This is a genomic window from Frigoribacterium sp. VKM Ac-2859 (genome assembly GCF_013204925.1).
Taxonomy (GTDB): Bacteria; Actinomycetota; Actinomycetes; order Actinomycetales; family Microbacteriaceae; genus Frigoribacterium.
In genome coordinates this window covers 324171-380688 of record NZ_JABMLC010000002.1, presented here as the reverse complement: position 1 = coordinate 380688, position 56518 = coordinate 324171, and the positions used below count along the sequence as shown (strand labels likewise).

The following is a 56518-nucleotide window of genomic DNA, read 5'->3' as shown; positions in this document are numbered from 1 at the left end:
CTCGACCAGGTGCAGCCCGACGAGGGCACGGTCACGCTCGAGCAGGGCGTCCGGGTGGGGTACTTCTCGCAGTTCTCCGAGCTCGACGGCACGCAGACCATCGTCGAGGTGTTGACCGGGCTCTTCGCCCACGAGCGGGCGATCGAGGCCGACCTGGCGCAGATCGACGCCGACATCGCCGTGGTCGCGATGGACCCCGACGGCGGGGACGCCCTCGACCAGCTGATCCACCGACAGTCCGAACTGTTCGCCGAGATGGACCGGGTCGACGGCTGGGAGTACCCGCGCCGCATCGACACGGCCCTGAGCGTGCTCGGATTCAGCGACGCGCACCGCACCAGCCCGATCGACGACCTCAGCGGTGGTTGGCGCAACCGGGCGGCCCTCGCGAAGATCGTCCTCGAGGACCCCGACGTGCTGCTGCTCGACGAGCCCACGAACTTCCTCGACGTGGCCGGCGTCGAGTGGCTCGAGTCGTGGTTCCGCGACTTCCACGGCGCGGCCGTGGTCGTCTCGCACGACCGCAGCTTCCTCGACGCGGTCGTCACCCGCATCGTCGAGGTCGAGAACTTCCACCTGCACGACTACCCGGGGGACTTCGCCGAGTACGTCGTGCAGAAACAGTTCCGGCTGAAGAGCCTCGAGCAGCAGTTCGTGCACGAGTCCGAGCTGCTCGCGTTCGAGGCCGAGGGCATCTCGGACCGCCGCGACGCCGCCAAGGCCGCCAAGCGCCAGGACGGCGGCGACCTGCTCAAGCAGCTCGCCAAGGTCAAGAAGTCGCGGGCACCCCGCCCCGTCGACCAGATCATCACCGAGATCTACTCGGGCCTGCACGTCAAGGACGTCCTGTGCCGGGTCGACGGTCTCGGCAAGGCCCGCGACGACCGGACGCTCTTCGACGACCTCACGTTCGAGCTGCGGCGCGGCGACCGCCTGGTGATCACGGGGGCGAACGGCAGCGGCAAGAGCACGCTGCTGCGGGTGCTGACGGGGGAAGAACGCGCCGACGCCGGTCGGGCCGCGTGGGCGGGCGGGGTCAAGGTGGTCTCGTACGACCAGGTGCTGGCCGAGCTCGACGACGACGACACCGTCACGCACTCGGTCAACGCGATGCCCGACAGCCTCGCCCTGACCGCGACGCGGAAGTCGGTCGGGCGGTTCCTCGCGATGTTCCAGTTCAGCGAGGCCGATCTCAAGAAGCGCATCGGCGCGCTCTCCGGTGGTCAGCGGGCCCGCGTCGCGATGGCGCAGTGCCTGCTCTCGGGGGCCTCGGTGCTGCTGCTCGACGAGCCCACCAACCATCTCGACGTGCCGAGCGCCCAGGTCATGGAGCGGGCGCTGCAGCACTTCCCCGGGGCGGTCGTCGTCGTCAGCCACGACCGGTTCTTCGCCGACAAGGTCGCCACGCGGCGTCTGGTCTTCTGCGCGGACGCCGACCGTCCCGAGCGCGTGGTCGTCACCGCCGCCTGAGCCGCGGCGCGCCGGGCGCGGTGCGCCGGGCGCGGGTCGGGTCCGCGTGCGGCCGGGCTCAGCCCTCGGTCGTCAGCTGCCGGACGACCTCGGCGACGCCCGAGACGACGAGCCCGGACGCACCCCCGTCGAGTGCGGCGCGAGCGGCGTCCAGGTCGGACACGATGTGGCCGAGGACCGGCTTGCCGGTGGCCGTCATCGTCGCCCAGGTCGCGGCCGGGGCGGACCAGTCGAGGCCCAGCATGCTCCAGCTGGCGGAGGTCCGGGTGAGCAGCTCGGGGTCGGCCGCCAGCTCGTCGGCGTAGTAGTACCCCCAGGTCGCGCACCCCTCGGAGGCGGCGAGGTCGCCCCACTCGGTCTGCGTGCAGTACCCCTTGCCGACGAGCGTCTGCGCCACCTCCGACGTCCCGAGGTGCATCCATGCGATCTCGAACAACTCGGGGTAGAAGCGGGCGTCGACGTACTTCGGGTCGACGAACAGGGCGTGTTCCCGGCCGAACTCGCGCACGATCTCGTCGAAGCGGGCGTACGGCTGGTCGGACTGCTCGGGGTCGTTCGTCTCGGCCGCCGAGATGCGGTACTGCTGCACCTCGCTCCACGTGTGGTCGGCGGGGACGAACCCGGTCGTGCCCGAGGTGCGGTCGAGGGTCTCGTCGTGCAGTCCGAACCAGACGCCGTCCGAGGTGCGGGAGAGCGACACCTCGAGCCCGTCCACCCCGGCGGCCACCGACTGCCGGTAGGCGAACATCGACATCTCGGGCCAGTCGCCGGACCCGCCGCGGTGGGCGACGGTGAAGGGCCGAGCCGCCAGGAGGGCGTCGACGGGCCGAGGAGGCGCGGCTCGGGTGACCGGCGCCTCCTCGCTCAGTCGCGCGGAACGCAACCCGAGGGCGACGGCGGCCGTCCCGAGGACGGCGACGCCGCCGACGCCGAACAGGACCGTTCGACGGGAGAGGCGTGCCAGGGGCTCGGGCGTGCGGGGCATGTGCCCACTATGGGGGGAGACCGGGTGCCGCGACGACCACCGCCCGCCGGATCACCCGGCGTTCGCCCGGTTCAGTCGGCCGCGTACTCGTCGAGTGCGGGCAGCGGGCGACCGTCGTGGTCCCACATCGCCTGGTTCTCCCACGCGTTGCCCGAGGTCGGGTCGTCCGGGTCCCACCCGGCACCGTCGACCGCGGTCCACGCGGGCTCCCACGCGACGACGCCGATTCCGCGGCCGCCCGGGGCCGAGGCCACGACGTCCTGGATCGCACGGAAGTTCGCGGCCTGCCCCTCGGGCGTCGCGGGGTAGCCCGCGACGAGCTGCGACGGGTCGACGACGACGTTCTCCCAGAGGTGGTCGGGGTCGTCCTCGAGCGTCCAGGGGTACGACGTCTCGACGATCAGGACGTCGCGGTCGTAGCGCTCGGACAGCGTCGTGACCGCCTGCTGCATGCCCGACAGCCCGCCGTGCCAGTAGCCGTAGTACGACAGGCCGATCAGGTCGAACGGCACGCCGCGTGAGGTCGCCTCGTCGAACCACCAGGTGAGGCCGTCGACGCCGGCGTTGATGTTGGTCAGGTGCAGCACGACCTGCGTCGTGGGCGAGACCTCCTTCACCGCCGTCGCTCCGGCCGTGAGGAACATGGCCAGGTTGCTCCACTGCGCACCGCTGACGCCGTCGCTCGGGTCGACGTCCCAGGTCTGGCCCAGCGGCCAGACCATGCCGGGGTTGATCTCGTTGCCGACCTGCACGGCGTCCGCCGTGATCCCCTCGGCGGCGAGGGCGTCGAGCACGCCGCGGGTGTGGTCGTGAATCCTCGTGGCGACCTCGGGGGCGCTCAGCCCGAGCCAGGCCCTCGGCATGGTCTGGGCGCCCGGGTCGGTCCACCGGTCGCTGTAGTGGAAGTCCACGAGCAGCTGCATGCCCGCCGCCTTCACCCGCGCCGCCATCGCGACGACGTCGTCCTGGTCGTTGTAGCCGTCGGTCGGGTCGACCCAGACCTTCAGCCGCACCATGTTCGCCCCGTGGTCCGCCAGCTGCGTCACCGGGTCGGTGGGGCGGCCGGCGGCGTCGAGGTAGACGGCTCCGCGATCCTCGTTGCGGGGCAGACCCGACAGGTCGGCACCCCGCACGTCGCGCGTCACCCGCCCGGGCGTGACGGTGACGTCGTCGATGCTCGCCCAGGCACCGGCCGCACCACTCGTGGTGAACGTCGGAGTGCACTGGCTGTGCGTCACCTCGGCCGAGACCGAGAGGCGCAGCCACCCGTCGTCGGACTCGGTCGAGGGGATCACCGTCGTCGCCGCGGCGTCCTTGCTCGAGCCGGTGCCGCACCCGGTCAGCGAGAGCGTGCTCGAGGCCAGGCCGCCACCGCTCTTCACCCAGGCCGAGAAGGTCCACCACCCAGGCGTCACCTTCTTGAGCTTCTGGCTGGTCGTGGCCGTGCCGGCCGTCGACAGCAGGTGTGTCAGGCGCGTGGCCGAGTCGTGCCCACCCGCCTCGAGCGTCGTGGTGCCCGACCCCTTCGAGACCCAGCCCGTCGCGCCGTGCTCGAAGCCGGGGTCCTGCACGACGACGGGGCGAGGAGCCGGGCCGCCGGGCACCGCGGTCGCGGGGGCGCCCGACAGCAGGCCGGCTCCCAGGGCCGCCGTGGCGAGGGCGGCGCCGACGGCGAGACCGCGCCGGCCCCTCCGGTCGACGTGGGGCCGGGGTGTGGTGGTGGGTCGTGTCATCGCGTCGTCCTCCTTGACGATCGGTGGGGCGGGTGCTGCGGGGGCGGTACGGGGTTCGGGACGGTGGGGCGCAGGAGGCGCGGTGCCGGTCTCGACGCCGGCACCGCGCCTCCTGCGGTCGCCTCGCGGCTCAGCCGCGCGGGCGGCTCACGACGCGGACCGCACCGGCGGGGACGCCCACGCGGCCGTCGACGGCGTCGCCGGTGATCAGCTCGGTGCCCTGACCGACCACGACGTCGGTCGCGGTCTCGGCGTGGTTGACCAGGAAGGTGAAGTCGACGTCGTCCCCGTGTCGCACGACGACCTCGAGCCCCTCGGGGTGGTCCACCGGCAGCGGCACCCCGGCGTCGTCGAGCACCGACCGGACGAGACCCTCGAGGTCGGCCCCGGTCGTGCGCGTCGAGACGTACCAGGCCGAGCCGTCGCCGTGGGCGTGGCGGGTGACCGCCGGACCTCCCGCCGCCGGGCCGTCGACGTAGCTCGCGACCGCCACGGCGCCCTCGAGCACGATGTCGTCGGACCAGCCCGTGCCCGTCGTGCCGTCGTCGAGGGTGACGACCTGGTCGGCGTACAGGGGCAGGAACTCGGGCACCGAGAGGCCGAGCACCTCGCGCAGGGCGCCGGGTGCACCACCGGCGTGGACGGTGTCGTTCTCGTCGACGACGCCCGAGAAGTACGACGCGACGAAGGTGCCGCCCTCGCGGACGAACGCGCCGAGGCCGTCGGTCGTCCGCCGGTCGGCCAGGTACAGCGAGGGGGCGAGCACGAGGTCGTAGCCCGAGAGGTCGTCGTGCGGGTGGCGGAAGTCCACCGTCACGCCGAGGTGCCACAAGGCGGAGTACCAGGCGACGACGCGCTCGCGGTGCTGGAGTTCGACCGACGGCCGCCATTCGAGGTCGTGGGCCCAGAAGGACTCGACGTCCCAGAGGATCGCGACCCGCGCCTCCACCCGGCTGCCGCGGACGGCCGAGAGCCGACCCAGGTCGGCGCCGAAGTCGACGACCTCGCGCCAGGTGCGGGTCGAGGTGCCGGCGTGCGGCAGCATCGCGGAGTGGAACTTCTCGGCGCCGTACCGCGACGCCCGGAACTGGAAGAACAGGATCGCGTCGGCGCCCCGGGCCAGGTGGCTCGCGGCGTTCCGGGCGAGCTCGCCGGGGCGCTTGGCGATGTTGCGTGGTTGCCAGTTGACGGCCGAGGTCGAGTGCTCCATCAGCATCCACGGGGCACCGCCGGCGAGCGAACGGGTGAGGTCGGCGTCCATGGCGAGCAGCACGTGGTTGTCGCGGCGCTCGGCCACGAGGTAGTGGTCGTTCGCGACGACGTCGACCTCGCGGGCCCACCTCCAGTAGTCGATCGAGGGGCAGTTCGTGGCCATGAAGTTCGTGGTGACCGGGAGGTGCGGCGCGTGTCGTTTGATCGCGTCGCGTTCGGCGGTGAAGCAGGCCAGCAGGGCGTCGGAGGTGAAGCGGGCGAAGTCGAGGCGCGAGGTCTGGTTCACGACCGTGGCCGAGGTGCGCGGGGCGTCGATCTCGTCCCACTCGCCGTAGGTCTGGCCCCAGAAGCGGGTGCCCCAGGCCTCGTTGAGCGCGTCGAGGGTGACGTACTTCTCCTCGAGCCAGGTGCGGAAGGCGAGCACCGAGTGGGGGCCGTAGTCCTCGCTGATCGGGGCGCCGTACTCGTTGTGGACGTGCCAGAGCACGACCGCGGGGTGGTTCGCGTAGCGCTCGGCCAGCCGCTCGGTGATCGCGAGGGCCGCCCGGCGGTAGTCGGGGCTGCTCGGGCTGACCATGCCGCGGGAGCCGCGACCCAGGGTGACGCCGTCCCGCGTGACCGGGTGGGAGTCGGGGTAGGCCTTCCAGAACCAGGCCGGCGGGACGGTCGTCGGGGTGGCCAGGTCGACGTCGATGTCGGCGTCGTGCAGCAGGCCCAGGATGTCGTCGAGGAAACCGAAGTCGTACTCGCCCTCGCGGGGTTCGAGCAGGGCCCACGAGAAGATGCCGACGCTGACCAGGTTGACGCCCGCCTGCTTCATCAGGGCGATGTCCTCGAGCCAGACCTCGCGCGGCCACTGTTCGGGGTTGTAGTCGCCGCCGTAGCGCAGGTCGGCTCGGCCGGCCAGCCAGGTCGTGGTGGCCTGGGGCGTGGGTCGGGCGTCGAGCTCGAGTGACATGCGGTGATCTCCTTTGACTGTGTGCGCTCCCAGTTGTAACACACCGGTATCGAGCGGCGAAAGGGCCCGTAACGGTGTTGACAAGCGAAAACCGCTGTGCGTAACTGTAACCGCTCACAGGCACAGCGACGTGGTTCTCCGAAGCACGCGCTGTCCCGCCCCCACCACAGCTCTTGCTTTCCTCAAGGAGGACGAATGCGCAGCTCATTCCGCCGTCTCGGTGTCGCCACGGTCGCGACCGCCGCCCTACTGCTCACCGCCGGGTGCTCCGGCGCCGGGGGAGGCGCGGCCGACGACGGTCCCGTCGAGCTCAGCTACTGGGCCTGGGCCCCGAACCTCGACAAGGTCGTCGACCTCTGGAACCAGGACAACCCCGACATCCAGGTCACCGTCAACAAACAGGACGGCGGAGACCCGGCCATCACCAAGCTGCTCACCGCCATCAAGGCCGGGAGCGGCGCACCGGACCTGATCCAGGCCGAGTACCAGAAGATCCCGACGCTCGTGTCCTCGGACGCGCTCGCCGACATCTCCGACCAGGGTGCCGCCGACCTCGAAGGGGACTTCTCGGAGGGCACCTGGTCGTCGGTCACCCTCGGCGGTGACGGCGTCTACGCCATCCCGCAGGACTCCGGCCCGATGATGGCGTACTACCGCACCGACGTCCTCGACCAGTACGGCCTGAGCGTCCCGACCACGTGGGACGAGTACGCCGACGTCGCCACGAAGCTCCACGCCGCCGACCCGACGAAGTACCTCGGCACCTTCTCGGCCAACGACGCCGGCTGGTTCGCCGGCCTCACGCAGCAGGCCGGGGCCTCGTGGTGGTCGATCGACGGCGACAGCTGGGGCGTCGACATCGAGGGCGGCCCGACGGAGAAGGTCGCCTCGTACTGGGGCGGGCTCGTCGAGAGCGGAGCGATCGACAACAAGCCGATGTACACGCCCGAGTGGAACGCCGGTCTGAACGACGGCAGCCAGGTCGGCTGGATCAGCTCGGTCTGGGCGCCGGGCGTGCTGGGCGGCAACGCCCCCGACACCGCCGGCAAGTGGACCGCGGCCCCGATGCCGCAGTGGGACGCCTCGAAGCCGGCGGACGGCAACTGGGGCGGCTCGACCACGGCCGTGACGACCCAGTCCGAGCACAAGGAGGCGGCGGTCGAGTTCGCGACGTGGCTCAACACCGACCCCACGGCCGTGGCGGCGCTCGCCGACATCGCCGGCGTCTACCCGGCGGCCACCGACGCGGCCTCGGACGCGCTGACCACCAGCCCCGAGTTCTTCAGCCAGCAGGACGACTTCTACGACATCGCCGCCGAGGCGTCCGAGTCGGTGCAGCCGTTCACCTACGGCCCGAACGTCAACGTGGCCTTCAGCGCCTACAACGACGAGTTCGCCAAGGCGGCCGACGCCAAGACGCAGGCGGCCTTCGAGGACGCGGTCGCGGCCATGCAGAAGATCACCGTCGACGACCTGACCAAGAGCGGCTTCTCGGTCAAGTAGCGACATCGGGCGGGGCGGTCGGGGTCGCCCCGCCCGCCCCGTCACCCCTCCGTCACACCCGTCTCGACCCAAGGACACGGCATGGCCGACACCCTCACCCCCCTCAGCCCGCGAACCGACGGGTCCGGCCCTCCGCGGTCGTCGGCCGGTCGCGAGGCGCCCCGCCCGGCGACCCGCAAGGGCAACGGCAGCTTCCGCACGCGGGTGCTGACCCCCTACGCCATGTTGGCCCCCGGAATCGTGCTGTTCGTGCTGTTCATGGCGGCGCCCATCGTCTACACGCTGTTCCTCAGCTTCCAGAAGAAACAGGTCGTCGGCCTGGGGCTCGGCTCGGGCGGCGAGAGCCAGGTGTTCGCCGGGTTCGAGAACTACGTCGGTTCTCTCACCGACCCCGAGTTCGCCTCCAGCGTGGGTCGCGTCCTGCTCTACGGCGTCGTGCTGATCCCGTGCATGCTCGGCCTCGCGTTGCTCTTCGCCCTGCTGCTCGACTCGAAGCGCACGCGGGCCACCGCCTTCTCGCGGGTCTCCATCTTCCTGCCCTACGCGGTGCCCGCCGTGATCAGCTCGCTGCTCTGGGGCTTCCTCTACCTCCCGGCCGTGAGCCCCTTCTACTACGTGTTCGACCGGCTCGGCTGGGACGTCGACGGGGTGCTCGGCTCGGGAACCGTGCTGTTCGCGATCGCCAACATCGCCCTCTGGGGCGGTGTCGGCTTCAACATGATCGTCATCTACACCTCGCTCAAGGCCGTGCCGACCGACGTCTACGAGGCCGCCCGCCTCGACGGTGCCAGCGAGGTGCAGATCGCCCTGCGCATCAAGATCCCCATGGTCGCGCCGGCGCTCGTCATGACCGCGCTGTTCTCGATGGTGGCCACCCTGCAGGTGTTCGCCGAGCCGACCACCCTCCGTCCGCTCACGAACAGCCTGTCGACCAGCTGGTCGCCGCTCATGCTCGTCTACCGCGACGCCTTCACCCGCGACGACATCTACTCGGCGGCGGCGACCTCGGTCGTCATCGCGCTCGCCACCTTCATCGTCAGCTTCTTCTTCCTCCGGGTCGTCCAGAAGCGCGCATTCGGCCAGGAGGACTGACCATGACCACCATCGACCTCGACGGCTCCCGAGACGCCACGGCCCCGGTGCCCGACCCGACCCGCGCCTCCTCGACGAACCGCCGTCCCTCGGGCAGGGTGCCGCGCGACCCGTCCGCACCGCGCCTGCACGCCGGACGGCCGAGCGTCGTCTCGACGGTGCTGCTGCTGATCGGCGCCGTCTACTGCCTGTTCCCGGTGCTCTGGGTCGTCATGGCCTCGACCAAGGACGGCGGCGAGCTCTTCTCGACCTTCACCCTGGCGCCGAGCGGTCACCTGCTCGACAACGTCGTCGCCCTGACGCAGTACCGCGACGGGCTGTTCTGGCGATGGATGCTCAACACGGCCCTCTACGCCGGCCTCGGCGCGATCGCCTCGACCTTCGTCTCGGCGCTCTCGGGCTACGTGCTCGCGAAGTTCGAGTTCCCGGGCAAGAAGGTCGTCTTCAACGTGCTGCTGATGGGCGTGCTCGTGCCCGGCGTCATCCTGGCGATCCCGCAGTACTTCCTGCTCGCGAACGTCGGCCTGACCAACACCTTCTGGGGCGTGCTGCTGCCGCAGATCATCAGCCCCTACGGCATCTACCTCGCCCGCATCTACGCCGCGGCCGCCGTGCCCACCGACGTGATCGAGGCCGCGCGCACCGAGGGGGCCCGCGAGATGGGCATCTTCTCGAGGATCGCCGTGCCGATGCTGCTGCCCGGGCTCGTGACGATCTTCCTGTTCCAGTACGTCGCCATCTGGAACAACTTCATGCTGCCGTACATCATGCTCGGCGACGACTCGCTGTTCCCGCTCACGGTGGGACTCAACGGACTGCTCAACCAGGGGGCCTCGGCGCCGGCGTTGTACACGCTCGTCATCACGGGTGCCCTGCTCTCCGTGATCCCGCTCATCGCGATCTTCCTCGTGCTGCAGCGGTTCTGGAAGGTCGACCTCGCGGCCGGCGCGGTCAAGTAGTGCGGCCTGGACGACCGGTCGTGCCGGCGGGGCGGAGCGCACCGCCGGCCCGGCGGTCGCCGCACCCTATGCTGGCCGCGTGAGCAGCACGACCGGCCGTGGCCGACCGACCATCGACGACGTCGCGACCGCCGCCGGCGTCTCGCGGGGCACGGTGTCGCGGGCCCTGAACGGCGGCCGGTGGGTCAGCCCCGAGGCCAAGACCGCGGTCGACGCCGCCATCAAGGCCACCGGGTACCGCGTCAACCCGCACGCGCGTAGCCTCGCGACGAACCGCACCGGCTCGGTCGCCTTCCTGCTCACCGAGGACCACGAACAGCTCTTCGAGGACCCGAACTTCTCCATCCTGCTGAGGGGGGCGGCCTCGGCGCTCGCCGAGCGCGACGTCTCGCTCGTGCTGATCATGGCCGGGTCGCCTGCCGAACAGCAGCGGGCGTTGGCCTACATCGGGGCCGGGCACGTCGACGGCGTCCTGCTCGTCTCCGCGCACAGCGGCGGAAGGCTGCTCGCCGACGTGGTCGAGTCGGGGGTCCCCGCGATCGCCTGCGGCATCCCGATCGGCCACGAGAAGAAGATGGGGTGGGTGGCCGCCGACGACCGCGAGGGCGCGCGCGAGATGGTCGCGTACCTCCGCGGCCTGGGGCGGAGGCAGATCGCCACGATCGCCGGCCCCGCCGACACCCCCGGCGGCATCACCCGCCTCGAGGGCTACCGGGCCGAGCTGGGCGACGACGCCGACGACTCGCTCGTGCGCCACGGCGACTACGGGCGTGAGAGCGGCCGCGTCGCGATGCAGTCCCTGCTCGCCGAACGGCCGGACCTCGACGCCGTCTTCGCCGCCAACGACCGCATGGCCGCCGGGGCGATCGACGCCCTGACGGCCGCGGGGCGGCTCGTGCCCGACGACGTCGCGGTCGCGGGCTTCGACGACTCGAGCGTCGCGACCGCGACGTCGCCGGCCCTCACGACCATGCGTCAACCGTTCGACCGCATCAGCAGCGAGATGGTGCGCCTGCTCCTGCAGGTCATCGACGGCGAGAAGCCGGCCGCCATGACGTTGCCGACCGAGCTGGTGGTGCGCGCGTCCGCCTGACGCGACCCGCGCCTCCTGCGGTCCCTCGCCCCGGCGTCCCCCCGGGACGCGCGCGTAGGGTCGGCGGCATGACCGATCTCGACGGAGCCGTGGTGCTCGTGGCCGGTGCGTCCGGCGGACTGGGGCAGCCTCTCGCGGCGATGCTCGAAGACGAGGGGGCCGTCGTCGTCCGCGCGGCCCGACGACCCGAGTCGCTCTCGGGCCCCGGCGCCTACCTCGCCGACCTGCGTGACCGGTCGGGAGGCGCGGCGCTGGTCCGGTCGGCGCTCGACCAGCACGGACGCCTCGACGGCGTCGTGGTCGCCGCGGGCGTCGTCGCGTTCGGAGCGGCGAAGGACCTCGACGACGACACGCTCGACGAACTCGTCGAGACGAACGCTCTCGGACCCATCCGTCTGGTGCGTGCCGCGCACGCCGCCCTCGCGGAGTCCGCGGCGGCCGGTCGCGAACCCTTCGTCGTGACGATCAGCGGCGTCGTGTCCGAGGCCGCGACCGTGGGGATGGCCGCCTACTCGGCGTCCAAGGCGGCCCTGGCGTCCTTCGCGTCGGCCGCCGGACGCGAGTACCGGCGAGACGGCATCCGCGTGCTCGACGCGCGCCCGGGGCACACCGACACCGGCCTCGCCACGCGGGCGGTCGCCGGGAAGGCGCCGGCGTTCGGTGCGACCCTCGACCCCGACGCGGTGGCCGAGCGGATCGTGCGGGCGATCGTCGACGGCGAGAAGGACCTGCCGAGCTCGGCGTTCTCGAGCTGACTCCCGACCGGCCCGACGCTGCTAGCTGAACTCGTCGCCGACGAGCCGCAGCAGGTCGGCGAGCTGGGCCTGCTGGGCGGGTGACAGCGAGTGCAGCCGTGCGCTCTCGGCGTCGACCAGGCTCAGCATGGCGGCGTCGACCCGCGCGATGCCGTCCTCGGTCACGCGCACCAGCACACCGCGGCCGTCGCTCGGGTCGCCGTGGCGTTCGACGAGGCCGCGCTCGACCAGACGGTCGAGTCGGTTCGTCATGGTGCCGCTCGTGACCATGGTCGCCGTGACGAGGTGCTTCGGGCTCAGCTGGAAGGGGTCGCCGGCCCGACGGAGGGCCGAGAGCACGTCGAACTCCCAGATCTCGAGGCCCGCATGGGCGAACGCCTCGCTGCGGATGCGGTCGAGGCGCCGCGACAGGCGGCGGAGGCGCGAGAAGACGTCGAGGGGTGCGAAGTCGATGTCGGGGCGCTCGCGGGCCCAGGCGTCGATGATCAGGTCGACTTCGTCGTTCGTGGCCACGGTGCTGCGTTCCCATCGGTCGGTTTCGGACTCCTCATCTTCGTCCACCTGCCGGTGAATCGTCCGCACGGGTCGCCGGGGCGACCCGGGTGGCGCGCTACTGGTAGGTCACGAGGTCGGGCGTCGGCGACACGTCGGCCATCGTCTGCTCGGGGCTCAGCACGGGCACGTCCTCGTCGTAGAAGTTCTTCCAGCCCCAGGCGACCCCGGCCGGAGCGCCGTCGTGCAGCGCGCGCCAGGTGGCCTGCTTGTCGGGCTGCGAGCCCTGACCGTCGGCGTGGATCAGCGTGGCCAGCTCGGGCCGCGACGTGTCGATCGACGCCCGGTCGCGCAGCATGTCGAGTCGGAACTGGTGCAGCACGAACATCTTCGGCGGCAGACCCTTCGACGCGACGAGGTCGGCCAGCCAGGTCGACACGGCGTTCACCTCGCCCGCCTCGACCCCGCCGATCTGGCGCAACGGCACCTGGTCGGCCTCGAGGCGCCATTCGGGGTCGAGGGCCAAGCCGACGTTCGGCCGCGACAGCAGCGACTCGTAGCGCTTCGCCTGGCTGAGGAAGTCCGCCCGACCCGGCTGCAGGTCGATCACCACGTACTGCCCCGCGGCGACGGCCGCGTCCACGTAGGGCTCGATGCTCTCGACCGACAGCTCGTTCGAGTAGTCGCCGTCGTCCCCGGCGGCACCGGCGGCGACCGTCGCGATGACCTCGAGCATCGGCACCACGGGACGGTCGCTCGCCGCGTCGTAGCTCGCCGCGACGTCGGCGGCACGCTGCACGGTCGCGGCGACGTCCTGCTCGCCGAGGACGCCGAGCGCCCCGGTGCCGGGCGCGCCGTAGAGCGCCACGAACCGCCGGTCCGGGAAGAACCGTTGGCCGCCGCCGGGCAGCTGTGCCCCGGACCGGGCCGCCGCGACCGACCACGCGGCGTCGCGCACGGTCGAGAAGGACGAGCCGATCAGGACGGTGTCGGTCGTCGTCGAGGCGTGCAGCGCGTCGATCGCCTCACCGGAGGCCTGAAGGTCGACGACCCCCTCGGGCAGGGCCTGGACCTCGGCCCCCGCGGCCCGGGCGGTGGCCATGGCCGCGACGTCCTCGGCTCCGGCCACGACGGCGAGGACGTCGTCCAGGGGCGTCGCCGGGTCGGGCACGTCGACCGAGGAGGCGCGGCTCGCGATCTCGACGCCCGCCCCGTCGATCGCGCCCACGTCGCCGACCGCCAGCACGGTCTCGACGCCGAGCCGGTCGAGCTCGGCCGCCAGGACGGACGGCCCGGTCGTGGGGCTGTCGCTCGACGGGCCGGCGGACGGCGACGCCGTCGGCGCCCCCGCCGGGGCGAGCAGCAGGGGCACGCCCAGTCGCTCCGCCTCGTCGGCCGCCTCCGCCTGGCCCGCCGCGTCCCCGTCCGCTGCGACGACCGCGACCGGACTGGAGGCGAAGAGCGCCCGGCTGGCCTCGACGGCCCTGTCGGGGGCGGTGGCGCCGCCGACGACCGTGACCCGCGCCTCCTGCTGGTGGGTGACGAGGGCCGTGCGCCCGTCGGCGTCGTCGGTCGACGTGGACGTGCAGCCGGTCGCGGCGAGCAGGGCCACGGTGGCGAGCGACGCCGCCACGGTCAGGCGGACGGGGCGGGAGGGGACGCGGGATCGGCGGGTACGGGAAAGCACCGATCCACGGTAACCGCGACCGCCGACACGGGCGCGCCGACGGCTCAGCTCAGGACGTCCTTCGTGGTGAACCGGCCGAGTGCCAGGGCACCGAAGACCACGACGTAGCCGGCCTGCAGCAGGGCGTTGGCGCCGAACGAGTCCCACGAGACCGGGTCGCGCATGAGGTCGGCGAATCCCAGCCAGTGGTGCGTGAACAGCCAGGGGTCCAGGACGTCCAGTTGCGGCAGCGCATCGACGATCTGGGCGACGGTCGAGAGCACGATCGTGGCCGCCATGGCCCCGACGGGCACGCTCGTCAGCGTCGAGGCGAACAGGCCGATGGCGCTCAGGCCGAGCAACGACATCGTGACGTAGAGCGCCATCAGCAGCAGCCTCAGGGCGTACTCGCCCAGGCCGATCGTCTGCCCGGAGAGCAGGGTGACCGGCCCGACCGGGAACAGCGCGGCCCCGGCGATCGCCCCGAACACGACCACCACGAGCGTGGCGGCGAGGCAGAACGCCGCGGCCGCCGCGAACTTGACGAGCAGGAGGCGCACCCGGCCCACCGGCGTCACCAGCAGGTACCGCAGGGTGCCGAGGCTCGCCTCGCCCGCGATCGTGTCGCCGGCGACGACGCCGACGGTCAGCGGGAGGAAGAGCGGGATCGCCACCGTGAGGGCGGTGAGCGAGACGAAGAGGCCGTTCTGGGTGATGTCGCCGAGGAAGGCGGGCCCGCGACCGCCGCCGCCGTCGGACGACGTGACGCGCACGGCGACCGCGAGCAGCACCGGGATGAGGGCCAGCGCGGCGAGCAGCGCGATCGTGCGGACGCGGCGGAAGAGCACCGCCAGCTCGCTGCCCAGCAGGCCGAGGCCCAGCGCGCTCCGGGGGCGGTCGACGGTGGGGGCGGCGTCGGGACGCGCGCCCGCGGACTCAGCCGGCGACATCGAAGCCCTCCCCGGTCAGGTCGACGAACCGGTCCTCGAGGCTGGCGCCGGCCACCTCGAACCCGCGGACGCGCACGTCCGCGGCGACGAGGGCCGCGACGATCGACTCGGGTGAGAGCCCGTCGACCGCGAGCTCCGCCTCGACGCCGACCGCGCCACCCGCGGTCGCGGGCGTCGCGTCGGGCCGTGCCCGCGCCTCCGGGGAGAGCCCCAGGCGGACGAGCACGTCGCGGGCGGCGTCCGGATCGGGCGTGAGCAGGCGGACCCGGTGCGTGCCGAGCGCGCGCAGGTCGTCGAGCGTGCCCTGGGTCAGCAGCCGCCCGGCGCTCATCACGCCGATGTGCGTGCACATCTGCTCGACCTCGCTGAGCAGGTGGCTCGAGACGAAGACGGTCGTGCCCTCGTCGGCCAGGGAACGGATGAGGGTGCGGACCTCGCGCGTGCCCTGCGGGTCGAGGCCGTTGCTGGGCTCGTCGAGCACCAGCAGGTCCCGCGGCATCAGCAGGGCGTTCGCGATGCCGAGGCGCTGCTTCATGCCGAGCGAGTAGGCGTGGGCCTTCTTCGACGCCGCGTGACCGAGGCCGACGCGGTCGAGGGCGGCGTCGACCCGGGCGCGTCGCGTCGAGGCCGGGGCCGAGCGGTCGCCCGAGTCGAGGCGGTGCAGGTTCGCCCGGCCCGACAGGAACGGGTAGAACGCCGGGCCTTCGACCAGGGCGCCGACGCGGGGGAGGACGCGGCGCAGGTCGTCGGGCATCGACCCGCCGAGCACCCTGATGTCGCCGCTCGACGCCGAGGTGAGCCCCAGAAGCATGCGGATCGTGCTGGTCTTGCCCGAGCCGTTCGGACCGAGGAACCCGTAGACGCTGCCGTGCGGCACCGCGAGGTCGACTCCGTCGACGGCGCGCTGGCGTCCGAACTGCTTCGTCAGGCCCGTCGTCTCGACGGCGAACGCCCCTCGGGGTGCGTCGCCGACGGCGGGCGCCCGGGCGGCGGGGGTGTCGAGGCTCACCGGCCGGAGGTCACTGCCCGGCCACGGCGGCCTGCAGGGTCGAGGCGTCGACCGCCCCGGCGAACACCCGACCGTCGTCGGTCAGCAGGACGGACACCAGCGAGGTCTCGAGCACCCGGCCGCCGTCGACCTTCGTGGTCAGCTGGTCGAGCAGGCCCTGGGCGTCGGCATCGATCGACGAGGTGCCGTCGTTCGACCCGGCAGCCGGTGTGACCCCGACGATCGTGCTCCAGCCGGAGCCGATGACGGTCTTCTCGGCGTGCGCCGCGTCACCGTGCGACCGTCCGGAGGCGCCGGTCGGCACGGTCACGTCGGTCACGGTCGCGTCCGCCGGGGGAGTGAACGCGAAGACGGACGCCGCGGGGGCGCCGAAGTCGACCGAGGTGAAGCCGGCCGACAGCGCCGGATCGCTCTGCCCCTTCGCGGCGACGACCACCTTGAGCGGGACGCCGGTCTCGGCGTCGACGGTGAGGGTCGCGCTCGCGACGAGCGTCGAGGAGTCCTTCGGGGTCAGGACCACCTGGTACGCGTCGCGTCCGGCCACCCGCACGTCGGAGTCGGCCGTGACGGTCGTCGTGGGCTCGACCGACGACAGGACGAGGTCGGCCAGTTCGGCAGGCGTCTGCGGCACGGCGGTGCCGTCGGGGAGGGCGCTCGGCGTCGGGGTGCTCCCCTGGTCGGGCAGAGTCGCGTGCGTCGCTTCCTTCGTCTTCGAGTCGTAGGCCCACACGCTCGACCCGTCACGGATGACGTCGCGCTCGGCGAGCTGGTCGATCACCTGGACTCGCTGCTTCGTGGCGCCGTCGGCGTAGACCTTGGCCGTGTGGCTGCCGCTCAGAAGTTCGAGGGCACCGGCGGCGTCGGACGACGATCCGCCGCCCGTGGCCTGGGCCGACACGTCGGGCAGCCCGAGGTCGGAGGTCTGCTCGACCGTGCCCGAGTAGGACGCGCCCGAGCTCGAGGCGGCGAGGGCCAGCACCTGCTGCGGCGTCTTGTCGGGCAGGTCGACGTCGGCCGTGGCCGAGACGGCGGGGACCACGATGCTCGCAGCGATGACGGCCACGGGGACGGCGGCGGCGGTGGCGGTGGCCCAGCGGGTGGACTTCTTCATGACGATCGCGACCTCTCACGCCGGGCCCCGAGCGGGTCGGCGATTGGGCAGGAGACTACGCGCGAAGCCTGGAGATCGCTGTCATCCTCGCCCCCGGTCGCTCGACGTCGAACGAGCCGTGCCGACGCCGGCCGGACGCCCCGGCGCGACCGTCCCGGTCAGAGCTCGACGACCTCGAACTCGAGCAGGTCGGCACCCGTCGCGACCGGCCCGCGCGGGGCGTCGCCGGATGCGGCGGGGCGGGCGTGGGCGGCCTTGGCGCCGTCGGCCGACCAGGCCGCGAAGTCCTCTTCGCTGCGCCAGGTCGTCACGACGAAGTAGCGGTCCTCGCCCTTGACGGGACGCAGCAGCTGGAACCCCTCGAACCCCTCCGCCCCGTCGACCGAGTGCTTGCGGGCGGCGAAGCGCTTCTCGAGCTCGGAGCCGGAGCCCTCGGGGACGTGGATGGCGTTGATCTTGACGACGGACACGACGGTGCCTTTCGGTGGGGATGGGGTGGGGGAGCCGGGTGGGGAACGACGGGAGGCGCGGTGCGGTCGGCGGGACGGCCGCGCGTCAGGCGGTCTTCATGACGTTGGCCGTGAAGCCCTGCACCCGCTCGGCGAGGCCGGCCGAGCGGCGGGCGATCTGCTCGGGCGGGTTGAGGTGCGGGGGAGCGACCCGGATCAGCAGCGAGCAGGCGAGGTCTTCACAGATGTACGTGCCGAGCGTGTTGCCGTTGAGCCCGGCCTCGCCGGCCTTGGGGGCGGTGAAGAGGCGTACCTGCGTGGCCGGCTGGGGTGAGTGGCAGAGCGAGCACATGGCGGCGATGCCGGGGCGCAGCGAACTGCTCGACGACCGGACGACGAGTCCGACGGGTCGGCCGTCCATCCAGTGGACGATGTAGCCGCGGTGGTGGGCCTGCGGGTCGCGCCAGCCGAGGAACTCGCGTTCCTCCCAGAGCATCTCGTGCAGTCCGGGGATCGGCAGGCGGTCGAGGTCGCCCGGCAGGGCGTTGACGAACGACTCGCGGATGTCGGTCTCGGTCAGCGGCTTCATGTTCTCCCTCGTGCCGTCGGGTCTCGTCAGCCTACGCGTCGGTCTAGCGTGGGCGCGTGACGATCCCGGAGGCCGACCGCGAGCTGATCGTCGCGCGTCGCCTCCGAGCCGCGGGCTGCGTCTTCGCCGAGGACGAGGCGCGCCTGCTGGTGGCCGCCGCCGACGCCGGAACCCGGCCCGACGCCGACGCCGGAACCGAGGCCGACGCTGACGCTGACGCTGACGCTGACGCTGACGCTGACGCTGACGCTGACGCTGACGCTGACGCTGACGCGCTCGAGTCGATGGTCGCCGACCGCGTCGCCGGACGACCGCTCGAGCAGATCCTCGGCTGGGCGGAGTTCGCGGGGCGGCGGATCGTCGTCGAGCCGGGCGTCTTCGTGCCCCGCCGCCGGACCGAGCTGGTCCTGGGGCAGGCCTCCGCGGCGCTCGTGGACGATGCGGCACCCGTGGACGAGGGCTGCGGTCCGGCGACCCGTTCCCCCACCGTGCTCGAGCTCTGCTGCGGCGCCGCCGCAGTCGCGACCGTGCTCGCCGCCGAGCACCCCGGTCTCGACCTCTGGGCCACCGACCTCGACCCGGCCGCCGTGCACTGCGCCCGTCGCAACCTCGACGGGAGGGGGACCGTCGTCCGGGGAGACCTGTTCGACGGGCTGCCCCCGTCGCTGCGCGGCCGGTTCCGGGTGATCGCGGCGAATGCGCCCTACGTGCCGACCGGGGCGATCTCGTCCCTGCCGCCCGAGGCGCGCCTCCACGAGTCGTCGCTCGCCCTCGACGGCGGGGCCGACGGGCTCGACCTCCACCGACGGATCGCCGCCGAGGTCGGCGAGTGGCTGGCACCGGGCGGCACCCTCGTCCTCGAGACGAGCGAGCGTCAGGCTCCCGACACGCAGGAGGCGCTGGTCGCCGCGGGCCTGCGGGCCCGGGTCGTGCGCGACGACGAGATCGACGGCACGGTCGTCGTCGCCGTCGCCCGGTGAGGCGGTCGGCCCCCGGCGGGGTGGTCCGTGACCGGGCTCAGACGTCGGCCGGGGCGACGGAGTCGACGACCGGGGCGTCGGGGGTGCCCGAGATCTGGCAGGTCCACTCCGTCGCGGGGCGGCCGTCGGCGAGGTGGCCCATCGTGACGGTGGCCACGGCGCCCGTGGCGCTGTCGCGGACGTCGTCGGCCTCGTAGGCCCACACGTCGCCGAGGTACGGCAGGTCGGGGTACTGCTGACCGATCGCCGTGACGCACGCGTGCCAGGCGGGGGGCGCCTCCTGGGCCTGGGCCGTGGCGGGGGCGGGCGGCTCGGTCGTCGGGAGCGCGGTGGCGTCGGGCAGGGCCGTCGCGTCGTCCGAGGCCGTCGGCGTGGGTGTCAGTGACGCCGCGGCCGTCGGGCCCGGGGACGAGGCCGGCGCGCCCCCGGCGCTCCCGGCGCACCCGGACACGAGCAGCACGAGGGCCAGGCCCGTGACGGCGAGGGCCGGGGCGGTTCGGTGGGACGGGCGGAGGCTGCGGGGCACGAGGGCTCCTCGAGGTGGGTGCGACACGGCGGGGTGTTGCACAGGGTAGCGAGTGGCCGGGCCGCCCACCACGCGCGACGCTGAGCCGACACGGAGGTTCGCCCGGCAGGCTGGTCGGATGACCGACACGGACAACCGCGAAAAGACCGCACTCGAACAGGCCATCAGCAAGGGCCAGGCGGGTGAGGGCGACATGAACAGCGTGCTCGCCGAGTTCGTCAACGCCCAGGTCGTCGTCGCCACGGCCACCGACGCGCAGGAGTCGCTGAACGACCTGCAGCCCGTGCTCTTCGACCGCGAGGGCGTGCCCATGCTGGCCGCCTTCACCCACGTCGACATGATCGGCGAGCAGGTCAAGGGCGTCGCCGAGTTCTCGGCGACCCTCCCGGCGGCCGAACTCGTCCAGGCCATCCCGGCCGAGACCGGCCTCGTCGTCAACCCGGGCAACCGCGAGGGCTTCGAGATGCTGCCCGAGGGCGTCGCCCAACTGGCGGACGACGTGCGCAAGCTCGTCGCCGAGCACGAGGCGGCCGGTTCGCCCGAGCCCGGGCAGCCCTCCCGCGCCGTCTGACGCACCCGCACGACCCCACGACGCCCCGACCGAACCCGGTCGGGGCGTCCGTCGTCGTCCGGGTGGCCCGGATCGCGTGAGATCCCGAAACCTGCGTGTCACACGACGACGCTAGGCTGGCGCCACAATCGAACATCGGGCCACGAACACGTCGCGGGAGAGCCCCGGTGCGCAGAGACTGCGCCGACCGGGCACCGAAGGAGCAAGCTCCCCGCCAATCTCTCAGGTACGCGTACCGCGACGGACTGGCCACTCTGAAAAGCAGGAGGCGCGAGGCGGTCGACAGACCCCCTCGCCGGTCCTCGCCCACGGTGAAAACCGGCCTCGGCCGGTGAAGCTCTCAGGCCCATGACAGAGGGGGAGCCCCGACCGGCGGATCGCCGGACGGGGCTGCCCCGTCGTGCCCCATCCGCACGACACCGTTCCCGGCCGAGACACCTGGCGGCCGGTCCGTCCCTCTCAGGAGCACGATGTCCGACGCAGCCTCGAACCTTCCCGCCGCCCCCGGGCCCGACGACGACGACCTCGGCGGTGCCGAGGCGTCCGCCGTGCTCGACGGCGACGTCGTCCTCTCCGACGACGGCACCGAGGGCATCGCCACCGGGCCGGGCGACGCCCACGACCTGACCGGTACCGACGAGCCCGACGAGCGCTACAGCCCGTTGCACGAGGTCCACGTCGCCGCCGGCGCCGTCTTCACCGACTTCGCGGGCTGGCAGATGCCGGTCCGTTACGACTCCGACCTCGCCGAGCACCACGCCGTCCGCACCGCCGCGGGGCTCTTCGACCTCTCGCACATGGCCGAGATCGCCGTGGTGGGGCCCGACGCCGGCGCCTTCCTCGACCATGCCCTGGCCGGCACCCTCTCGACCATCGCCGTCGGGCGGGCGAAGTACTCGCTCCTGCTCGCCGCCGAGGGCGGGATCGTCGACGACCTGGTCGTCTACCGCCTCGACGAGCACGACTTCCTGGTCGTGGCCAACGCGGGCAACCGCGAGGCGGCGTTCGCGGCGTTGGCGACCCGCGCCTCCGGGTTCGACGTCACCGTGGACGACGAGAGCGACGACACCGCGCTGATCGCGGTCCAGGGGCCCGAGAGCGAGGGCGTGCTCGACGAACTCGTCACGGCCGACCGCCTCCAGCCCGACGCCCCGCTGTCCACGCTGCGGTACTACCGCGTGCTGCAGGCCACCTTCGACGACGCCCCCGTGCTGATCGCGCGCACCGGGTACACCGGCGAGGACGGCTTCGAGCTCTACGTCGACCCCGAGACCGCCCCGTCGCTGTGGGCCGCGATCGCCGAGGCCGGCGGACCCCGGGGGATCGTCCCCGCGGGGCTGGCCAGTCGCGACACGCTCCGTCTCGAGGCCGGCATGCCGCTCTACGGCCATGAACTCGGCCTCGACGTCCGCCCCGACCAGGCGGGGCTCGGCCGGGTCGTCGACACCTCGAAGGACTTCGTCGGGCGCTCGAACGTCGAGCCCGCCGCCGGTGCCCGCGTCCTCGTCGGACTGACGCTCACGGGGCGCCGGGCCGCCCGGGCGGGCTACCCGGTCGTCACCGACGACGGCACCGTCGTCGGCGAGGTCACGAGCGGCGCGCTGTCGCCCACCCTCGGCCACCCGGTGGCCATGGCCTACGTCGACCCCGACGTCGTCGACCGCGGTCCCGCCCTGGCCGTCGACGTCCGCGGCACCGCCGTCGCCGCCACCGTCGTCCCGCTGCCCTTCTACAAGCGCTCCTAGGCACCCCCTCCCTCGAAAGGACCGGCCATGACCGATCTCACCGCACTGAAGTACACCGCCGAGCACGAGTGGCTCCTGATCGACGGCGACACCGCCACCGTGGGCATCACCGACTACGCCGCCGACAAGCTGGGCGACGTCGTCTACGTCGACCTGCCCGCCGAGGGCACCGAGGTCGAGACCGGCACGGTCGTCGGCGAGATCGAGTCGACCAAGTCGGTCGGCGAGCTGTTCGCCCCCGCGCTCGGCACGGTCCTCGAGGCCAACCAGGCCGTCGTCGACAGCCCCGACCTCGTCAACAGCGACCCGTTCGGCGACGGCTGGCTCATCAAGATCACCCTGTCGTCGACCGACGGCCAGGGCCTGCTCTCGCGCGACGAGTACGTCGCGCTGACCGCCGAATGAGCGCCGAGCAGACGGGCGGGTCCGTCTTCGGCGGCTGGTCCGACCAGGTCGCCACCGGCTTCGTCGACCGCCACGTCGGCACCACCCCGGACGACCAGGCGACCATGCTCGCCGCTGTCGGGCACGACAGCGTCGAGTCGCTCGTCGCGGCCGCCGTGCCCGACGCGATCCACGCCGCACCCGTCGAGGGCAGCGTGCTGCCCGAGCCGATCGGCGAAGAAGAGGCGCTCGCCGAGCTGCGGGCGCTCGCGGGGCGCAACCGCGTCTCGCGCAGCCTCCTCGGTCTCGGGTACTACGACACCGTCACCCCGGCCGTCATCCAGCGCAACGTGCTCGAGAACCCCAGCTGGTACACCGCCTACACGCCGTACCAGCCCGAGATCTCGCAGGGTCGACTCGAGGCCCTCATCAACTTCCAGACGATGGTGGCCGAGCTGACCGGGCTCTCGACCGCCAACGCGTCGATGCTCGACGAGGGCACGGCCGTCGTCGAGGGCATGCTGCTGGCCCGCCGTGCGTCCAAGGCGAAGACCGACGTCTTCGTCGTCGACAGCGACACCTTCCCGCAGACCAAGGCCCTGCTCGCCGGCCGCGCCGAGGCCGTCGGGATCGAACTCGTCGAGCTCGACCTCTCGGTGCTCGACCCCGCCGAGCTGCCCGAGTCGTTCGGCCTCTTCGTCCAGTACCCCGCGGCGTCCGGGTCCGTCTGGAGCCCGCGCGCCGTCGTCGAGGCGGCCCACGCCCAGGGCGGTCTGGCCGTCGTCGCCGCCGACCTGCTCGCGCTCACGCTGATCGAGGCACCCGGCGAGTTCGGGGCCGACGTCGCCGTGGGCACCAGCCAGCGCTTCGGCGTGCCGATGGGCTTCGGCGGTCCGCACGCGGGCTACATGGCCGTCCGCACGGGGCTCGAGCGTCAGCTGCCCGGGCGCCTGGTCGGGGTCTCGCAGGACGCCGTCGGGCAGCCCGCCTACCGCCTCAGCCTGCAGACCCGCGAGCAGCACATCCGTCGCGAGAAGGCCACGTCGAACATCTGCACCGCACAGGTGCTGCTCGCCGTGATGGCGTCGATGTACGCGGTCTACCACGGCCCCTGGGGGCTGCGGCACATCGCGACGCGCGTGCACGGCCACGCCTCCGACCTGGCGGCCGCAATCGGGGCGAGCGAGCTCGAGCTCGAGCGGGACTCGTTCTTCGACACCCTCCAGGTCTTCGTCCCGGGTCGGGCGGCCGAGATCGTCGCCGCGGCACACGCTCGGGGCTACCTGCTGCACGCCGTCGACGACGACTGCGTCCGCCTCTCGTTCGACGAGACCACGACGCGGGACGACGTCCGGGTCGTCGCCGAGGTGCTCGGTGTCGACCTGCTCGACGATGCCGCACCCTCGGGCCTGCAGGAGGCGCTGCTGCGGACGAGCGACTACCTCACGCACCCGGTCTTCCGCACCCACCGCAGCGAGACCAGCATGATGCGCTACCTCAAGCACCTGGCCGACAAGGACTACGCGCTCGACCGCGGGATGATCCCGCTCGGCAGCTGCACGATGAAGCTCAACGCGGCGACCGAGATGGCCGCGGTCACCTGGCCCGAGTTCGCCGGCGTGCATCCGTTCGCCCCGGCCGACGACGTGGCGGGGTACCTCGACCTGATCGGTCAGCTCGAGGGATGGCTGGCCGAGGTCACGGGCTACGACACGGTCTCGCTGCAGCCCAACGCCGGCAGCCAGGGCGAACTCGCGGGTCTCCTCGCGATCCGCGGTTACCACCTGTCGAACGGCGACGGCGAGCGGACGGTGTGCCTGATCCCGCAGAGCGCGCACGGCACGAACGCGGCCAGCGCGGTGCTCGCGGGCATGCGCGTCGTCGTGGTGGCCTGTGACGAGGGCGGCAACGTCGACCTCGACGACCTGCGCGCCAAGGTCGAGCAGCACACGGCCCAGCTCGCGGCGCTCATGATCACCTACCCGTCGACGCACGGCGTGTACGAGCACGACATCGTCGCCCTCACCGACGCCGTGCACGCGGCCGGAGGCCAGGTCTACGTCGACGGGGCGAACCTCAACGCCCTGCTCGGGGTGGCGCGCTTCGGTGACTTCGGCGGCGACGTCTCGCACCTCAACCTGCACAAGACCTTCTGCATCCCGCACGGTGGGGGCGGTCCGGGCGTGGGTCCGGTCGCGGCCAAGGCCCACCTCGCGCCCTTCCTGCCCGGTCACCCGATGGCCCAGCAGGCCGACCGTCGCACGGGTTCGGCCCCCGCGGCCGAGGGGGACCGTCTCGCCCACGCCGGCGTGCCCGTCTCGAGTGCTCCGTACGGGTCGCCGAGCATCCTGCCGATCAGCTGGGCCTACGTGCGCATGATGGGCACCGAGGGCCTCACCCGGGCGACCGGGGCGGCCGTCCTGGCGGCCAACTACGTCGCCGCCCGCCTCCGCGAGCACTTCCCCGTGCTGTACGCGGGCGAGAACGGCCTCGTCGCGCACGAGTGCATCCTCGACCTGCGGCCGTTGCGCGACGCGACCGGGGTCACCGTCGACGACGTGGCCAAGCGCCTCATCGACTACGGCTTCCACGCCCCGACCATGTCGTTCCCCGTCGCGGGAACCCTCATGGTCGAGCCGACCGAGAGCGAGGACCTGGCCGAGATCGACCGCTTCGTCGACGCGATGATCGCGATCAAGGGCGAAGCCGACGCCGTGGCGGCTGGTCGGTACACCGCCGAGTCGAGCCCGTTGCGCGGTGCGCCCCACACGGCCGAGTCGGTCGTCGTGGGCGAGTGGACCGCCGAGTACGGCCGCGAAGAGGCCGTGTACCCGGTCCGCTCGCTCGTGCGCGGCAAGTACTGGCCGCCGGTGCGTCGCATCGACCAGGCCTACGGTGACCGCAACCTGTTCTGCAACTGCCCGCCGGCCGAGGCGTTCGCCTAGATCGCGTCGGGCGCCGACCGCGCCTCGGACGGGAAACCGCCAGCACCCGATCCCGTCGAGTGCTGGCGGTTCCCTCTGGGTCCCTCGGGCGTCGGCCGCCGAGTGTCGCGGAGGGCGTTCACGTAGCGGCGACCGTCCCGATCGACGCCCGGGGGACAGCTCACGCTGTGTGGCTAGCTCGGGGTGCTCCGACCCGTGGGTCCATCAGACTCGCCCCCCGAACGAGTGTCAAGACCCAGTTCCGCCCGCGAGCGTCCCCGGCGTTCCGTCCCGGTGCGTCAGGACGGCAGCCCGAAGAGGGTGGGGAAGGTCGTGGCGGCCCACGGGTAGCCCACGAAGACGGCCGCGTCCATCAGGACGTGCGCGACGACGAGCGGCAGCACCCGGCCGAACCGTACGTAGAGCCAGCCGAAGGCGACGCCCATGACCACGTTGCCGACGAAGGCGCCGAACCCCTGGTAGAGGTGGTAGCTGCCGCGGAGCAGGGCCGCCGTCACGATGATCGACCACGTGCGCCAACCGAGGTCGCGGAGGCGCGCGAAGAGGTACGCGACGACGATCACCTCCTCGGTCACCCCCGCCCGCAACGCCGACAGCAGCAGCACGGGGACGGTCCACCAGTGCTCGCCGAGGTTCGTCGGCACGACGGTGACCGTCAGGTCGAGCGCCTTGCCCACGAGGTAGAGGCCGATGCCGGGGATGCCGATGGCGAGGGCCAGCCCGACGCCGCCGAGGGTGTCCCGTCCGGCACGCGAGAAGTCGACGCCGAGACGTCCCAGGTGGGGTCGTTCCTCGCGCCACAACAGGAAAGCCACGAGCAACACCGGCACGAGGTCCACCGCGACGCCGAGCACCTGGTAGGCGAGGTCGAAGAACTCCCGACTGCTCAGTGGTGAGTTCAGCGTGGCGGTCTGCTGCGAGAGGGCGGTCTGCTGGGTGAGCCGGTTCACGATCGCGAGCACCGAGTACACGGCCGACGCGCCGAGTGAGAGGCCGAGGACGATCGCGATCTCGACCCGGAGGCGCGCTCGGGTCATCGGGGCCGGGCGCGGTGCGAGGGCATCGCGTGGTGTCACGGCGGAGGCGGGGTCCTGGGGGCGGCTCACGGGGGCGATCGTACGGGACCGGCGTGGGTGGGCCGACCCGCGCCTCCTGCCGTGGCGGAGAACAATACCTGCCAGGTGGCGGATTTCTCGCAGCCGATTCATGCGAACTTCAGGCCCCACGCGCAACGAACCGGGTGCCGACGCAACGATCCGGCGAGTTGGTTTCCGTCGTGTAACCGTTGACGTCGGGGTTTGGTGATGCCCGAACGGGGTGCCTAGGCTCACACCATCCAACGCGGCACGGCCCCTGGGCACAGTGCTGCGTCCTTTCCCGCATCAGGAGGAACATTGAAGAAGACGCGCATGGGCCTGTCGGCCGTCGCCGTCGTGGGGACGGCAGCACTCGTCCTCACCGGTTGCGCCAGCGGCAGCGGGGACGACGACACGTCGTCCGGTGACGCTACCGCGATCATCAAGACGAACGGCACCGAGCCCGAGAACCCGCTCGTCCCGTCGAACACGACCGAGACCGGTGGTGGCCGCATCGTCACCTCGATCTTCGCCGGTCTCGTCAGCTACAACGCCGACGGCACCACCAAGAACGAGGTGGCCGACAGCATCGAGAGCGACGACGCCACCGTGTGGACGGTCACGCTCAAGGACGGCTGGAAGTTCACCGACGGCACCGACGTCACGAGCGAGTCGTTCACGAAGGCCTGGAACTGGGCGGCGAGCTTCGACAACGTCGCGAACTCGTCCGGCAGCTCGTTCTTCGAGAACTTCAAGGGCTACAGCGACACCGAGCAGAGCGACCTCGACCTCACCGTCGAGAGCCCGACCGAGTTCACGGTGACGCTCAACACCCCCGAGGCCGACTTCCCGCTGCGCCTCGGCTACTCGGCCTACTCGCCGCTGCCCGAGTCGTTCTACGCCGACCCCGCCGCGTTCGGCGAGAACCCGGTCGGCAACGGCCCGTACATGCTCGACGGTGAAGGCGCCTGGACGCACAACCAGGGCATCAAGCTCAAGACGAACCCCGACTACGACGGCAACCGCAAGCCGAAGAACGGCGGGCTCGACATCAACTTCTACACCTCGCTCGACTCGGCCTACGCCGACGTGCAGGGTGGCAACCTCGACGTGCTCGACCAGATCGGCCCGGCGGCGTTCCAGACGTACCAGAGCGACTTCCCCGACACGAACGTCAACCAGCCCGCCGCGGTCTTCCAGGGCATGACGATCCCGCAGTACCTCGCTCACTTCGGTGACGACGAAGAGGGCGACCTGCGTCGTCAGGCCATCTCGATGTCCATCAACCGCGACGACGTCACGAAGGTCATCTTCCAGGGCACGCGGACGCCGGCCAAGGACTTCACCTCGCCCGTCATCCCCGGTTACACCGACGAGCTCGAGGGTGAGAGCGTCCTCTCGTTCGACGCCGACAAGGCCAAGGACCTCTGGGACCAGGCCGACGCGATCTCGCCCTACGGCGACACCACGTTCACCATCGGCTACAACTCCGACGGTGGACACCAGGAGTGGGTGGACGCGGTCACCGCGAACATCTCGAAGACGCTGGGCATCAAGGCCGAGGGCAAGCCCTACCCGACCTTCGCCGAGTTCCGCACCGACGCCTCGGGTGGTGCCATGACCGGCGCCTTCCGTTCGGGTTGGCAGGCCGACTACCCGTCGCTGTACAACTTCCTGTACCCGACGATGGCCACCAACGGCAGCTCGAACGACGGCAAGTACTCGAACCCCGAGTTCGACGACCTGCTCGCCGAGGGCAGCGCCGCGAGCGACGTGGACGACGCGAACGCCTCGTACCAGAAGGCCCAGGAGGTCCTGCTCAAGGACCTGCCGATCATCCCGCTGTGGTACGCGAACGTCAACGGCGTCTGGGCCGACACGGTGAGCAACGTCGAGTACGGCTGGGACTCCGTGCCGATCTACGAGAACATCACCAAGTAACCAAGTAAGGTCGTCGCTCACGCGCTCGACCGACGCTCGACGGGGTCCGGGCAGTGTTCGCACTGTTCGGACCCCTTCGGCGGGCCCACCCACCTCTCCCTCCACACGATTGCGATAACGATGCACGCGCAGACGTCCGAGGAAGCCTGATGCTCTGGTACACCGGACGCCGGCTCCTCCAACTGATCCCCGTCTTCTTCGGGGCGACGTTCCTCATCTACTTCATGGTCTTCGCGCTGCCCGGTGACCCCGTGGCGGCGCTGTTCGGCGACAAGACCCCGTCGCCGGCCGTCATCGAGGCCATCCGCGCCGAGTACAACCTCGACCAACCGTTCATCGTGCAGTACCTGCTGTACATCGGCGGCCTGTTCACCGGCGACCTCGGCACGACCTTCTCCGGGCGTCCCGTGGTCGACGAGCTGATCCGCGCGTTCCCGATCACGTTCCGGCTCGCGATGCTCGCCCTGCTCTTCGAGGCCGTCGCCGGCATCGTCGTGGGCCTGATCGCCGGGCTCCGCAAGGGCAAGCTCTTCGACACGAGCGCCCTCGTCGTCAGCCTGCTGCTCATCTCGGTGCCGACGTTCGTCATCGGCTTCCTGCTGCAGTACGTCTTCGGCATCCAGCTCGGCCTGTTCCGCACGACGGTCAGCTCGCAGGCGCCCTGGGACGAACTCGTCCTGCCGGCCATCGTGCTCGCCTCGGTGTCGTTCGCGTACATCGTCCGCCTGACCCGCGCCTCCGTGTCCGAGAACTCGAGCGCGGACTTCGTGCGCACCGCGTCGGCGAAGGGCCTCACCCGTGGCCGCGTCGTCACGGTGCACATCCTGCGCAACTCGCTCGTCCCCGTGGTCACCTACCTCGGCGTCGACATCGGTTCGCTGATGGTCGGTGCCATCGTCACCGAGGGAATCTTCAACATCCAGGGCGTCGGCGGAACCGTCTACCGGGCGATCACGCTCGGCGAGGGCCCCACCGTCGTCTCGTTCGTCGCCGTGATGGTGATCATCTTCATGATCGCCAACCTCCTCGTCGACCTGCTGTACGCCCTTCTCGACCCGAGGATCCGCTATGCCAAGTAACGACTCGTCGGCGTTGTCCGCCGACCACTTCGTCGCCGATCTCGACGAGACGCCCGTCAAGGCCGTCGACGCGATCGACGAGTCCGAGAAGCCCCGCAGCAGCTGGAACGACGCGTGGGACGCCATGAAGCGTCGCCCGACGTTCTGGATCGCGGCGTTCCTCATCGTCGTCGTCATCATGGTGGCGCTCTTCCCCGGGCTGTTCACCAGCGTCTCGCCGACGGCCGCCGACCTGCCCCGCAGCAACGAGGGCCCGTCGGCCGGTCACCTGCTCGGTTTCACCTTCCAGGGAACCGACGTGTTCGCCCGCATCGTCTGGGGCACCCGTGCCTCGTTGACCGTCGGACTGCTGGCGACGATCATCGTCACGATCGTCGGCATCGTCATCGGGTCGCTCGCCGGGTTCTACGGCGGATGGCTCGACGCGATCGTCTCGCGCCTGGGCGACATCTTCTTCGCGATCCCCACCGTCCTCGGTGCCATCGTGTTGATGTCCATCCTGCCGACCAGGACGCCCCTCACCGTGGCCCTCGTGCTGTCGGTGTTCGCCTGGCCCCAGATCGCGCGCGTCATGCGTGGTTCGGTCCTCAGCGCTCGGGCCGCCGACTACGTCACGGCCTCCGCGGCGCTCGGCGTGTCCCGCTTCCGCATCCTGGTCCGACACGTCGTGCCGAACGCCATCACCCCGGTCATCGTCGTGGCGACCGTCTCACTCGGCACGTTCATCGTGGCCGAGGCGACGCTGTCGTTCCTCGGCATCGGGCTGCCGCCGAGCACCATGTCCTGGGGCAACGACATCAACGCCGCACGCAACTCGCTCCGCGTCGCGCCGATGCCCCTCTTCTGGCCCGCAGCGGCGTTGTCCGTGACGGTGCTGTCGTTCCTCCTCATGGGCGACGTCGTGCGCGACGCCCTCGACCCGAAGGCGAGGGCACGTCGATGACCGACACCTCAACCCGACCCGAGACGGCGGGCACCGCGTCGTCCTCGACGCCCCTGCTCGAGATCAAGGGCCTGAAGATCGGCTTCAAGACGCAGGCCGGGTACGTCGACGCCGTGCGCGGGGTCGACCTGACGATCCGCCAGGGCGAGAGCCTCGCGATCGTGGGCGAGTCCGGCTCGGGCAAGTCGACGACCGCCACGTCGATCATCGACCTGCTGCCCGGCACGGGAGAGGTCACCGGCGGCCAGATCCTCTTCGAGGGCAAGGACCTCACGAAGGTCAGCGCGTCCGAGATGCAGGCCATCCGTGGTCGCGACATCGGCTACGTGCCGCAGGACCCCATGTCGAACCTCAACCCCGTCTGGAGCATCGGCTTCCAGGTCGAGGAGGCCATCCGGGCGAACGGCGTCGCGACCGGCAAGCAGGCCGTGCGCCAGCGAGCCATCGACGTCCTGAAGGAGGCTGGGCTCAACGACGCGGGCGACCGCCTCAAGCAGTTCCCCCACCAGTTCTCGGGCGGCATGCGCCAGCGTGTGCTGATCGGCATCGGCCTGTCGTCGCGGCCCAAGCTCCTGATCGCCGACGAGCCCACCTCGGCCCTCGACGTGACCGTCCAGCGCCGCATCCTCGACCACCTCGAGACCCTGACCCGCGACTACGGCACCTCGGTGCTCTTCATCACGCACGACCTCGGCCTCGCCGCCGAACGGGCCGAGAAGCTCGTCGTCATGTACAAGGGTCGCGTCGTCGAGTCGGGGCCGTCCAAAGAGATCCTCGCCAATCCTCAGCACCCCTACACGCAGCGACTCGTCGCCGCCGCTCCTTCGCTGGCCAGCCAGCGCATCCAGTCGAGCATCGCACCCACGCACTCCCACGGGCTCGCGATCTCCGACGAAGGCGCCGACGACGCCGAGCTCATCGCTCGCGCCCGTCAGCGCGAAGAGGCCGGCAAGAAGGACTCCGAGTACATCTCGGTGACGAACCTGTCCAAGGTCTACAAGATCCGCCAGGGCGGCTTCAAGACGACCGAACTCCGGGCCGTCGACGACGTGTCCTTCTCGATCCCGCGGGGCACGACGATGGCACTCGTGGGCGAGTCCGGTTCGGGCAAGTCGACCGTGGCCAAGCTCGTGCTCCAGCTCGAGTCGATCACCTCGGGCACCGTCGCGGTCGGCGGCCAGAGCGTCGGGGCGCTGAAGGGCCGCGAGCTCTTCGACTTCCGTCGTCGCGTCCAGCCGGTCTTCCAGGACCCCTACGGTTCGCTCGACCCGATGTACAGCGTGGGCAACACCATCGCCGAACCGCTCGTCACGCACGGCATCGGCGACCGGGCCAGCCGTCAAGCCCGCGTCCGCGAGTTGCTCGACCAGGTGTCCCTGCCCGCGTCGACGGTCAACCGGTACCCGAACGAGCTCTCCGGTGGTCAGCGCCAGCGCATCGCCGTCGCTCGGGCGCTCGCCCTCAAGCCCGACGTCATCGTCCTCGACGAGGCGGTCTCGGCACTGGACGTCCTCGTCCAGGGGCAGATCCTCGACCTGCTCACCGACCTGCAGACCGAACTCGGGCTGACCTACCTCTTCATCACGCACGACCTCGCCGTCGTCCGCCTCATCGCGGACAACGTCAGCGTCATGCAGAAGGGTCGCGTCGTCGAGGCCGGCACCACGGACGACATCTTCGCGAACCCGGCGCAGCAGTACACCCGCGAACTGCTCGAGGCGATCCCCGGCGCGAACTTCGAGTTCGGCCGGTAGTCGACCCGCGCCTCCTGGTGTCGAAGGGGCCCCTCCGCCGTGCCGAGAGCACGGCGGAGGGGCCCCTTTACCACGTGCCGTAGACTGTTCCCGCCGGGCTCCGACCCGACCACTTCCCCCTCTCTCTTCTCGTAAGGAATACATCCATGGCGACTGCCATCCGCAGCGACCTGCGCAACGTGGCGATCGTGGCCCACGTCGACCACGGCAAGACGACCCTCGTCGACGCCATGCTCAAGCAGACCAACTCGTTCGACGCGCACTTCGACACCGAAGACCGCATGATGGACGGCAACGAGCTCGAGCGCGAGAAGGGCATCACGATCCTCGCGAAGAACACCTCGGTGCTCTACAACGGTGCCCACGCGACCGACGGCCCCATCACCATCAACGTCATCGACACCCCCGGCCACGCCGACTTCGGCGGCGAGGTCGAGCGCGGCCTGTCGATGGTCGACGGCGTCGTGCTGCTCGTCGACGCGTCCGAGGGCCCTCTGCCCCAGACGCGCTTCGTGCTGCGCAAGGCCCTCGCGGCCAAGCTGCCCGTCATCCTGCTGGTCAACAAGACCGACCGCCCCGACGCGCGCATCGACGAGGTCGTCGCCGAGAGCCAGGACCTCCTCCTCGGTCTCGCCAGCGACCTGAGCGAAGAGGTCGACGACCTCGACCTCGACGCCATCCTCAACGTCCCCGTGGTCTACGCCTCGGGTCGCAACGGCGCCGCGTCGACGAACAAGCCCGACGACGGCTCGCTGCCCGACAACCCCGACCTCGAGCCCCTCTTCGAGGCGATCCTCACGCACGTGCCGGCACCGCGCTACGACGACGAGCACCCCCTTCAGGCGCACGTCACCAACCTCGACGCCTCGCCGTTCCTCGGTCGTCTCGCGCTCCTCCGCGTCTTCCACGGCACCCTGCAGAAGGGCCAGACGGTCGCCTGGGTCAAGTCCGACGGCTCCGTCCAGAACGCACGGATCACCGAGCTGCTGATCACGAAGGCCCTCAGCCGCTACCCCGCCGAGAGCGCGGGCCCCGGCGACATCGTCGCCGTCGCCGGCTTCGACACCATCACCATCGGCGAGACGCTGTCCGACCCGGACGACGTGCGCCCGCTGCCGACCATCACGGTCGACGACCCGGCCATCTCGATGACCATCGGCACGAACACCTCGCCGATCATCGGCAAGGTCAAGGGCCACAAGCTGACCGCCCGCATGGTCAAGGACCGCCTCGACCGCGAACTGGTCGGCAACGTCTCGCTCAAGGTCCTCGACGTCGGTCGTCCCGACGCGTGGGAGGTCCAGGGTCGTGGCGAGCTCGCGCTGGCCATCCTCGTCGAGCAGATGCGCCGTGAGGGCTTCGAGCTCACCGTCGGCAAGCCGCAGGTCGTCACGCGTCGTGACGAGAACGGCAAGCTCCAGGAGCCGTTCGAGCACATGACCATCGACGTGCCCGACGAGTACCTCGGCGCCGTCACGCAGCTCATGGCCGCCCGCAAGGGCCGCATGGAGAACATGGCGAACCACGGCTCGGGCTGGGTCCGCATGGAGTTCATCGTCCCCTCGCGCGGCCTGATCGGCTTCCGCACGCAGTTCCTCACCGACACGCGCGGCACCGGCATCGCCAACGGCATCAGCCACGGCTACGGCCCCTGGGCCGGCGAGATCTCGACCCGCACCAACGGTTCGATCATCGCCGACCGCTCCGGCGTCGTCACCCCCTTCGCGATCATCAACCTGCAGGAGCGCATGTCGTTCTTCGTGCAGCCGACCGAAGAGGTCTACGAGGGCATGGTCGTGGGCGAGAACTCGCGCGCCGACGACATGGACGTCAACATCACCAAAGAGAAGAAGCTGACCAACATGCGTCAGTCGACGGCCGACAACTTCGAGTCGATGACGCCCTCCAAGGTGCTCTCGCTCGAAGAGGCCCTCGAGTTCGCCGGTGACGACGAGTGCGTCGAGGTCACCCCCGACGCCATCCGCATCCGCAAGGTCGAGCTCGACGCCAGCGCCCGCCAGCGCAGCACCGCTCGCCTGAAGAAGCAGAACGCGTAAGCAGCACCGCTCCACCGCACCACCCGCCGAGGAGGCGGTCCGCAGTAATGCGGGCCGCCTCCTTCGTGCATCGTCGGCACGTTCCACGCCCGCCCTCAGCGACCCCGGTTAGCCTCGCGAGGTGCTGATCCAGAAGACGACCCTCGCCCGCTCCGCCGCCACGCTCGCGCTGGCGGCCGGCCTCGTGACCGGCCTCACCGCCTGCGGCGCGGGCTCGCCCGTCGACAACATCGTGGGTGGCGCGGTCGACAGCGGCATCGAGAGCCTCAAGGGCACGGCGCAGAAGGCCGTCGAGGACGCCGCCGGGGAGGCGCTGAACGGGGCCGGCATCACGACCGACGGCACCCTGCCCGCGAGCTTCCCGACCGAGGTCCCGCTCGTCCCCGGGACGACCCGCGGTGGGGGAGCCGGTCCCGACGGCACCGGCTGGATCGCCCAGATCGCCGTCTCGGGTGCCGACCAGTTCACCGTCGCCCAGCAGCAGCTCGAGGCCGCCGGGTTCACGGCCTCCGGGGTCGACACCGACGCCGAGAGCGGCTTCGGCACGTTCACGGGTACCGCCTACCGCGTCGTGCTCACCGTCTCGACCGACAGCGAGGGCCAGGCGATCGCCACCTACGTCGTCACGTCCGTCTGAGCGACCGCGGCGCCTCCCGACGGACTGCGCGGGTCCCGAGGCCCGACGGTCGCGTCAGGCGAAGAGGGTCTCGCCCACCCAGCCGTCCTGCGACGCCCCCGGTGGAACGGCGAAGACGCCCGATCCGACGTGCTTCACGTACTCGTTCATCCGGTCGTTCCGCGACAGCGCCTGCTGGATGGGCACGTACTGCCGCCGCGGGTCCCGGTTGAAGGCGATGAAGAACAGCCCGGCATTGAGGCGGCCGAGTTCGTCGTTGCCGTCGACGAAGTTGTAGCCACGGCGCAGCAGCGTGGCCCCGTCGTTGTTCTGGGGGTGCGCCAGGGCGACGTGCGAGTCGGGTGCGATGGCCGGCCCGCCACCGGTCGGGCCGGCGACGGCGAAATCGGGGGCCGTGAACTCGGTGCCGCCCGAGAGCGGAGCCCCCTCGCCCTTGTCCCGACCCACGACCGTCTGCTGCTCGGCCAGCGAGGCGTGGTCCCACGTCTCGATCGTCATGCGGATCTTGCGCGCGACGAGGTACGAGCCGCCGCTCATCCACCCGGCGCCGTCGGACGCGGTCGCCCAGACGCCGTCGTCCACCGCGGTGACGTCCTCGGCCTTGACGTTGGCCGTGCCGTCCTTGAAGCCGAAGAGGTTGCGGGGCGTCGTCTGGCCACGGGTCGTCGACGAGGTCCGACCGAATCCCAGCTGCGACCACCGCAAGGAGGCGCGGCCGAAGGCGATCCGCGAGAGGTTGCGGATCGCGTGCACCGCGACCTGCGGGTCGTCGCTGCAGGCCTGTACGCACAGGTCGCCGCCGCTCGCGGCCGCCACGAGCTGGTCGCCCGAGAAGTGGGGCAGGTCGACGAGGGCTGGAGGCCGCTTCGAGGCGAGCCCGAAACGGTCGGTGCCGTCGCTCGTGGTGAACAGCGACGGACCGAACCCGATCGTCACGGTCAGCCCGGCCGCGGGCAGACCCGTGGCCTCGCCCGTGTCGTCCGGCGGCGCCAGGGGGCTGCCGCCCGTGGCGCCCGTCGGGCTGACGTCGAGGCCGGCCGTCAGCCTCGACGCGGCGTAGCTCCAGTCCTTCAGCAGCTCGACGAGTTCGGCGCGGGAGACCCCGTCCGCGACGTCGAACGAGGCGAAGTGCAGGCGGTCCTGCGCGGCGGTGACGATGCCCGACTGGTGCCGACCGAAGAACGGGTACGACGCCGAGGCCCCGGAGGACCCGTCGGCGTGGGCCTGCACGGCTCGGTCCGTGCCGATTCCGACCCCGAGGCCGAGGACGCCGGCTCCGACGCCCGTCCCGACGAGTCCCAGCAGACCGCGGCGCGAGAGGCCGCCTCCCTCCGTCACCGTCAGGCGACCAGCGCGGAGGTGAGCTCGCTGAGCGGCTCGCTGAGGGCGTTGACGGCATCCGACAGCTTCTTCTTGTCGGCGTCGGTCAGGTCGGTGTACGACGGGTACCCCGTGTCGAGGCTGCCGTACCCCGCGAGCAGCGTCTCGACCTTCGTCAGCCGGTCGTCGATGGAGGTCGCCAGCTCGGGGTCCTTCTGGTCGACGATGTCGCGCACGCCGTCGAACGCCACCCGGGCGCCCTCGAGGTTGCCCTGGAAGTCGTAGAGGTCGGTGTGCGACCAGATCTCTTCCTCGCCGGTGATCTTGCCGGTGGCCACCTCGTCCATCAGGCCGACCGCGCCGTTGGCGATCGCGTCGATCCCGACCGTGAAGTCGTCCGCGGTGACCTCGTCGTAGAGGTCCTTCGTGTCGCTCGTCAGCAGGCCGGCGTAGTGGGCACGTTCGTCGGCCGTCAGGGGGACGTACGCCGCGCCTCCGTTCTCGGACGCCGCGGGCTGCCAGAGGTCCTTCTCGATGCGGTGCCATCCGGTCCACTCGGTGCCGGCTTCGACGTCGGCCTCGCGGAAGTCGATCTTCGGGTCGAGGTCGCCGAACGACTCGGCCACCGGCTCGATGCGCTCGTAGTGCGCCCGCGCCGACGGGTAGAGCGACCGGGCCTTCTCGTCGTCGCCGGCGGTGTACGCGGCGAGGAACTCGTCGGTCGCCGTGACGAGCTGCCCGGTCTGGTCCTTCACGTAGCCCACGTACGCCGTCGCCGCGGCGTCGATCTGCTGCTTCTCGCTGCCCGTCGCCTCGACGGCCGCGCCCGAGTCGGTCACCGTGAAGGAGGCGCGGACGCCTTCTCCGACGAGTCCCGGGACGCAGGCGGTGTAGTAGTCGCCGGCCGGCACCGAGACCGTCATCGAGCCCGTCGTGCCGGGGCCGATGTTCTCCTTCTCGCTGATGATGCGGAGACCGTCGTCGGCGAGCAGTTCGAACTCGCTGTTGTCGCTGCCGGTGTTCGTCATGGTGAACGTGACGGGGCCGCTCGGGACCGAGGTGGTCGAGAGCGAACACGTGTCGTCGGAGCCGTCGACGGTCACGGCGGTGGCCGCGGAGGAGCCGGCGGGAGCGTTCGCGACGCAGCCGGTCAGGGCCAGCGCGAGGGCGGCGACGCCCGAGGCGACGGCGAGGGGGCGGAGGGGGCTGGCGATCATCGTGATGCTCCTGCGGTGCGGGGTGACGGGGTGGTCGAGGGGGCGGACGTGCCGAGGGTCGCGGACGAGCCGGACGGGGTCGTGGTACCGGGTCGACGTCGGCGGATCGCCCGCACGAAGAGGGGGACGACGACGGCGAGGTAGGCGAGCCAGACGACGACCTGCAGCCAGCTCGGCGTCGGGGTGAAGTTGACGAGCCCCTGGAGCAGGGTGCCGTACCAGCTGGTCGGCGGAACGGCAGCGCTCACGTCGAAGGCCAGGGAGGAGCGGCCCGGCAGCACGGACGCCTCCTGGAGGTCGCCCACCCCGTAGGCGAGGACGCCCGCCGCGACGACGACGAGGAAGTAGCCGGTCACCCGGAAGAACCGGGCGACGTCGAGGCGGACCACGCCACGGTAGATCGCCACCTGGACGGCGACCGCCGTGACGATGCCGAGGAGCGCGCCCACCAGCGGCGTCGCGCCGCCACCGGTCGACTGCACGGTGGCCCAGACGAAGAGAGCGGTCTCGATGCCCTCGCGACCGACCGAGAGGAAGGCCAGTGCGACGACCGCCCAGGCGCCGCCGCCGAGGGCCCGCTCGAGGCCCGACTCGAGTTCGCCGCGCAGGCCGCGCGCGGTGCGGGCCATCCAGAAGACCATCCAGGTCACGAAGCCCACGGCCACGATCGAGAGACCGCCACCGATGATCTCCTGGGCCTGGAAGGTCAGCCCGTAGGTGCCGAAGGTGAGCACGGCGCCGAGGCCGAGCGAGAGGACGACCGCGGCGCCCACGCCCAGCCAGAGGCGGGGGAGGACGTCGCGTCGGCCGACCTTGACCACGTAGGCGATGAGGATTCCGACCACGAGAGCGGCCTCGAGGCCCTCTCGGAGTCCGATGAGGTAGTTGGCGAGCACGGGGACGGCTTTCTCGGGGGAGTGGAGCTCGTCGTCGAGCAGGATGAGGATCAGGGACGCGGTCGACCGGTCGGACCGCAAAGGGACCGAACGGGCTGGTATGGTTAGGCTAACCTCACTTAGGGCACCCTGAGCCAGACCGACAGTAGTGCGGCGCGGCATATCCTGTCCAGTGATGAACTCCTCCGCCTCGCCGACGCCCGCGTCGCCCTCGACCGCCGGCGACCCTCGGCTCGAGCGCGTGCTCTTCGTCCACGCCCACCCCGACGACGAGACCATCACCACGGGTGGCACCATCGCCGCGATGGTCGAGGCCGGTGCCGCGGTCACCGTCGTGACCTGCACCCGGGGCGAACTGGGCGAGGTGATACCCGACGACCTCGCCGCCCTCCGGGCCGACCAGGCCGCCCTCGCCGTCCACCGCGAGGGCGAGATCGCCGCCGCCATGCGAGACCTCGGCGTCGACGACCACCGGTTCCTCGGTTCGGCCGGTGCCCGCACGCCGGGGCTCCCCGAACGGGTCTATCGCGACAGCGGCATGGTCTGGCGGTCGGACGGCGTGGCCGGGCCGACGCCCGACCTGCACCCCGCCGCATTCTGCGCCGCCGAGTTCGGCGAGGTCGTGAGCGACCTGTCGGCCGTCGTCCAGTCCGTGCGCCCGACCGCGATCATCAGCTACGACGAGGACGGCGGGTACCACCACCCCGACCACGTCCGGGCCAACCGGGTCGCCGTACGTGCCGCCCGCCTCGTCGGCGTGCCGTTCTTCGCGATCGTGGCCGGTGCCGAGTCGGCCGTGGGGGCGGAGGCCGAGGCCCTCGCCACCGACGACACCGTGCTGACGACCGACACGCGTCACGTGGCTCCTCGCAAGCTCGCCGCACTCCGCGACCACCGCAGTCAGGTCGAGGTCGTCGACCTCCCGGGTGGCCGGGCCGGCATCCGGTTCCCCCACGGCGCCGTCGAGCCCGTGACGGTCCGCGAGTCGTTCCGCTTCGTGCCCGAGCCGACGGTGGACGAGGGCGATTCCGAGATGGCCCGGATGACGACGGGCGGACGCGTCGTCGCGCTCGTCCTGGCGCTCGCCGCCGGGGCCGTGTTCGGCACCATCGGCACCGTCATGCACCAGTCGACGATCACCGTCGCCGGCTCGCCGTTCTGGTCCGGGCTCGTGCTCTCGTTGCTCATGAGCCTCACGCTCCTCGCCGGTCTCCGCTCGGTCTTCGGCTCGCGGGCGATGGCCGGGGCCGCCGCCGTCGGTCTCGTCGGGGCGCTCGTCGTCCTGTGGCAGGCGAGTCCCGGGGGGTCGATCCTCGTGCCCGACAACACGCCCGCCCTGGTCTGGCTCGGCGGAGTGTTCCTGATCTGCCTCGTGGTGCTCGGGTGGCCGCGATTGCGGGGCCCGGCCGCCGGGGGAGCGACGCCGCCCCGCGACGCGGCCCGCGCCTCCTCGGTCGAGGCACAGCCGGCAGACGATAAGCTGGACGCCCTGCCCGACGCGAAGGGAACCCCCCAGACGTGACGTACGTGATCGCACTTCCTTGTGTCGATGTCAAAGACCGTGCCTGCATCGACGAGTGCCCCGTCGACTGCATCTACGAGGGCGAACGCTCGCTCTACATCCACCCCGACGAATGCGTCGACTGCGGTGCGTGCGAGCCCGTCTGCCCGGTCGAGGCCATCTACTACGAAGACGACCTGCCCGACAAGTGGGCCGAGTACTACAAGGCCAACGTCGAGTTCTTCGACGAGATCGGCTCGCCCGGTGGCGCGGCCAAGGTCGGCGTCATCGCCAAGGACCACCCCGTGATCTCGGCGCTGCCCCCTCAGGGCGCCGGCGCCTAGGACGGCCCCCGTGGCGCTCGACCTGCCCGAGTTCCCCTGGGACGCCCTGGTGCCGTACGCGGCCACCGCTCGGCGCCACCCCGGAGGCATCGTCGACCTCAGCGTCGGTTCGCCCGTCGATCCGACGCCCGAGGTCGTCCGTGAGGCCCTCGCGGTCGCGACCGACGCCCACTCGTACCCGCAGGTCGCCGGCACCCCGGCCCTGCGGTCGGCCATCTCGGAGTGGTACGCGCGCCGCCGAGGGGTGACCGGACTCGGCGACGCGAACGTCCTGCCGACCATCGGCTCGAAAGAACTCATCGCTGGCATGGCTCTCTGGCTGGGCATCGGTCCGGGCGACACGGTGGTCTACCCGACGAACGCCTACCCGACCTACGCGCTCGGCGCCGCCCTCGTCGGAGCGACGGCCCTCGCCTCCGACGACCCGGCCGAGTGGCCCGTCTCGACGAAGCTGATCTGGTTGAACAGCCCGGGCAACCCCGACGGGGCCGTGCTGGGCTTCGAGGCTCTCCGCGCCGCCGTCGCCCGTGCGCGTGAACTCGGTGCCGTGATCGCCGGCGACGAGTGCTATGCCGAACTCGGGTGGACGGGCGAGTGGGCCGACCGCCCCACGCCCTGCATCCTCGACCCACGCGTGGTCGGCGACGACCTCCGCGGCGTCGTCTCGGTCTACTCGCTCAGCAAGCAGTCGAATCTCGCCGGGTACCGCGCGGGCTTCGTCGCGGGCTGCGACCACGTGCTCGGGCAGCTCCTCGCCGTGCGCAAGCACGCGGGCCTCATGCCGCCGGCCCCGGTGCAGCAGGCCATGGTCGTCGCCCTGGCCGACGAGGCCCACGTGGTCGAGCAGAAGGCGCGGTACGCGGCCCGCCGAGCGCGCCTCCTGCCCGCTCTCGAGGCAGCGGGGTTCCGCATCGACCGCAGCGAGGCCGGCCTGTACCTCTGGGCCACGCGGGACGAGGACGCCTGGGCCTCGGTGTCCTGGCTCGCCGAGCGTGGCGTGCTCGTCGCCCCGGGGTCGTTCTACGGGCCCGCCGGTGATCGCCACGTCCGCGTGGCACTCACGACGACCGACGAGCGCATCGACGCCGCCGTGGGGCGACTCGGCGGCTGACCGCTAGGCTGACCGGGTGACTGACACTGCCAACGACGCCCAGAAGGCCACGCTGCAGTTCCCGGGGGGAACAGCCGAGTTCCCGATCGTCGCGAGCACCGAGGGTGCCTCGGCGATCGACATCTCGACGTTCACCAAGCAGACCGGTTACACGACCCTCGACACGGGTTTCGTGAACACCTCCAACGCCCGAAGCACGATCACCTACATCGACGGTGATCAGGGCATCCTGCGCTACCGGGGCTATCCGATCGAACAAGTCGCCGAGAACTCGACCTACCTCGAGACGGCCTGGCTGTTGATCTACGGCGAACTGCCCACCCCCGACCAGCTCGCCGACTTCGACGCGCGCATCCGGCGGCACACGCTGCTGCACGAAGACCTGCGCCGCTTCTTCGACGCCCTGCCGCACAACGCCCACCCGATGTCGGTGCTGTCGAGCGCGGTCGGCGCACTGTCGACGTTCTACGAAGACAGCATGAGCGTGCACGATCCCGAGCAGGTCGAGCTCCAGACCGTCCGACTGCTGGCGAAGCTGCCGGTCATCGCGGCGTACGCACACAAGAAGAGCCTCGGCCAGGCGTTCCTCTACCCCGACAACTCGCTCAGCTTCGTCGACAACTTCCTCAAGCTGAACTTCGGCACGATGGCCGAGCCGTACGAGGTGAACCCCGTCCTGTCGAAGGCGCTCGAACGCCTGCTCATCCTCCACGAGGACCACGAACAGAACGCGTCGACCTCGACCGTGCGTCTCGTCGGCTCGACGCAGGCCAACATGTTCTCGTCGATCTCGGCGGGCATCAGCGCCCTCTACGGGCCGCTGCACGGCGGGGCCAACGAGGCCGTCCTCAAGATGCTCGCCGAGATCCGCGACAGCGGGCAGGGTGTCGAGCGCTTCGTCGAGCGGGTCAAGAACAAAGAGGCCGGCGTCAAGCTGATGGGCTTCGGCCACCGGGTCTACAAGAACTACGACCCGCGCGCCAAGCTCGTCAAGGAGAGCGCCACCGAGGTGCTCGAGTCGCTCGGCGTGAAGGACGACCTGCTCGACATCGCGATGGAGCTCGAGGGCATCGCCCTGGCCGACGACTACTTCGTCGAGCGCAAGCTCTACCCGAACGTCGACTTCTACACGGGCGTCATCTACAAGGCGATGGGGTTCCCGCCCCGCATGTTCACGGTGCTCTTCGCCATCGGTCGCCTCCCCGGCTGGATCGCCCACTGGCGCGAGATGAACACCGACCCGACGACCAAGATCGGCCGCCCCCAGCAGTTGTACCTGGGCGCGACCGAACGCGATTGGCCGCAGCGCTAGTCCGCCGGAACGATCGGCACGACGCGAGGGGGTGGGCACGACGCCGGGTTCAGACCTGGATTCGTGCCCACCCCTTTCGGTCGTGGTGCTCGTCGAAGACCTACGCGTGCAGCTGCGAGTTCAGCGTGATGCCGTGGCCCTTGCGGGGCAGCACCTCGACGGCGCCGGTCAGCGAGTTGCGGCGGAAGAGCAAGCCCGGCTGGCCCGAGAGCTCGACGGCCTTGACCGTCTGCGGCGAACCGTCGTTGGTCGGGGTGCCGCCCACGACGACGACCTTGGTGCCCGCCGTCACGTAGAGGCCGGCCTCGACGACGGTGTCGTCGCCGATCGCGATGCCGATGCCGGCGTTGGCGCCGAGCAGGGCGCGGGCGCCGATCGTCACCCGCTGGGTGCCGCCGCCCGACAGCGTGCCCATGATCGAGGCTCCGCCGCCGATGTCGGACCCGTCACCCACGACGACGCCCTGGGAGATGCGGCCCTCGACCATCGACGACCCGAGCGTGCCCGCGTTGAAGTTCACGAACCCCTCGTGCATGACCGTGGTGCCGGGGGCCAGGTGGGCACCGAGCCTCACCCGCGACGCGTCGGCGATGCGGACGCGGTCGGGCGAGACGTAGTCGAGCATGCGGGGGAACTTGTCGATGCCGGTCGCGACGATGCCGGCACGCTGCAGCCTCGGACGGAGCCGTGCGAAGTCGTCGGGGTGGACCGGCCCCGCGTTCGTCCAGGTGACGATGGGCAGGTGCGCGAACACGCCGTCGAGGTTGACCGTGTTGGGCTCGACGAGGAGGTGGCTCAGCAGGTGCAGTCGCAGGTACGCGTCGGGCGTGGACGCAGGAGGCGCGCTCAGGTCGATCTCGACGGTCACCGGGACGAGGTCGACCGCGCGGCGCTCGTCGGGACCGGCCGCGTCGGCCAGCTCGGCCGGGACGATCTCGGGGTCGCGGTCGGCCGGGAGGGTGCCGAGCCGGGGGGAGGGGAACCAGGTGTCGAGCGTGGTGCCGCCGTGCGAGACGGTCGCGAGGCCGTACCCGTAGGCGTGGGTCGGGGCGGTGGCGGTGGCGTCGGAAGTCATGGACCCGAGCGTATCGGCAGCCGCCGACGGACCGCTTCGGAGGTGACCCGTGCCCTGGCCCCGTAAACTCGCCCGCATGGCACCGATCGACCTCTCCGTCTCGCCCGTCGACGTCACCAGGCAGCTCTGCGACATCCGGTCGGAGTCGGGCGACGAACGCCTCGTCGCCGACGAGATCTGGGCCACGCTCGACGGTTGCGACCACCTCGAGTTGTTCCGCGACGGCGACGCGATCGTCGCCCGGACCCGGCTCGGCCGGGCCTCGCGGGTCGTCATCGCCGGTCACATCGACACGGTGCCGATCAACGACAATGTGCCCACGCGCTACGAGACCGAGGACGGGGTCGACTACCTCTGGGGTCGCGGCACCGTCGACATGAAGGCCGGCTGTGCCGTCCACCTCAGGCTCGCGGTCGAGTTGACCGAGCCCGGCGTCGACGTCACCTGGGTCTGGTACGACCACGAAGAGGTCTCCGACGCCCTGAACGGCCTGGGCCGCCTCGCGCGCGTCCGACCCGACCTGTTGGCCGGCGACTTCGCCGTCCTGGGCGAACCGAGCAACAGCGGGGTCGAGGGGGGCTGCAACGGCAACCTGCGCGCCGAGATCCGCACCTTCGGCGCCCGTTCGCACAGCGCCCGCTCGTGGGTCGGCGACAACGCCATCCACAAGGCCGCGCCGATCCTCGACGTGCTGGCGGCCTACGAGGCGCGAGAGGTCGAGGTCGACGGGCTCGTCTATCGCGAGGGCCTCAACGCCGTGGGCATCACGGGCGGCGTGGCCGGCAACGTCATCCCCGACGAGTGCATGGTGCACGTCAACTACCGGTTCGCCCCGAGCCGCAGCGGCGACGAGGCCGTCGCCCACGTCCGCGAGCTCTTCGAGGGCTTCGACGTCACGATCGTCGACCTCGCCCCCGGGGCCCGGCCCGGTCTGGACGCCCCGCTGGCACAGCAGTTCCTGCGTGCCGTGGGCGGCGAGGCCAAGCCCAAGTACGGGTGGACGGACGTCGCGCGGTTCTCCGCGCTCGGCGTCCCCGCGGTCAACTACGGTCCCGGTGACCCGATGCTGGCCCACCACGACGACGAGCGGGTGCCCGTGCAGCAGATCCTCGACAACGAGCGCGGACTGCGGGCGTGGCTGACGGCCTGACCGTCGACGACGCGAGTCGCGCCTCCTCGTCCCCGTCGACGCGGCACGATCCCCGACGACCGACCTCGGCGTCGAGGCCCCTCTTGCTGCGCTACCGGCTCACGCCGTGGTGGGCCCGGGTGCTCGTGGTGTTCGTCCTGTCGCGCGCCGTCAGCACGATCGCGCTGCTCACCTTCGCCGGTGCCCAGCAGGCCAACGCGTGGACCCTCGCGAGCCCGGACTACGGCAGCTTCGCCACGATCTGGGACGGTCACTGGTACAACATCATCGCCGTGGTGGGATACCCGCGCGACCTCCCCATCACCGGCGACGGCCACGTCGGAGAGAACGCCTGGGCGTTCATGCCCGCCTACCCGTTCGTCGTCCGTGGGCTGATGGGCCTGACGGGCCTGCCGTTCGCGACGCTGGCCGTCGTCGTGTCGGTCGCCTGCGCCGCGGGGACGGCCCTGTTGTTCTACCGCCTCATGCGGCACGCGCTGCCCGAGTCGACCTCGTTGTTCGCGGTCGTCCTGTTCTGCGTGGCGCCCCTGTCGCCGCTGCTGCAGGTGGCCTACGCCGAGTCGATGTTCCTGCTGCTGCTCTGCGCGAGCCTGCTCATGCTGGTGCGGCGGCAGTACCTGGCGATGCTGCCGGTCGTGCTGATCATGTCCTTCACGCGACCTGGAGCCCTTCCGCTCGCCCTGGCGATCGGTCTGCACGGGTTGCTGCGCTGGTGGCGCCGGCACGACGATCCCTTCCCGGTGCGCGAGCGCGTCCGGGTGGCGGTGTCGGCGGCGGCCACGGGCGTGTTCGGCGTCGCCTGGCTCGTCGTCGCCGGCGCGGTCACGGGCGTGCCGGGTGCGTACACCGAGACCGAACTCGCCTGGCGGGCGCCCTACATCGGCTACGGACCGCTCGTGCCGTTCACCCCGTGGGTCGACGGGGCGAACTGGTGGTTTCCGGGTGGTTCCGGCATCGCCCTCCTCGTGGTCACGCTCGTGGCGTTCGGAGCCCTGCTGCTGTCGCCGTGGGCACGCCGGACGAGCACCGACCTGAGGCTGTGGGGCGTCGCCTACGGGCTCTACCTGCTGGCGGTGTTCTTCCCGCAGTCCAGCACCTTCCGGCTCCTGATGCCGCTCTTCCCCCTGCTGGGCGTCCTCGCGGTGCCGCGCTCGAAGGTCTACCGGGCGCTGCTCGTCGCCGTGTTCGTGGCGGCACAGTGGGTGTGGCTCTACTACTGCTGGTGGGTGAACGGGTACGACTGGACGCCGCCGTGATCGGCCGGGGAACGGCGTCGTTTAGGTCGGGGGCCCGAAATCACGGATAATGGGACCAGCAACTTGCGAAAGGGGACTATCTGATGGCAGCCATGAAGCCGAGGACCGGCGACGGGCCTATGGAAGCCGTTAAGGAGGGCCGTCTCATCATCGTGCGTGTTCCGCTCGAGGGTGGGGGACGCCTCGTGGTGTCGGTCAACGACGACGAAGCCAAAGAGTTGCACGACGCCCTCGCCGGCGTCGTCAGCGCCTAGTCGGCCGCCTCCTTAATAACCCCGGACGCCCCGCCCGCCGCACCTGCGGCGCGCGGGGCGTCCGTGCGCGTGCCCGCCTCCGTGCGCTGGCTACCGCGCCGGTTGCCTGCTGCACGGGCAGGGAGCCCGGCGGGGGAGCGTCACCGCTTGATCAGCGAGAGCAGCCCGTCGCCCGCCGTCGAGAGCGAGCTGATCACGGCCGGTGAGGTGGACACCTCGGTCAGCAAGGTGCGGAAGCCCGTGGTCGTGCTGTCGCGGACGGCGGGATTGGCCACCCGTCCGTGCCAGAGTGCGTGCGCGACGAGGACGAGTCCGCCCGGGCGGGCGAGGCGCAGGCCGTGCTCGACGTACTCGATGACCGAGCCGGGGTCGGCGTCGACGAAGACGATGTCGTACGAGTTCTCGTTCATCCGGGGCAACACGTCGGCGGCACGGCCGGCGATCATGCGGAAGCGGCTGGCAGGGATACCCGCCTGCAGGTAGGCGTCCCGGGCGGCCTGCTGGTGCTCGATCTCGCGGTCGATGGTCGTCAGGACGGCCGCGGGGGCGCCCGAGAGCAACCAGAGCCCGCTGACGCCCAGGCCCGTACCGACCTCGATGATCGACGAGGCGTTCGAGGCGGCGGCGACGACCGCGAGCTGGGCGCCGACCGCCGGCGAGACGGCCTCGACCCCGACCTCCAACGAATGCTGTCGAGCCTCGGCGATCGCGTCGCTCTCGGTGACGAGTTCTTCCGCGAACTTCCAACTTGACTCTATCTGCGACACACCCACTCCTCGAAAGGCCAACTCTAGGGGGTTCCCCGAGTCGTCACCGGTTAGTCTGCTTGCGTGTCCATGTTCGGTCTGACGTTCGACAAGCTGCTCATCATCGGTGTGCTCGCGGTCTTCCTGCTCGGTCCCGAACGACTGCCCGGCTACGCGGCGAAGCTCGCCCAGCTCGTCCGGACGGTGCGCGACATGGCCAACGGCGCGAAGACGCGCATGCGCGACGAGATGGGCCCCGAGTTCGACGATGTCGAGTGGCAGAAGCTCGACCCCCGTCAGTACGACCCGCGGCGCATCATCCGCGACGCCTTGCTCGACGGCACGGATGGCGCCCCCAAGCCCTCGGCGCCGAGCATGGCGACGGCCGGTGCCGCCGCCGCGGCTGTGTCCGCAGGATTGCCGGGGGGTCGTTCCCCCGCACAGGTGGTGCCGCTCGCGACGGGCGAGGTGCCGCCGTACGACTCCGAGGCGACCTGACCCGCCTGCGGCACCGCGCCTCCTGACCTCGTCGCCCGCCTCGTGGTCTGCCGTCCCGTGGCTCCTCGCCCCCAGCCCCTCACTCGGTCGCCACGCGGCCCGTGGGCGGCGTGATGGTCAGACGCCTCCGTGCAGTGCCGCCACGCGTGAGGCCTCGGCCCTGAGCGCGTCGACGACCCGTCGCACCGAGGGACGCTCGGCCCGGTCGCGCCGCATCACGGCGGACACCCAGCGCACGGCCCGGATGCTCTCGAGCGGCACGAGCACCATGTCGTCCCGGGCGTCCTTGGCGGTGAAGCGCGGCAGTACGGCGATGCCGAGGCCGGCCCCGACGAGCGACTCGGTCACCTTGGTGTCGCTGAAGCGCTGGGCGACGCGGACGGGGCTGCCGGTCACGCGCTCGATCTCGCGGTAGACCCACTCGAACGGGAAGTCGTGCGGGACGCCGATCCAGTTCTCGCCCTCGAGGTCGCCGGGTGCGAGCGAGGCGCGACCGGCGAGACGGTGGTCGGCGGGCAGGGCGATGTCGAGGGGCTCGGTCAACAGGGGGACGGTGACGAGTCCGCGTCCGGGCCACGGCTTGTCGTCGGACGAGTGCGCCACGACGACGTCGTGGTCGGCGGCCAGCTCGGGGAACTCGCGGATCGACGGGTCGTGGTCGCTCGCGACGACCACCAGGCCGGGGGTCTCGGCCACCGTGCGCAGCAGCCCCGGCAGCAGCATTTGTCCTCCCGTGGGGAAGGTGGCCAGCGTGACCTCGCCCTGGGGGGTGGCGACGAAGTCGTCCCAGACGGCCTGGGCGCGTTCCAGTGCCACGGCGACGTCGGTGGCCGTCTGGGCCAGCACGCGCCCGGAGCCGGTGAGCACGATGCCGCGTCCCACCCGCTCGGTCAACGCCACGCCCGCCTCGCGCTCGAGCACCTTGAGCTGCTGCGAGACGGCACTCGGGGTGCGGTGGGTGGCTCGGGCGACGGCGGCCACGCTGCCTCGTTCGGCGAGTTCGCGGAGCAGTTCGAGACGCTTGACATCCATGTAGCAAATCTACGCTGTTTCGGTAGAAACGTGAGATTGATCTACCGCTTCTCGGGGCGCATCATTGAGGAGTCCCCGGAGCGCGTCGTAGCGCTCCCGAGCTCCGGTCGACCTGGTCCCGGGCTCGGTGGCGAATCCATCCCACCACGCAGAATCGCGCGTCGAACCGCGCCAGAAAAGAGTCCCCCATGCTCACCGGAATCATCGTCCTCGCCATCGCCGCAGTCGTCGGAATCGCCGGCTCGCTCGTCTCGGTCGCCCGAGACGGTTTCCGCGCCATCCCGACCAAGACCTACAACCGCTGGTCCTAGTCCGCTTCGCGGTGGTCGGCGCGTCTCCCTCCTGAGCGTGCCGTCACCGCGTGTGCCGCCTCCGTGCTGGGGTGCGGCACGAGCACGTCGCCGCCCCTCGGGCGAGACGCTGTGACGAAAGGGCACCTCGCCACGCGAGGTGCCCTTTCTGCACGTCCGGGGTGCTCGACCCCGGTCAGGTGACGCTGAGTCCGAGCTTCCGGCCGGCCAACCCCCGGGCCCGCACCGCCAGTCGGCCCGCCAGCTCGTCGATGGCCGTGGCCGCAGGATCGTCGGGAGCGGCGAGCACGACCGGTACGCCGTCGTCGCCCCCCTGGCGCAGGCCCAGACTGAGCGGCACGCTGGCGAGCAACGGCACCTCGGCCTCTTGACCGGACGACAGTCGGCGGGCGGTCTCGACGCCACCACCGGAGCCGAAGAGCTCGAGGACGCTGCCGTCGGCCTGGGGCAGACCTGCCATGTTCTCGACGACCCCGAGCAACCGCTGACCCGTCTGGCGTGCCACGAGCCCGCTGCGCTCGGCGACGTCGGCGGCGGCCGGTTGAGGGGTCGTGACGACCAGCACCTCGGCGTGCGGCAGCAACTGCCCCACCGAGATGGCGACGTCGCCCGTCCCGGGCGGCAGGTCGAGCAACAACACGTCGAGGTCGCCGAAGTACACGTCGGTCAGGAACTGCTGGATCGTCCGGTGCAGCATCGGCCCGCGCCAGGCGACGGCGGTCGAGGCGTCGTCGACGAACATGCCGATCGAGATGACCTTCACGCCGTGGGCGACGGGCGGCAGGATCATGTCGTCGACGCGGGTGGGCTTCACCGAGGCGCCGTCGGGGCCGACGAGGCCGAGGAGTCCGGGGATGCTGAAGCCGTACACGTCGGCGTCGACGATGCCGACGGCGAGGCCCCGGGCCGCGAGGGCGACCGCGAGGTTGGCGGTCACGGTGGACTTCCCCACCCCGCCCTTGCCGCTCGTGACGGCGTACACCCGGGTCAGCGTGTCGGGCCCGAACTGCATGCCGCGCGCCGCCCGGCCCGCCCGCAGCTTCTCGGTGAGGGCGTGTCGCTCGTCCTTGGTCATGACGGTCACGTCGACGGTGACGTCGGTGACGCCGGTCACCGAGGCCGTGGCCTCGCGGACGTCGCGTTCGATCGTGTCGGCTGCCGGGCACCCCACGATCGTGAGCTTGACGGCCACCGTCGCCGCGCCTCCTGCGTCGACGACGACGTCACCGATCATGTCGAGTTCGGTGACGGGCTTGCGGATCTCGGGGTCGAGCACCCGCGCGAGCGCGCGACGGACGTCGTCCGGCCTCGCGGGGCGGGTGGCGGCGACCGGCTCAGCCACGGTGGTGGCCGTCGCGCCGGGCGTCGCGTCGTGACGACGAGGAGGTGCGGGTCGGCTCGACCGCGGGGCTCTCGTCGTCGTCGCGCCGGTCGAGCTCGTCGAGCAGCGAGCGGAGCTCGGCCCGGATGAAGTCCTTGCTGGCCATGTCGCGGATCGCGATCCGGAGCGCGACGACCTCGCGGGCCAGGTACTCGGTGTCGGCCAGGTTGCGTTCGGCGCGCTGACGGTCCTGTTCGAACTGCACGCGGTCGCGGTCGTCCTGCCGGTTCTGCGCGAGCAGGATGAGGGGAGCGGCGTACGACGCCTGCAGCGACAGGATCAGCGTCAGCGCCGTGAAGCCGATCGCGGCGCTGTCGAAGCGGATGTCGATCGGGGCGACCGTGTTGTAGATCATCCAGACGACGCAGAACAGGGTGAGGGCGATCAGGAAGTAGGGCGTGCCCATGCCCCGGGCGATGGACTCGGTCGCCCGACCGAAGCGGTCGCTGCTGACCCGCTTGCGCCCGGGCAGCACGCGGGGGCGCAGACCCTTGGGGGCGTCGAGGCGGACGTCGTTGCGGTTATCGCGGGCCATCGTCGCTCCTCGTGCTCTGGCCGATCGCGGGGCGACGGGCGCGGCCACGCGGTCGGCTCGGGGTCAGCGGTTGGTCGGGGTCCTGACTGCGCCAGTCGTCGGGCAGGACGTGGTCGAGGACGTCGTCGATGGTGACGACGCCGACGAGGCGGTGCGCCGAGTCGACGACGGGGACCGAGACGAGGTTGTAGGTCGCCATGACCCGCGTGACCTCGAGGGCCGTGGCGTCGACGCGGACCGGTTCGGTGGTCTGGTCGAGGATCGTCCCCAGGCGCTCGTTCGGCGGGTAACGGAGCATCCGCTGGAAGTGCACCATGCCGAGGAACCGGCCGGTGGGCGGTTCGTAGGGTGGCAGGACGACGCAGACCGCCGCGCCGAGCGCCGGGGCCAGTTCGTGACGACGGATCAGGGCGAGGCCCTCGGCGACCGTGGCGTCGGCCGAGACGATGACGGGCTCGGTCGTCATCAGTCCGCCGGCGGTGTCGGAGTCGTAGCTGAGCAGCATGCGCACGTCGTCGGCCTCGTCGGGCTCCATCAGCGTGAGCAGCTGCTCGGTGCGTTCGTCGGGCAGCTGGGCGATGAGGTCGGCCGCGTCGTCGGGCTGCATCTGGTCGAGGACGCTCGCCGCACGGTGGTCGTCGAGGCCCGTGAAGATCTCGACCTGCTCGGCCTCGGGCAGCTCTTCGAGCACGTCAGCGAGGCGGTCGTCGGACAGTTCGCCGGCGACCTCGAGCCGCCGCTCGGGCGTGAGGTCGAGCAGGGTGTTCGCGAGGTCCGCGGGCACGAGGTCGGAGTACGCGGCGATCAGGTGCTCGGCGCTCTGCGCCTCGCCCGGTCCGGCCTCCTCGACGACGTCGTCCCACGCCGCGAACGCCGTCGGCGCCTTGACGAACGGCGACGGCGACGTCTTGGGCTTGCGCAGGAAGAGCTGGCCGACCTCCCAGTCGCCCTCGCTCACCTCGTCGATCGCCACGTCCTCGATGGTGGCGTGGCCGCCACCGTGCCGGAACGACACGCGACGACCGAGCAGGTCGGCGATGACCCGTGTCTCGCCGCCACGCTGCTCGAAGCGGCGGAGCGTGATGACGCCGTTCGTGATGATCTGGCCCGAGCCGATGCTCGTGACGCGTCCGATCCCCACGAAGACCCGGCGCTTGCCGGGGACCTCGACGACGAGGCCCACCACGCGCGGCGCCCCGGTGCGGCGGTAGACCACCAGCACGTCGCGCACCTTGCCGACCTTGTCGCCCGCGGGGTCGAAGACGGAGCAACCGGCCAGCCGGGCGACGAAGACTCTGGTTGCACTCACGCGTCCAATTTAGTCGCTCGCGGGGTCGCCGCCGACGGGTGCCCGGCAGGGGCACCGTGTTTAATGCAGGGATGACGAACCCGGGCCCCGTGGGCCGCCGCCCGCCGATGGTGCCCACCCTGCCGCGGGGCGACGTCCTCGGCACCTACGACACGTATCCCGAGGCGCAGCGCGTGGTCGACCGGCTGTCACAGGCCGAGTTCCCGATCAAGCGGCTGGCGATCATCGGCAACGACCTCAAGACCGTCGAACGGGTCACCGGTCGACTGAGCTACGGGCGCGCCGCGCTGGCCGGGGCCGTGACCGGACTCTGGCTCGGCGTCTTCTTCGGGCTCGTCATGCTCGTCTTCGCGACCGAGACCGCCACCGCGGCCACCGTCGGGGCGGCCGCCCTGCTCGGAGCCGGCTTCGGCATGCTCTACGGCATCGTCAGCTTCGCGATCACCCGCCGCCGCCGTGACTTCACCTCGACGCACCAGGTGCTCGCGTCGAACTACCAGATCGTGGTCGACCCCGAGGTCTCCGGGCGGGCGCACGAGATCCTCGCGCGTCCCGAGACCCCGCGCCGCTGACGTACCCTGGTGTCGACATGGCACCCCGCGACCCCTCCACGACGGCCACCCGGGCCGAGCGCTTCGCGCGTGGTTGGCTGACCGCCGGTGCCTCGACCCTGGTCGCTGCCTTCTCCCACGTGGCCGGCGGTGGCATGGAGCCCGGCCTGCTCGGCGTCGTCCTCGCCCTGGCCGTGGCCGTACCCGTCTCGATCGCCCTGGCGGGCGTGCACCTCTCGACCGTGAGGCTCGCCGTCGCGGTCGCGCTCAGCCAGGTCGCGTTCCACCTGCTGTTCTCCCTCGGAGCCTCGGACGGCGGGGGCGCCTCGGCGACAGGCGGGCACCACTCCGCATTCGTGATCTCGACGATCGCCGACGGGGCCGCGTCCGGTGGTGGCGTCGGCCAGGCCATGGTCATGGGGGGCCCCGCCATGTGGCTGGCCCACGCGCTCGCGGCCGTGGTCACGATCGTCGCCCTCCGGCGTGGCGAGGGCGCCGCGTGGGCCCTCGTCCGACTGGCCGTCCGCGGTCTGGCCGTCGCGCGCCTCCTGACCGCCGGGCATCGGCCCGAGGCGCCCGTCGTCCGGCGCCCGCCGACTCCGGTCGGCGTCCGTCCGCGCCCGCCCGGCCGACGACACCTCACGGCCCGACCCCGTCGCGGTCCACCCTGCCCTGCCTGACCCCGCACACCGCCGACCTCCGTCGCCGGTGACCCCGTCGGACGCGCCCGTCGCGCCGTCGGGCCCCATCGTCATGCACCGCAGACCGATCGCACTCGCGATCGAGAGGACCAGATCCATGAACCGCAGCACCAACCCCATTTCCGTCGCGTCCCACCGTCCCCGGTCGTCCGCCGTCGTCGCCCGTTCGGCAGCGGCCCTCGGCGCCGCCGCCCTGCTCGCGTTGGCCGCGCCCCTCGCGGCCTCGGCCCACGTCCACGTCGAGCCCGGTCAGGCCGAGGCCGGGTCGTACGAGACGTTGACCTTCAAGGTGCCGAACGAGTCGGCGACCGCGGGCACCGTCGGGCTCGTCGTCGACCTGCCCACCGACACCCCGTTCACCTCGGTGTCGTACGAGCCCCTCCCGGGGTGGACCACCGAGGTCACCACCAGCACGTTGCCCGAGCCGGTCGAGCTCGACGGCACGACGATCACCGAGGCGCCGACGCAGGTGACCTGGACGGCCGAGGGCGACACGCAGATCGCACCCGGACAGTTCCAGCAGTTCGTCATCTCGGCCGGTGCGGTGCCCGACACCGGGTCGATCGCGCTGCCGGCCCACCAGCGCTACTCGGACGGCACGGTGGTCGACTGGGCCGACGCGACTCCCGCCTCGGGAGAAGAGCCCGAGCACCCCGCACCGACCCTCTACGTCAACGACGCGCCGCCGGCCGACGAGCACGCCGGCCACGCGACGGACGATGACGCGACGACCGCGGGTGTCGGCACCTCCGGCGACTCGGCGTCGGGCTCCGGCGACGGCGCGGTCGGACCGCTCTCGATCGGCCTGGGCATCGGCGGTCTCGCCCTGGGTGCGCTGGCGCTCGTCGTCTCGGTCGTCGCGCTGACCCGTCGGCCCCGGGCGACCGCGTCCCGCACCTCGACGAACGGCGGGGTGGACGCGTGACGGCCGCGCGCTCGCGGACACCGCGCCTCCTCGGCGTCCTCGTGACGGCCGGGCTGGGTACCGCGGTCGGTGCCCTCGCCCTCGTACCGGCGGGATCGGCCGCGGCGCACGACTACGTCGTGAGCAGCACGCCGGCCGCGGGCTCGACCGTCGACTCGTCCCCGGCGACCGTGTCGATCACGTTCAACGACGTGATCCTCGACCTCTCGGGCACCGGCAGCTCGAACGTGCTCGAGGTGACGGACGCCGCCGGTCTGCACTATGAGGACGGCTGCTCGACGACCTCGGGACCGACGCTGACGACCGGTGTCGCGCTCGGGTCGCCCGGCGCCTACACGATGACCTACCAGGCCGTCTCGGCCGACGGCCACACGGTCTCGGACGCCGTCCCGTTCACCTACGCCCCCGCCGCGGGCACCGCGGAGGGGGCAGGCTCGCCGACCCGTCCGAGCTGCGGCAGTGCAGGAGGCGCGGCTGGCGGTGCCGGCGCCCCCACCGGTGACGAGACCGGGGCGGCCTCGCCCTCGGCCTCGTCCGAGCCCGAGATGACGACCATGGCGACCCCGGGTGACGACACCGTGGCGACGCCGTCGGCTGCGCCCGAGTCGGGCTCGGTGAACGCCGGACTCGTCATCGGCATCGCGGTCGCGATCGTCGTGCTGGCCGCCGCCGGTGTGGTCGTGGCCATCGTCACCGGCCGGCGACGTGACGGGACACCGTCCGAGACCGACGACACGTCGGCCCCGGACGGCGACTCGTCGTCCGACGGTCGATGACCCTGCCTCGCTGATCGGGGTGTGAACGGGCGAAGGGCCCCGGGTGCGACGCACCCGGGGCCCTTCGGTGTCGGACCTCAGTCGCGGGAGATCCACGCCTCGACGTCGGCGACCGTGCGGGGGATGCCCACCGAGAGGTTCTCGGCCCCGTCGGCGGTCACGAGGATGTCGTCCTCGATGCGCACGCCGATGCCGCGGAACTCCTCGGGCACGGTGAGGTCGTCGGGCTGGAAGTACAGGCCGGGTTCGATGGTGAACACCATGCCGGGCTCGAGCACGCCGTCGAGGTAGAGGTCGCGGCGGGCGGCGGCGCAGTCGTGCACGTCGATGCCGAGGTGGTGGCTCGTGCCGTGCACCATGTACCGACGGTGGTACTGGTGGTCGGGCTGCAGCGACTCCTCGGCGGACACCGGCAGGAAGCCCCATTCGGCGGTGCGTTCGGCGATGACCTTCATGGCCGTCGCGTGGATCTCGCGGAACGCGATGCCCGGACGCACGATCGCGAACGCCGCGTCGGCCGCCTCGAGCACGGCTTCGTACACGAGACGTTGCACGTCGGTGAACCGGCCCGAGACGGGCAGCGTGCGGGTGATGTCGGCCGTGTAGAGGCTGTCGAGTTCGATGCCCGCATCGATGAGGATGAGGTCGCCGTCGCGGACGACGCCGTCGTTGCGGGTCCAGTGCAGGACGCAGCCGTGGTCGCCCGACGCGGCGATCGTGTCGTAGCCGACCGTGTTGCCGTCGGCGCGGGCCCGACGGTTGAAGGTGCCCTCGACGAGCCGCTCGCCGCGCGGGTGCGCGACGATGTCGTCGAAGTCGGCGATCACGTCGGTGAACCCCTTGCCCGTCACCGTCACGGCCTGACGCATCTGCGCGACCTCGTACGCGTCCTTGACGAGACGCAGCTCGCTCAGGTCACGGGCCAGGTCGGCGGAGGTCGCCCGCTCGCGGTGGCGGTCGTCGTCGGGGGTCACGACGGCCGTCGTCCCCGCCGAGACGGGGGACTGCTCGGCGGCGGCCTCGACGACGGCGTCGAGACGGCGGGTCAGGTCGGGGTCGGCTTCGCGGACGACGAGGGTGCCGGCGTCGATGGTGCCGACCACGGCCTCGAAGTCGGCCAGGTCACGCGTGGCGAGACCCAGGTCGGCGGCGACCTGCGTCAACGACGGGCGCGGGCCGATCCAGAACTCGCCGATCTCGGGGTTGGCGTAGAACTCGTCCGAGTCACGCCCGGCGCTCGCCCTCAGGTACAGGGTGGCGTCGTGGCCCTCGGCCGTGGGCTCGAGCACGAGCACCGAACCGGGCACGGTGTCGGAACCCCAGCCCGTCAGGTGCGAGAACGCCGAGTGCGCACGGAAGGGGTAGTCGCAGTCGTTGGACCGGACCTTGGCGGAGCCGGCCGGCACGACCAGGCGGGTGCCCGGGTGCAGCGCGGACAGCCGCGCGCGACGGTCGGCGGCGAACGGCGCCTGCTCACGCGGCTCGGAGAGGACGTCGGGGCGGTCGGCCCACTGCGACGAGATGTAGTCCTTGAACGTGTCCGACCCGGGGGTGGTGGAGCGGTTGGTGGTCGCGCGCGGCGCCTTCTGATCTGCCATGCCCACCATTGTCCCGCCAAACGGGCCGGACGCCCAGTCGGTGGGCTCAGGCTCC

53 protein-coding genes and 2 riboswitches (2 of these 55 only partly in view) are annotated in these 56518 nt (G+C 71.5%); of the genes, 30 read left to right on the top strand and 23 right to left on the bottom strand.

What is annotated here, in order from left to right; all coding sequences use genetic code 11:
• A protein-coding gene (locus tag HQQ78_RS09645; protein WP_173152806.1) for an ABC-F family ATP-binding cassette domain-containing protein crosses the window boundary here: on the top strand, positions 1–1470 show its 3' portion. 147 nt of this gene lie to the left of the window's left edge; only the last 1470 of its 1617 coding nucleotides appear in the window; its start codon lies beyond the left edge, outside the window; its stop codon occupies positions 1468–1470.
• Positions 1471–1528: 58 nt separating this feature from the next.
• Here HQQ78_RS09645 and HQQ78_RS09640 read toward each other — a convergent pair whose 3' ends face one another.
• From HQQ78_RS09640 to HQQ78_RS09630, 3 genes are all read right to left on the bottom strand, one after another.
• Positions 1529–2455 carry a glycerophosphodiester phosphodiesterase family protein gene (locus tag HQQ78_RS09640; RefSeq protein ID WP_173152803.1) on the bottom strand — a complete coding sequence of 309 codons (927 nt, stop codon included), beginning with the start codon at positions 2453–2455 and terminating at the stop codon, positions 1529–1531.
• A 71-nt stretch (positions 2456–2526) separates the two neighbouring features.
• The gene (locus tag HQQ78_RS09635; RefSeq protein ID WP_173152800.1) at positions 2527–4188 is read right to left on the bottom strand and encodes a glycosyl hydrolase 53 family protein; all 1662 of its coding nucleotides are present in this window, start codon (positions 4186–4188) and stop codon (positions 2527–2529) included.
• Between the two features lie 130 nt (positions 4189–4318).
• Positions 4319–6358, bottom strand: a complete 2040-nt coding sequence (locus tag HQQ78_RS09630; protein ID WP_173152797.1) for a beta-galactosidase — start codon at positions 6356–6358, stop codon at positions 4319–4321.
• Positions 6359–6553: 195 nt separating this feature from the next.
• Here HQQ78_RS09630 and HQQ78_RS09625 point away from each other — a divergent pair, with 195 nt between their 5' ends.
• The 5 genes from HQQ78_RS09625 (at position 6554) to HQQ78_RS09605 (ending at position 11760) form a co-directional block, all read left to right on the top strand.
• Entirely contained in the window at positions 6554–7861 is a 1308-nt protein-coding gene (locus tag HQQ78_RS09625) for an ABC transporter substrate-binding protein (RefSeq protein ID WP_173152794.1), read from the top strand.
• A gap of 81 nt (positions 7862–7942) precedes the next feature.
• The gene (locus HQQ78_RS09620; protein ID WP_173152791.1) at positions 7943–8953 is read left to right on the top strand and encodes a carbohydrate ABC transporter permease; all 1011 of its coding nucleotides are present in this window, start codon (positions 7943–7945) and stop codon (positions 8951–8953) included.
• 2 nt (positions 8954–8955) lie between these two features.
• The gene (locus HQQ78_RS09615; protein ID WP_173152788.1) at positions 8956–9912 is read left to right on the top strand and encodes a carbohydrate ABC transporter permease; all 957 of its coding nucleotides are present in this window, start codon (positions 8956–8958) and stop codon (positions 9910–9912) included.
• Positions 9913–9991: 79 nt separating this feature from the next.
• The gene (locus HQQ78_RS09610; protein WP_173152785.1) at positions 9992–11005 is read left to right on the top strand and encodes a LacI family DNA-binding transcriptional regulator; all 1014 of its coding nucleotides are present in this window, start codon (positions 9992–9994) and stop codon (positions 11003–11005) included.
• 68 nt (positions 11006–11073) lie between these two features.
• Positions 11074–11760, top strand: a complete 687-nt coding sequence (locus HQQ78_RS09605; protein ID WP_173152782.1) for an SDR family NAD(P)-dependent oxidoreductase — start codon at positions 11074–11076, stop codon at positions 11758–11760.
• Positions 11761–11781: 21 nt separating this feature from the next.
• Here HQQ78_RS09605 and HQQ78_RS09600 read toward each other — a convergent pair whose 3' ends face one another.
• The 7 genes from HQQ78_RS09600 to HQQ78_RS09570 all read right to left on the bottom strand — a co-directional run bounded on the left by HQQ78_RS09600 (position 11782) and on the right by HQQ78_RS09570 (position 18026).
• Positions 11782–12273 (bottom strand): MarR family winged helix-turn-helix transcriptional regulator, encoded by a 492-nt coding sequence (locus tag HQQ78_RS09600; RefSeq protein WP_043596034.1) that lies wholly within the window; start codon positions 12271–12273, stop codon positions 11782–11784.
• Positions 12274–12370: 97 nt separating this feature from the next.
• Positions 12371–13939, bottom strand: coding sequence for a hypothetical protein (locus HQQ78_RS09595; protein WP_173152779.1), 1569 nt, complete (start codon positions 13937–13939; stop codon positions 12371–12373).
• A 44-nt stretch (positions 13940–13983) separates the two neighbouring features.
• Positions 13984–14868, bottom strand: coding sequence for an ABC transporter permease (locus tag HQQ78_RS09590; RefSeq protein WP_173152776.1), 885 nt, complete (start codon positions 14866–14868; stop codon positions 13984–13986).
• Complete coding sequence (locus HQQ78_RS09585; protein WP_173152773.1) at positions 14855–15877, bottom strand: ATP-binding cassette domain-containing protein; 1023 nt, start codon at positions 15875–15877, stop codon at positions 14855–14857. Before HQQ78_RS09585 ends, HQQ78_RS09590 begins: the two co-directional genes overlap by 14 nt.
• Positions 15878–15887: 10 nt before the next feature.
• Entirely contained in the window at positions 15888–16988 is a 1101-nt protein-coding gene (locus tag HQQ78_RS09580; protein WP_173152770.1) for a sigma-E factor regulatory protein RseB domain-containing protein, read from the bottom strand.
• Between the two features lie 158 nt (positions 16989–17146).
• Positions 17147–17458 carry an antibiotic biosynthesis monooxygenase gene (locus HQQ78_RS09575; protein WP_056048729.1) on the bottom strand — a complete coding sequence of 104 codons (312 nt, stop codon included), beginning with the start codon at positions 17456–17458 and terminating at the stop codon, positions 17147–17149.
• 85 nt (positions 17459–17543) lie between these two features.
• Positions 17544–18026: an FBP domain-containing protein gene (locus tag HQQ78_RS09570; RefSeq protein ID WP_056048726.1), complete on the bottom strand. Its 483-nt coding sequence runs from the start codon at positions 18024–18026 to the stop codon at positions 17544–17546.
• Positions 18027–18082: 56 nt separating this feature from the next.
• Between HQQ78_RS09570 and HQQ78_RS09565 the strand changes: the two genes are divergently transcribed.
• Positions 18083–19006 (top strand): putative protein N(5)-glutamine methyltransferase, encoded by a 924-nt coding sequence (locus HQQ78_RS09565; protein ID WP_371740477.1) that lies wholly within the window; start codon positions 18083–18085, stop codon positions 19004–19006.
• A gap of 37 nt (positions 19007–19043) precedes the next feature.
• Here HQQ78_RS09565 and HQQ78_RS09560 read toward each other — a convergent pair whose 3' ends face one another.
• Positions 19044–19532 (bottom strand): hypothetical protein, encoded by a 489-nt coding sequence (locus HQQ78_RS09560; RefSeq protein WP_173152768.1) that lies wholly within the window; start codon positions 19530–19532, stop codon positions 19044–19046.
• A gap of 118 nt (positions 19533–19650) precedes the next feature.
• Here HQQ78_RS09560 and HQQ78_RS09555 point away from each other — a divergent pair, with 118 nt between their 5' ends.
• From HQQ78_RS09555 to gcvP, 4 genes are all read left to right on the top strand, one after another.
• Positions 19651–20103, top strand: a complete 453-nt coding sequence (locus HQQ78_RS09555; protein WP_054144917.1) for an SseB family protein — start codon at positions 19651–19653, stop codon at positions 20101–20103.
• A gap of 144 nt (positions 20104–20247) precedes the next feature.
• A riboswitch (glycine riboswitch) is annotated at positions 20248–20351 on the top strand.
• A gap of 1 nt (position 20352) precedes the next feature.
• Positions 20353–20465, top strand: a riboswitch (glycine riboswitch).
• A gap of 261 nt (positions 20466–20726) precedes the next feature.
• Positions 20727–21848, top strand: coding sequence for a glycine cleavage system aminomethyltransferase GcvT (gene gcvT / locus HQQ78_RS09550; protein WP_216844374.1), 1122 nt, complete (start codon positions 20727–20729; stop codon positions 21846–21848).
• A gap of 27 nt (positions 21849–21875) precedes the next feature.
• Positions 21876–22253, top strand: coding sequence for a glycine cleavage system protein GcvH (gene gcvH, locus HQQ78_RS09545; RefSeq protein WP_056048718.1), 378 nt, complete (start codon positions 21876–21878; stop codon positions 22251–22253).
• Between the two features lie 104 nt (positions 22254–22357).
• Positions 22358–25177, top strand: a complete 2820-nt coding sequence (gene gcvP / locus HQQ78_RS09540) for an aminomethyl-transferring glycine dehydrogenase (RefSeq protein ID WP_254065261.1) — start codon at positions 22358–22360, stop codon at positions 25175–25177.
• Between the two features lie 278 nt (positions 25178–25455).
• On the opposite strand, the gene HQQ78_RS09535 is transcribed toward gcvP, so the two are convergent.
• Positions 25456–26214, bottom strand: coding sequence for a CPBP family intramembrane glutamic endopeptidase (locus tag HQQ78_RS09535; RefSeq protein ID WP_173154765.1), 759 nt, complete (start codon positions 26212–26214; stop codon positions 25456–25458).
• Positions 26215–26571: 357 nt separating this feature from the next.
• Between HQQ78_RS09535 and HQQ78_RS09530 the strand changes: the two genes are divergently transcribed.
• The 6 genes from HQQ78_RS09530 (at position 26572) to HQQ78_RS09505 (ending at position 34664) form a co-directional block, all read left to right on the top strand.
• Positions 26572–28194 carry an ABC transporter substrate-binding protein gene (locus tag HQQ78_RS09530; RefSeq protein WP_173152759.1) on the top strand — a complete coding sequence of 541 codons (1623 nt, stop codon included), beginning with the start codon at positions 26572–26574 and terminating at the stop codon, positions 28192–28194.
• A gap of 149 nt (positions 28195–28343) precedes the next feature.
• On the top strand, positions 28344–29273 hold the full coding sequence (locus HQQ78_RS09525; protein WP_043595472.1) for an ABC transporter permease: 930 nt from the start codon (positions 28344–28346) through the stop codon (positions 29271–29273).
• Positions 29263–30216: an ABC transporter permease gene (locus HQQ78_RS09520; protein ID WP_056048708.1), complete on the top strand. Its 954-nt coding sequence runs from the start codon at positions 29263–29265 to the stop codon at positions 30214–30216. Before HQQ78_RS09525 ends, HQQ78_RS09520 begins: the two co-directional genes overlap by 11 nt.
• Entirely contained in the window at positions 30213–31970 is a 1758-nt protein-coding gene (locus HQQ78_RS09515; protein ID WP_123571558.1) for an ABC transporter ATP-binding protein, read from the top strand. The genes HQQ78_RS09520 and HQQ78_RS09515 overlap by 4 nt, the downstream gene beginning before the upstream one ends.
• 146 nt (positions 31971–32116) lie before the next feature.
• Positions 32117–34027, top strand: coding sequence for a translational GTPase TypA (gene typA / locus HQQ78_RS09510; protein WP_043595466.1), 1911 nt, complete (start codon positions 32117–32119; stop codon positions 34025–34027).
• A 121-nt stretch (positions 34028–34148) separates the two neighbouring features.
• Positions 34149–34664, top strand: coding sequence for a hypothetical protein (locus tag HQQ78_RS09505; RefSeq protein ID WP_173152756.1), 516 nt, complete (start codon positions 34149–34151; stop codon positions 34662–34664).
• Positions 34665–34718: 54 nt separating this feature from the next.
• Here HQQ78_RS09505 and efeB read toward each other — a convergent pair whose 3' ends face one another.
• The 3 genes from efeB to efeU are packed head-to-tail and all read right to left on the bottom strand — an operon-like array spanning position 34719 to position 38097.
• Entirely contained in the window at positions 34719–36008 is a 1290-nt protein-coding gene (efeB, locus tag HQQ78_RS09500; protein ID WP_173154762.1) for an iron uptake transporter deferrochelatase/peroxidase subunit, read from the bottom strand.
• Complete coding sequence (efeO, locus tag HQQ78_RS09495) at positions 36005–37201, bottom strand: iron uptake system protein EfeO (protein WP_056048703.1); 1197 nt, start codon at positions 37199–37201, stop codon at positions 36005–36007. Before efeO ends, efeB begins: the two co-directional genes overlap by 4 nt.
• Positions 37198–38097, bottom strand: coding sequence for an iron uptake transporter permease EfeU (gene efeU, locus HQQ78_RS09490; RefSeq protein WP_173154758.1), 900 nt, complete (start codon positions 38095–38097; stop codon positions 37198–37200). The genes efeO and efeU overlap by 4 nt, the downstream gene beginning before the upstream one ends.
• Before the next feature lie 175 nt (positions 38098–38272).
• On the opposite strand from efeU, the gene HQQ78_RS09485 reads away from it, so the two are divergent.
• From HQQ78_RS09485 to HQQ78_RS09470, 4 genes are read left to right on the top strand one after another with little or no spacing between them, the layout of a single operon-like run.
• Positions 38273–39619: a PIG-L family deacetylase gene (locus HQQ78_RS09485; protein ID WP_173152753.1), complete on the top strand. Its 1347-nt coding sequence runs from the start codon at positions 38273–38275 to the stop codon at positions 39617–39619.
• A complete protein-coding gene (fdxA, locus tag HQQ78_RS09480; protein ID WP_043595461.1) occupies positions 39616–39942 on the top strand; it encodes a ferredoxin in 327 nt (108 codons plus the stop codon). The genes HQQ78_RS09485 and fdxA overlap by 4 nt, the downstream gene beginning before the upstream one ends.
• 10 nt (positions 39943–39952) lie before the next feature.
• Positions 39953–41053, top strand: coding sequence for a succinyldiaminopimelate transaminase (gene dapC / locus HQQ78_RS09475; protein ID WP_173152750.1), 1101 nt, complete (start codon positions 39953–39955; stop codon positions 41051–41053).
• 16 nt (positions 41054–41069) lie between these two features.
• A complete protein-coding gene (locus HQQ78_RS09470) occupies positions 41070–42365 on the top strand; it encodes a citrate synthase (RefSeq protein WP_082460573.1) in 1296 nt (431 codons plus the stop codon).
• 100 nt (positions 42366–42465) lie between these two features.
• On the opposite strand, the gene dapD is transcribed toward HQQ78_RS09470, so the two are convergent.
• On the bottom strand, positions 42466–43440 hold the full coding sequence (dapD, locus tag HQQ78_RS09465) for a 2,3,4,5-tetrahydropyridine-2,6-dicarboxylate N-succinyltransferase (protein ID WP_173152747.1): 975 nt from the start codon (positions 43438–43440) through the stop codon (positions 42466–42468).
• A gap of 76 nt (positions 43441–43516) precedes the next feature.
• On the opposite strand from dapD, the gene dapE reads away from it, so the two are divergent.
• The 3 genes from dapE (at position 43517) to HQQ78_RS09450 (ending at position 46100) form a co-directional block, all read left to right on the top strand.
• Positions 43517–44590, top strand: coding sequence for a succinyl-diaminopimelate desuccinylase (gene dapE, locus HQQ78_RS09460; protein WP_173152744.1), 1074 nt, complete (start codon positions 43517–43519; stop codon positions 44588–44590).
• Positions 44575–45846: a hypothetical protein gene (locus tag HQQ78_RS09455; RefSeq protein ID WP_371740478.1), complete on the top strand. Its 1272-nt coding sequence runs from the start codon at positions 44575–44577 to the stop codon at positions 45844–45846. The genes dapE and HQQ78_RS09455 overlap by 16 nt, the downstream gene beginning before the upstream one ends.
• An 83-nt stretch (positions 45847–45929) precedes the next feature.
• The gene (locus HQQ78_RS09450) at positions 45930–46100 is read left to right on the top strand and encodes a DUF3117 domain-containing protein (RefSeq protein WP_071256769.1); all 171 of its coding nucleotides are present in this window, start codon (positions 45930–45932) and stop codon (positions 46098–46100) included.
• Between the two features lie 140 nt (positions 46101–46240).
• Here the strand turns inward: HQQ78_RS09450 and HQQ78_RS09445 are convergent, their stop codons facing one another.
• A complete protein-coding gene (locus HQQ78_RS09445) occupies positions 46241–46867 on the bottom strand; it encodes an O-methyltransferase (protein WP_159827108.1) in 627 nt (208 codons plus the stop codon).
• Positions 46868–46936: 69 nt separating this feature from the next.
• On the opposite strand from HQQ78_RS09445, the gene HQQ78_RS09440 reads away from it, so the two are divergent.
• Positions 46937–47344: a hypothetical protein gene (locus tag HQQ78_RS09440; protein ID WP_056048676.1), complete on the top strand. Its 408-nt coding sequence runs from the start codon at positions 46937–46939 to the stop codon at positions 47342–47344.
• A gap of 117 nt (positions 47345–47461) precedes the next feature.
• Here HQQ78_RS09440 and HQQ78_RS09435 read toward each other — a convergent pair whose 3' ends face one another.
• Positions 47462–48376, bottom strand: coding sequence for a LysR family transcriptional regulator (locus tag HQQ78_RS09435; RefSeq protein WP_056048675.1), 915 nt, complete (start codon positions 48374–48376; stop codon positions 47462–47464).
• Between the two features lie 188 nt (positions 48377–48564).
• Here HQQ78_RS09435 and HQQ78_RS16165 point away from each other — a divergent pair, with 188 nt between their 5' ends.
• A complete protein-coding gene (locus tag HQQ78_RS16165; RefSeq protein ID WP_255350805.1) occupies positions 48565–48687 on the top strand; it encodes a hypothetical protein in 123 nt (40 codons plus the stop codon).
• Positions 48688–48862: 175 nt separating this feature from the next.
• On the opposite strand, the gene HQQ78_RS09430 is transcribed toward HQQ78_RS16165, so the two are convergent.
• Genes HQQ78_RS09430 through HQQ78_RS09420 form a run of 3 tightly spaced genes read right to left on the bottom strand, consistent with a single transcriptional unit; the run spans position 48863 to position 51912 of the window.
• Positions 48863–50029 (bottom strand): Mrp/NBP35 family ATP-binding protein, encoded by a 1167-nt coding sequence (locus HQQ78_RS09430; protein ID WP_371740479.1) that lies wholly within the window; start codon positions 50027–50029, stop codon positions 48863–48865.
• Positions 50022–50603, bottom strand: a complete 582-nt coding sequence (locus HQQ78_RS09425; protein WP_056048668.1) for a DUF1003 domain-containing protein — start codon at positions 50601–50603, stop codon at positions 50022–50024. Before HQQ78_RS09425 ends, HQQ78_RS09430 begins: the two co-directional genes overlap by 8 nt.
• A complete protein-coding gene (locus HQQ78_RS09420; protein ID WP_056048665.1) occupies positions 50590–51912 on the bottom strand; it encodes a magnesium transporter MgtE N-terminal domain-containing protein in 1323 nt (440 codons plus the stop codon). The genes HQQ78_RS09425 and HQQ78_RS09420 overlap by 14 nt, the downstream gene beginning before the upstream one ends.
• A 71-nt stretch (positions 51913–51983) precedes the next feature.
• Here HQQ78_RS09420 and HQQ78_RS09415 point away from each other — a divergent pair, with 71 nt between their 5' ends.
• From HQQ78_RS09415 to HQQ78_RS09400, 4 genes are all read left to right on the top strand, one after another.
• Positions 51984–52484, top strand: a complete 501-nt coding sequence (locus tag HQQ78_RS09415; RefSeq protein WP_056048662.1) for a general stress protein — start codon at positions 51984–51986, stop codon at positions 52482–52484.
• A gap of 17 nt (positions 52485–52501) precedes the next feature.
• Positions 52502–53143 carry a hypothetical protein gene (locus HQQ78_RS09410; protein ID WP_173152741.1) on the top strand — a complete coding sequence of 214 codons (642 nt, stop codon included), beginning with the start codon at positions 52502–52504 and terminating at the stop codon, positions 53141–53143.
• A gap of 118 nt (positions 53144–53261) precedes the next feature.
• Complete coding sequence (locus HQQ78_RS09405) at positions 53262–54089, top strand: YcnI family protein (protein WP_173152738.1); 828 nt, start codon at positions 53262–53264, stop codon at positions 54087–54089.
• On the top strand, positions 54086–54865 hold the full coding sequence (locus HQQ78_RS09400; RefSeq protein WP_236557028.1) for a copper resistance CopC family protein: 780 nt from the start codon (positions 54086–54088) through the stop codon (positions 54863–54865). Before HQQ78_RS09405 ends, HQQ78_RS09400 begins: the two co-directional genes overlap by 4 nt.
• Before the next feature lie 77 nt (positions 54866–54942).
• Here the strand turns inward: HQQ78_RS09400 and HQQ78_RS09395 are convergent, their stop codons facing one another.
• Together HQQ78_RS09395 and HQQ78_RS09390 are read right to left on the bottom strand one after the other, a co-directional pair.
• The gene (locus tag HQQ78_RS09395; protein ID WP_173152736.1) at positions 54943–56463 is read right to left on the bottom strand and encodes an aminopeptidase P family protein; all 1521 of its coding nucleotides are present in this window, start codon (positions 56461–56463) and stop codon (positions 54943–54945) included.
• Positions 56464–56509: 46 nt separating this feature from the next.
• Positions 56510–56518, bottom strand: partial view of an endonuclease/exonuclease/phosphatase family protein gene (locus HQQ78_RS09390; protein ID WP_173152734.1) — the final stretch only. Its footprint extends 1023 nt past the window's final position; the window shows 9 of its 1032 coding nt (coding positions 1024–1032); the start codon falls outside the window, past its right edge; it ends in the stop codon at positions 56510–56512.

What these genes read in the sequence shown, in the direction of transcription:
- HQQ78_RS16165 (WP_255350805.1), top strand. Translation starts at nt 48,565, where the DNA reads ATGCTCACCGGAATCATCGTCCTCGCCATCGCCGCAGTCGTCGGAATC.
- dapD (WP_173152747.1), bottom strand. Translation starts at nt 43,440, where the DNA reads ATGACTTCCGACGCCACCGCCACCGCCCCGACCCACGCCTACGGGTAC.
- HQQ78_RS09415 (WP_056048662.1), top strand. Translation starts at nt 51,984, where the DNA reads ATGACGAACCCGGGCCCCGTGGGCCGCCGCCCGCCGATGGTGCCCACC.
- HQQ78_RS09640 (WP_173152803.1), bottom strand. Translation starts at nt 2,455, where the DNA reads ATGCCCCGCACGCCCGAGCCCCTGGCACGCCTCTCCCGTCGAACGGTC.
- HQQ78_RS09635 (WP_173152800.1), bottom strand. Translation starts at nt 4,188, where the DNA reads ATGACACGACCCACCACCACACCCCGGCCCCACGTCGACCGGAGGGGC.
- HQQ78_RS09425 (WP_056048668.1), bottom strand. Translation starts at nt 50,603, where the DNA reads ATGGCCCGCGATAACCGCAACGACGTCCGCCTCGACGCCCCCAAGGGT.
- HQQ78_RS09620 (WP_173152791.1), top strand. Translation starts at nt 7,943, where the DNA reads ATGGCCGACACCCTCACCCCCCTCAGCCCGCGAACCGACGGGTCCGGC.
- HQQ78_RS09515 (WP_123571558.1), top strand. Translation starts at nt 30,213, where the DNA reads ATGACCGACACCTCAACCCGACCCGAGACGGCGGGCACCGCGTCGTCC.
- gcvH (WP_056048718.1), top strand. Translation starts at nt 21,876, where the DNA reads ATGACCGATCTCACCGCACTGAAGTACACCGCCGAGCACGAGTGGCTC.
- HQQ78_RS09590 (WP_173152776.1), bottom strand. Translation starts at nt 14,868, where the DNA reads ATGTCGCCGGCTGAGTCCGCGGGCGCGCGTCCCGACGCCGCCCCCACC.
- HQQ78_RS09520 (WP_056048708.1), top strand. Translation starts at nt 29,263, where the DNA reads ATGCCAAGTAACGACTCGTCGGCGTTGTCCGCCGACCACTTCGTCGCC.
- efeO (WP_056048703.1), bottom strand. Translation starts at nt 37,201, where the DNA reads ATGATCGCCAGCCCCCTCCGCCCCCTCGCCGTCGCCTCGGGCGTCGCC.
- HQQ78_RS09435 (WP_056048675.1), bottom strand. Translation starts at nt 48,376, where the DNA reads ATGGATGTCAAGCGTCTCGAACTGCTCCGCGAACTCGCCGAACGAGGC.
- HQQ78_RS09440 (WP_056048676.1), top strand. Translation starts at nt 46,937, where the DNA reads ATGTTCGGTCTGACGTTCGACAAGCTGCTCATCATCGGTGTGCTCGCG.
- HQQ78_RS09485 (WP_173152753.1), top strand. Translation starts at nt 38,273, where the DNA reads ATGAACTCCTCCGCCTCGCCGACGCCCGCGTCGCCCTCGACCGCCGGC.
- HQQ78_RS09580 (WP_173152770.1), bottom strand. Translation starts at nt 16,988, where the DNA reads ATGAAGAAGTCCACCCGCTGGGCCACCGCCACCGCCGCCGCCGTCCCC.
- HQQ78_RS09450 (WP_071256769.1), top strand. Translation starts at nt 45,930, where the DNA reads ATGGCAGCCATGAAGCCGAGGACCGGCGACGGGCCTATGGAAGCCGTT.
- dapE (WP_173152744.1), top strand. Translation starts at nt 43,517, where the DNA reads ATGGCACCGATCGACCTCTCCGTCTCGCCCGTCGACGTCACCAGGCAG.
- typA (WP_043595466.1), top strand. Translation starts at nt 32,117, where the DNA reads ATGGCGACTGCCATCCGCAGCGACCTGCGCAACGTGGCGATCGTGGCC.
- HQQ78_RS09570 (WP_056048726.1), bottom strand. Translation starts at nt 18,026, where the DNA reads ATGAAGCCGCTGACCGAGACCGACATCCGCGAGTCGTTCGTCAACGCC.
- HQQ78_RS09395 (WP_173152736.1), bottom strand. Translation starts at nt 56,463, where the DNA reads ATGGCAGATCAGAAGGCGCCGCGCGCGACCACCAACCGCTCCACCACC.
- HQQ78_RS09630 (WP_173152797.1), bottom strand. Translation starts at nt 6,358, where the DNA reads ATGTCACTCGAGCTCGACGCCCGACCCACGCCCCAGGCCACCACGACC.
- HQQ78_RS09605 (WP_173152782.1), top strand. Translation starts at nt 11,074, where the DNA reads ATGACCGATCTCGACGGAGCCGTGGTGCTCGTGGCCGGTGCGTCCGGC.
- HQQ78_RS09615 (WP_173152788.1), top strand. Translation starts at nt 8,956, where the DNA reads ATGACCACCATCGACCTCGACGGCTCCCGAGACGCCACGGCCCCGGTG.
- gcvP (WP_254065261.1), top strand. Translation starts at nt 22,358, where the DNA reads ATGCTCGCCGCTGTCGGGCACGACAGCGTCGAGTCGCTCGTCGCGGCC.
- HQQ78_RS09410 (WP_173152741.1), top strand. Translation starts at nt 52,502, where the DNA reads ATGGCACCCCGCGACCCCTCCACGACGGCCACCCGGGCCGAGCGCTTC.
- HQQ78_RS09625 (WP_173152794.1), top strand. Translation starts at nt 6,554, where the DNA reads ATGCGCAGCTCATTCCGCCGTCTCGGTGTCGCCACGGTCGCGACCGCC.
- HQQ78_RS09535 (WP_173154765.1), bottom strand. Translation starts at nt 26,214, where the DNA reads ATGACCCGAGCGCGCCTCCGGGTCGAGATCGCGATCGTCCTCGGCCTC.
- HQQ78_RS09555 (WP_054144917.1), top strand. Translation starts at nt 19,651, where the DNA reads ATGACCGACACGGACAACCGCGAAAAGACCGCACTCGAACAGGCCATC.
- HQQ78_RS09405 (WP_173152738.1), top strand. Translation starts at nt 53,262, where the DNA reads ATGAACCGCAGCACCAACCCCATTTCCGTCGCGTCCCACCGTCCCCGG.
- HQQ78_RS09525 (WP_043595472.1), top strand. Translation starts at nt 28,344, where the DNA reads ATGCTCTGGTACACCGGACGCCGGCTCCTCCAACTGATCCCCGTCTTC.